Below are 57,671 nucleotides of genomic sequence, written 5' to 3' on the forward strand. Positions count from 1 at the left end.
TGGGCGTGGCGGTTGCGGCCTTCCGGGAGATCATCGTGCGATGGTCGCGGCCTTCCAGGCGTCGACGATGCCGTGGCCGTAGAAGCCGTTCTTGGACTTGCCGCCCTCGCAGGTCTGCTTGTCGCTCTCCCCGGCGCTCTCGTAGGTGTACGTACGCGGCGACGGGCACGCCTTGCGATCGGCGGTCTTGTACAGGAGCTTCTCGACGGTGGCGGGAGACAGCGCCACCCCGCCCTTGCCGGGCTTGCCGAAGCGGCTGATCAGGATCGCGGCGACGCCGGTCGCGTGCGGGGCCGCCATCGAGGTGCCGTCCAGATACTGGTAATAGGAGCAAGGGCTGCTGCTGCAGTCACGGACGACCGCGGAGGTCTTCGGCTTGCCCGACTTGTCCAGCAGGCCGGTACGACGGAGCACAGCCTCGGGGGCGGCCGCCAGGATCGACCTGGTGGTCGAGGCGCCCTTGCCCTCCGTCACGTCGCCGCCGGGCGCGGCCAGGTCGGCCTGCTCAATCCCGTAGTCGCTGTAGCTGGCCTTGCGGCCGGAGGGGCCCACCGCGGCGACCGAGATGACGCCCTTGGACTCGGCGGGCACGTTGATGCAGGAGTTGTCGACCTTGCGGGTCTTCTCGCTGCCGCGCGGGTAGCCGGGACTGGACGTGTCGACCTTGGGCTTGCCGAGGTCGGTGGAGCCGTTGCCGAGCGCGGAGATGAGCGTGACGCCCTTCTTGCGCGCGTAGTCGAGCGCCCGCTGCATGCCGGTGATGATCGCGCGCTGCTGCAGCTGCTGCTTCTTGCTGTCGGCCTTGTTGTGGGCGCAGTTGAACAGCCACGGGTCGACGTAGTAGCTCATGTTCACCACGTCCACGCCGATGTCGGCGGCGTAGGTGAGCGCGTCGAGGCTGGGCTTGAGGAAGAAGAACCCGGAGTCCTGCCCCGCCCTGATGTTGACGAGCTGCACTCCCGGCGCCACGCCCGCGATGCCGATGTGGTTCAGCGGCGAGCCGATCGTGCTGGCCACGTGGGTGCCGTGGCCCTCGTCGTCCTGGTCGACCGGGTCCTTGCAGCTCGACACCTCGCAGGGGCCGTCGAGCGTGTCGCCGTTCTCGTCGTTCGGCTTGTCGGTGACGAAGTTGCGGCTGAGGGCGCGGTTGAAGTTCGCGGCGATGTCGGGGTGCTTGCCGTCGATGCCGGTGTCGATGACGCCGACGAGCACTTTCCTGCTGCCTGGCACCTTCTTGTTGGCGCGGTCGGCGCCGATCATCCTCATGTCCCACTGCCGGGGAGCGAGGGGCTCGCCCGCCCTGGTCGTGAGGGCCGACGCGTCGGGGAACGCCCGCGGCTCCAGCGCGCCCCGAGCACCGGACGCGAGCGTGCCCGAGGTCGCCAGGCTTTGGGCGCCGGACGTGTCCGCCGTACTCTCGTCACTGGACGCGAGCGCGGCCGTCGAGCCTTGGGAGCGAGGGGTGAGCCCTGGCGCGAAGCCGATTTCGCGGTCGGTCGTGACGCCGACGACAGCCTGGTCCGCGCCGAGGGCGTCGACGAACGCCTCGCCGCCGCCCTTGGCCACGACGTAGCCGAGCTTGGTGTCGGTGCTGACGAGGCGGCCACCGGCGCGCTCGACGGCGGAGAGCGCCGCTCCTGCCCGGCCGTCGGCATAGAAGACGAGGTACTCCTGGTCCGGCCCCGCTTTGGGCGCCGCAGGGGTCGCGCAGGCCGCCAGCGAACCGGCCACAGCCAAGGCCATCAGGCCGGCGGCGAATCGCCTCATTCTTCCCCCATCCACGGCGTCACACCAGAAACTGCATCTTCCCGACCCCAGTCCCTCGATGCAACTTTGTCGTAAAATTTCGGACTCTAGAGGGCAAAACGGGATCAGATTGCCAGCCCTGGTCAGGCAAAAGGGCAGCCCTGGTCAAGAGTACGCACGTCACGGCGGCCAGCCGGGGAACCGGAGGAGCGTGCCCCTGGACAGAGCCCAGCCCCGTACAGAGGGTGGGGCCGGCCACTGCCGGCCGTAAAGAAAAACAAAACGCCCGCCCGGGGGGACCGGGCGGGCATCTCGAAACACCAAGGCCGTCAGACGAGCAGACCGTCAGACCAGCGGACGAGCGGTGGGCAGGATCGGGTACGGCAGCGAGGTGTCGCCGGACAGGAACCGGTCCACGCCCGAGGCGGCCGCGCGGCCCTCGGCGATCGCCCAGACGATGAGCGACTGCCCGCGACCCATGTCGCCCGCCACGAAGACCCCGTCGACCTTGGACATGTACGACTTGTCACGGGAGACGTTCCCACGCGCGTCGTAGAACCCGTCCCCACCGACGTCAGCGAGGTCCTGCAGCAGGGCACCCTTCTCCGGGCCCAGGAAGCCCATCGAGAGCGTGACCAGCTCGGCCGGGATCTCCCGCTCGGTGCCGGGGATCGCCTTGAAGCCGTGCTGCGGGCCCTCGACCTCGACCAGCCGCAACGCGCGGATGTTTCCGGCGTCATCGCCGACGAACTCCGTCGTCGAGACCGCGTACACCCGCGCGCCCCCGCCCTCCGCGAGCTCCTCGTGCGCGCTCTCCATCTTGAACAGGATGGGGAATGTCGGCCACGGCTGGCTGCCGGGCCGGGTGGCGGGTGGCTGCGGCATGATCTCCAGCTGGGTGACCGACTTGGCCCCCTGCCTGATCGCCGTGCCGATGCAGTCGGCCCCGGTGTCGCCGCCGCCGATGACCACGACGTGCTTGCCCTTGGCCGAGATGGGGGGCTCGCTGAGGTCGCCCTCCTGCACCTTGTTCGACAGGGGCAGGTATTCCATCGCCTGGTGGACGCCACCGAGCTCGCGCCCGGTCACCGGCAGGTCGCGCCACAGGGTGGCACCGCCCGCCAGCACCACCGCGTCGAACTCCGAGCGCAGCTGGGCCGCCGTGACGTCGACGCCGACGTTCACGCCGGTGCGGAACTCGGTGCCCTCGGCCCGCATCTGGTCCAGACGCCGCTCGATGTGGCGCTTCTCCATCTTGAACTCGGGGATGCCGTAACGCAGCAGGCCGCCGATACGGTCCGCGCGCTCGAACACCACCACGTCATGGCCCGCCCGGGTGAGCTGCTGGGCCGCGGCCAGCCCGGCGGGACCCGAGCCGACGACCGCGACCTTCTTGCCCGTCTTCACCGGCGAGGGCTGCGGGGTCACCCAGCCCTCGGCGAACGCGCGGTCGATGATCTCGACCTCGACCCGCTTGATCGCCACCGGGTCGGAGTTGATGCCGAGCACGCACGCCGCCTCGCACGGAGCCGGGCAGAGCCTGCCGGTGAACTCCGGGAAGTTGTTCGTGGCGTGCAGCCGCTCGATCGCCTCCCGCCAGTCGGTGCGGTGGACCAGGTCGTTCCACTCGGGGATTAGGTTCCCGAGCGGGCAGCCGTTGTGGCAGAACGGGATGCCGCAGTCCATGCAGCGGGCCGCCTGCTTGGTCAGCTTGTCCTGGGAGAAGTCCTGGTAGACCTCCCGCCAGTCGCCGATGCGGACGTCGATGGGGCGGCGCGCGGGCAGCTCCCGGTCGTGCGTGAGAAAACCCTTGGGGTCAGCCATCGGTTACGCCTCCCTTAACCCTTGACCGCGGCGGCCATGACCGCCTCGTCGATGTCCCTGCCTTCGATGCGGGCCGCCTCGGCCGCCTCCATGACCCGCTTGTAGTCGGTCGGCATGATCTTGCCGAACCGGGCGAGCGCCGCGTGCCAGTCGGCCAGCAGCTCCTTGGCGACCGGGGAGCCGGTCTCCGCGAAGTGCTTCTCGACCGTCTCGCGCAGGAACTCGCCGTCCTCCTCGGTGAGCTCCTCGATGGCGACCATCTCGCGGTTGACCCGCCCGAGGTTGAGGTCGAGCAGGTAGGCGACGCCGCCGGACATGCCGGCCGCGAAGTTGCGCCCGGTCGGCCCGAGGACGACCGCCTTGCCGCCGGTCATGTACTCGCAGCCGTGGTCGCCGACGCCTTCGACGACCGCGATGGCGCCGGAGTTGCGGACGCAGAAGCGCTCGCCGACGACGCCGCGGATGAACGCCTCCCCGGACGTGGCGCCGTAGAGGGCGACGTTGCCGGAGATGATGTGACCGTCGAGCGGTGCCTCCTCGTGCGGCCGCAGTGTGATGCGCCCGCCCGACAGGCCCTTGCCCAGGTAGTCGTTGGCGTCACCGGTCAGCCGCAGCGTGACGCCGCGCGGCAGGAACGCCCCGAACGAGTTGCCCGCCGAGCCGGTGAAACTGATGTCGATCGTGTTCTCCGGCAGTCCGGCGCCACCGTAACGCTTGGTGACCTGGTAGCCGAGCATGGTGCCGACGGTCCTGTTCACGTTGCGGATCGGCAGCTCCAGCGTGACCGGGGTGCCATTGTTCAGGGCGCCTTCGGCCAGCTGGATCAGCGTGTTGTCCAGCGCGTGCTGCAGCCCGTGGTCCTGCTCGACCGTGCGGCGCAGCGGGGTCCCCGCGGGCAGCTCCGGCTGGTGCAGGATCGGCGACAGGTCGAGGCCGCTGGCCTTCCAGTGGTCCTCGGCGGCCGTCATGTCGAGCAGCTCGACGTGCCCGATCGCCTCTTCGAGCGAGCGGAAGCCCAGCTCGGCGAGGTATTCGCGAATCTCCTCGGCGATGAACTCGAAGAAGTTCACCACGAACTCGGGCTTGCCGGTGAAGCGCTTGCGCAGCTCGGGGTTCTGCGTGGCCACGCCCACCGGGCAGGTGTCGAGGTGGCAGACCCGCATCATCACGCAGCCGGACACGACCAGCGGAGCGGTGGCGAAGCCGTACTCCTCCGCGCCGAGCAGCGCGGCGATGACCACGTCGCGGCCGGTCTTGAGCTGGCCGTCCACCTGCACCACGATGCGGTCGCGCAGCCCGTTGAGCAGCAGCGTCTGCTGCGTCTCGGCCAGGCCGAGCTCCCACGGCGCGCCCGCGTGCTTGAGCGAGGTGAGCGGCGAGGCGCCGGTGCCGCCGTCGTGCCCGGAGATGAGCACCACATCGGCGTGCGCCTTGGACACGCCCGCCGCGACCGTGCCGACCCCGACCTCGGCCACGAGCTTGACGTGCACGCGCGACTCGGGGTTGGAGTTCTTCAGGTCGTGGATGAGCTGGGCGAGGTCCTCGATCGAGTAGATGTCGTGGTGCGGCGGCGGCGAGATGAGGCCGACGCCGGGCGTGGAGTGCCGGGTCTTGGCGATCCACGGGTAGACCTTGTGGCCGGGCAGCTGGCCGCCCTCACCGGGCTTGGCGCCCTGGGCCATCTTGATCTGCAGGTCCGCCGCGTTGACCAGGTATTCGCTCGTCACGCCGAACCGGCCCGACGCCACCTGCTTGATGGCGCTGCGCCGCGTCGCGTCGTACAGGCGCTCCGGGTCCTCGCCGCCCTCGCCGGTGTTGGACTTGCCGCCCAGCCGGTTCATCGCGATGGCGAGCGTCTCGTGCGCCTCCATCGAGATCGAGCCGTACGACATCGCGCCGGTGGAGAACCGCTTGACGATCTCGGAGACCGGCTCGACCTCGTCGATCGAGATCGGGGTCCGGCCCGCCTTCAGCTTGAACAGCCCGCGCAGCGTCATGAGCCGCTCGGCCTGGGAGTCCACCATGCCGGTGTACTCCTTGAAGATCTCGTAGCGGCGCGTGCGGGTGGCATGCTGCAGCTTGAAGACCGTCTCGGGGTTGAACAGGTGCGGCTCGCCCTCGCGCCGCCACTGGTACTCGCCGCCGATCTGGAGCCCGCGGTGCGCGTTCGCCACCCTCGGGTAGGCGTGCGCGTGCCTGCGGGCGGCCTCTTCGGCCAGCACGTCGAAGCCGACGCCGCCGAGCCGCGAGGTGGTGCCGGTGAAGCAGGCGTCGATGACCTCCTGGCTCAGGCCGAGCGCCTCGAAGATCTGCGCGCCGGTGTAGGAGGCCACGGTGGAGACGCCCATCTTCGACATCACCTTGATGACGCCCTTGCCGTAGGCCTTGATCAGGTTCCGTACGGCCTTGTGCTTGTCGATCTGGAGCGCACCGGTGTCGACGAGGTCCTCGACGGTCTCGATGGCCAGGTACGGGTTGACCGCGCCCGCGCCGTAGCCGATGAGCAGCGCCATGTGGTGGCACTCCCGCGCCTCACCGGTCTCGACGACGAGGCCGATCTTGGTGCGGGTCTTCTCCTGGATCAGGTGGTGGTGGACCGCCCCGGTCAGCAGGAGCGCCGGGATCGGCGCCAGCGTGTCGGACGAGCCGCGGTCCGACAGCACGATGATGCGCGCGCCGTTGGCGATCGCCTGCGACGCCTCGGCGCGGATCTCCTCCAGGCGGTGCAGCAGCGCCGCGCCACCGCCCGACACCTCGTAGAGGCCGGAGATCACGTGCGGGTGGAAGCCGGGCAGGTCGTGCTCGTCGTTGATGTGGATGATCTTGGCGATCTCGTCGTTGTCGATCACCGGGTACGGCAGGACCAGCTGACGGCATGACGAGGGCCCGGGGTCGAGCAGGTTGCCCTCCGGCCCGAGCACGCTGGCCAGCGAGGTCACCAGCTCCTCGCGGATGGCGTCCAGCGGCGGGTTCGTGACCTGCGCGAACAGCTGGGTGAAGTAGTCGAACAGCAGCCTGGGCTTCTCGCTCAGCACCGCGACAGGCGTGTCGGTGCCCATGGAGCCGATCGGCTCGGCACCGTTCCTGGCCATCGGCGACAGGATGATCCGCAGCTCTTCCCCGGTGTAACCGAAGGTCTGCTGCCGCTTGACGAGCGCCTCGTGCGTGGGGATCTCCCGCTGCCGGGCCGGCAACTCCTCGAAGCGGACCAGGCCGGCGTGCAGCCAGTCCTCGTACGGCAGCGCGGCCGCGAGCTCGGCCTTGATCTCGTCGTCTTCGATGATCTTGCCGCGGGCGGTGTCGATGAGGAACATCCGGCCGGGCTGCAGGCGGCCCTTGCGCACCACGTCTTCGGGCTTGAAGTCGAGCACGCCCGCCTCGGAGGCCAGCACGACCAGCCCGTCGGCGGTCACCCAGAACCGGCCCGGGCGCAGGCCGTTGCGGTCGAGCACGGCTCCGGCCAGCGTGCCGTCGGTGAAGGTGATCGACGCGGGGCCGTCCCAGGCCTCCATCATCGAGGAGTGGAACTCGTAGAAGGCCCGCCGCGCGGGGTCCATCTCGGTGTGGTTCTCCCACGCCTCGGGGATCATCATCAGGACGGCGTGGGGCAGGCTCCGGCCGCCGATGTGGAGCAGCTCCAGAGCCTCGTCGAAGGATGCGGTGTCGCTGCCGTCTGGATCGCAGATCGGGAAAAGTCGCGACATGTCGCCCGGGATCTGGGCGGATTCGAGCATCGCCTCGCGGGCCCGCATCCAGTTGCGGTTGCCCTTGACCGTGTTGATCTCGCCGTTGTGGGCGATGTAACGGTAGGGGTGGGCCAGCGGCCAGCTCGGGAAGGTGTTGGTGGAGAAGCGCGAGTGCACCAGCGCGATCGCGGTCTCGTAGCGCTCGTCGGACAGGTCGGGGAAGAACGGCTCGACCTGGTCGGGGGTGAGCATGCCCTTGTACACGATCGTACGGGCGCTCAGCGAGGGGAAGTAGACGTCCACCTCGTGCTCGGCCCGCTTGCGCAGGCAGAACGCCAGCCGGTCCAGCTCCAGCCCCGACTCTCCGTTGGGGCTCGCCACGAACAGCTGCGTGAAGTGCGGCATGACGGCTCTGGCGCTCGGTCCGGGCAGCGCCCGGTCGACCGGCACCTCGCGCCAGCCCAGGACGTTCAGGCCTTCCTCGGCGGCGATCTCCTCGATCATGCGGAAGGCGATGTCGCGCGCCTCACCGTCGAACGGCAGGAAGGCCATGCCGACGGCGTAGTGGCCGGGCTCGGGCAGCGCGAAACTCACGTTCGTACGGAAGAAAGTGTCCGGGATCTGGGTGAGGATCCCGGCTCCGTCGCCTGTGTCAGGCTCGCTACCCTTGGCCCCCCGGTGATCGAGATTGCACAGCGCCGTCAGCGCCTTCACCACGATCCCGTGCCCGCGGCGCCCGGCGACGTCGGCCACCATGGCGACTCCGCAGGCATCATGCTCGTTGGCGGGGTGGTAGAGGCCCTGGGGCTCGGGGAACCCGAGGTGGGCAGCAGGCATTGAATCCCTCCCGTCGTCATCGTCTGTCAAGAACTGCTCTACAGGCGGGGACGACGTTGGCCCTGCTGCGTGTGCGTAGAGGTTACAACACCCTGCCGGAATAGTTCCCGCCTGGTCCACATCACGAACATTGGCGACAATCCCGACATACGAGCTGCTATGTCCCAAACGCCGGACTGGAGGCCCGGAATTCCCTCGATAGGGTTGGACCATGGACCGTGACGGGGTGGAACGCCTGCTCGACGAGGCCGGAGTCGACGGCAGACGGCTCAGGCACGCCCTGACCCTCCTCTGCGACGGCCAGTGGTGGACCCTGTCCGACCTGGTCAGGGAGTCGGCAACGGCCCGGCGGACGATCGAGGCGCTGCTGCGCGAGGTCCCGCTGGAGCACTCCGGCGACAGGTTCCGGGTGCCGCTCACGCATTCGCCCGATTTCCAGGACCTGCTGGCCGTGGCCCCGCCCCCGGCCGACCCGGTCGCCTATCTGCTCCCCCACTACACACACGTGCTCGACCGGCTGCGGCGCCTCATCGACGAGGCGCCGCGCTCCCGCCACGCGCTGGACCACGTGGCCGCCACCCCCGACACCGTGCTGCGCAGGGCGCTGCTGCTCGGCGCCCGCTTCTGGCTGCGGGGCGCGAAGCTGCTGTTCGTGGGCGACCACGACCTCACCTCCCTGGCCGTCAAGCTGGTCCACCCCGAGGCCGAGGTCACCGTGGTCGACGTGGACGAGCGCATCCTGGCCTATCTGGACGCCCAGGATCTCGGCGTACGGACCCGGTGGGCCGATCTGCGGCTGTCGCTGCCGCCGTCAGTCCGCGACCACGACCTGGCCGTCACCGACCCGCCGTACACACCGGAGGGCGTCGGGCTGTTCGTGGCGCGCGCGATCGAGGGGCTCAAGGACGATGGGCGGGTCTTGCTGGCGTACGGGGCGAGCGAGCGCACACCGATGCTCGCCCTGAAGGTGCAGAACTCCCTCTCTGCCCTCAACCTCGCATATGACGCTATTTACCCAGATTTCAACAGATATTTCGGGGCGGAGGCCATCGGCTCCGCCGCCGACCTCTACGTCCTGCGTCCCACCACCAAGACGCGTCCCGCCGTCACCGCCCGCCTCGACCGCCTGACCACCGCCATCTACACCCAGGGCCCCCAGTCGATCGAGTCCACCGGCTCCTCGGCGGCCGACAGCTCCTCGGCGTCCGACGCCGACCTGCTGGTGGGTGACTGGCCGAAGGAGCTGCCGCAGCCCCGGGTGAAGCTGTCCACGTGGCTGGCCAAGCCCTACGCCGCCGCCGTGGAGCGGGTGGCGATCGTACTGCCCGCCGGCCTGGAGGCCGCGCTCCCACGTCTCCTGCTGGCCACGCGAGCTGCCCACGTGCGGGTCCTGCTGTCCGCGCCGGCCCCTCTCCCGGACGTCCTGGGGTCCGTCTACGAGCTGACGTCCGACGGCGGCGTCCTGGAGGCCGTACGACTCCCGCAGCCGATCGGCGACGAGGCCGGGGTGCTGCGGCGGATCCTCGACAACGGGCACGGCAAACTGGCCAACACCTGGCGCGAGGGGCTCATCGCGGTGGCCCGCTCACAGGGCACCACCCTCACCAAGAACGACGCCCGCGCCCTCATCCGCCAGGCGGCGCCCTGGGCCGAGGCCGTCACCCCGCTGGAGACGCCCCTCCACCGCCTCGCCGACCTCCCCACCACGGTCTCCGCCACGGTCACGGCCCTGTCCAAGGCCACCTGACCGGCCGGAACGGTGGGCGCGTCAGGTCGCGTCGACCACGCGCTTCTGGATGATGTGCCCGAGCCCGTCGAGGGCCACGAGCTGCGACACCAGGTCCCCCGTTTCCCCTGGCCGCACCGGCCCCACCCACGCGACAGTGACGTAATGGCCGAGCGCCCTGGCCTGCGCGCGGCTGCGTACGGCGTCGAAGGGGACCGCCTGCCGGACGAACCCGTCCTTGGACAGCGCCTTCACCAGCGCGTCGGCGGCCCGCCCGTCGGTGAGGTTGAAGATGACGAACTGCCCCGCCCCCAAGTCGCCCGTGTACGTGGCCCGGAGCACCTGCGTGCAGCCCGCCGCCGAGGCGCCCCAGAGAGCGTCGTCGCAGTCCGCGAGCTGCTCGGCCGAGACGCGGCGCAACCCGCCGAGCGTCGCTGTGGCAGGGGTGAACACCTCGTCCACGGTCAGCGGAGCCGCGTCGCGCTGCCGGGAGTCGATGAGGGAGTAGAGCGCCGAGGTCGGCTCGCCCCGGAAGGTGGACGGCCGGGCCTCGGGCCGAAGGAACAACAGCCAGCCCGCGACGGCGAGCACCGCCACCAGGGCCACGCCCAGCGGGAGCATGACGCGGGCGCGCATCATGACGCCGGCCCGGTGACCGAGACGACCCGGCGGTAGACGGCCTTCTCGGCCCCCCGGAGCGTCAGCGAGAGCGAGACGAAGTCGTCCTTGGGCGTCGGGGCGGCGCCGTCGGCCCGACCGATCCAGACCAGCCCGACGTAGTGGCCCAAGGCGTAGCCCCCTCCCTCGGTGTGAGCTCCCGGCGGGAAGGCGGTCTTGCCGGAGCCGACCGGGCTCGTCCAGCCGCCCCGGTAGAGCGTCTTGAGCGATTCGACCAGCTCGCCGGCGGCCTTGCCGTCGCGCAGGTTGAGCAGGGTGTACTGGCCCACGTAGCGGCCGTCCGGGGTGGTGTAGACACCGCGGGCCGCCTGGCTGCACTCGGCGCCGGCGACCAGGTCGAGGAGTTCGGGGCCCCAGACGGCCGCCGAGCAGTCGGCGTCGAGCTTGCTGCCGGCCAGCTTGAGAGTGAGTTTCTTCTCACCGGTGAGCGTCTTCTGCCCGAAGACCTCCTTCTCGGTGAGCGGTGTGCGGTCCTTGGCCCGGTCGGCGATCGGATCGAACAGCTTGGGCGAGGCCCAGCTGTGGTAGGTCTCGGGCAGCGCCGCGTCGGCCTGCACGATGGCGGCGCCTCGGCGCTGTTCGGGGGTGTACTGGCCCAGCGAGTTGACGAAGGCGACCAGGGCGAACGCCGCGGCCAGCACCCCCACCGCCGACACGATGATCACCAGGAGCTTCTGCTTCTTGGGGTCCATCCCCAGGTCGGTGAGCAGGGGGAACTGCCAGTCGGAGCGCGCGGGGCGCCGGCGCTTGCGGGTCGCCGTTCTGGAGGCCATCACAGCCCACCCGCCCCGATCAGGTTGCCCAGCCCGAACGTGAGCCCGGCCGCCACCACGCCGACGATCAGCTGCCGCAGCCCGGAGTACAGCCAGGAACGCGCGGTCACCGTGGAGACCAACGCCCCCGCCCCGAACAGCGCCAGGCACGAGATGACCGCCGACACCCACAGGCTCGTCACGCCGATCAGGTACGGCACGAGCGGCAGGAGCGCGCCCACGCTGAAGGACAGGAACGACGAGCCCGCGGCCACCTTGGGCGAAGGCAGGTCGTGCAGGTCGACGCCGAGCTCGCTCTGGGTGTGGACCTCCAGGGCCTCGGCGGGGTTCTCGGAGATCTGCCTGGCCACCTCGGCGGCCAGGTCCGGCGCCACGCCTCTGGCGATGAATACCTGGGCGAGCTCTTCCTGCTCGGCCTCGGGGTGGCGTTCGAGCTCACGGCGCTCGACGGCGATCTCGGCCAGGGCCAGCTCGCGCTGGCTGGCCACCGAGACGTATTCGCCACCGGCCATCGAGAAGGCACCCGCCGCCAGGCCCGCGATGCCCGCCAGGGCGATGACCTTGGTGTCGCCGGTGCCGCCCGCGACACCGGCGATGAGCGCGAAGTTGGACACCAGGCCGTCCATCGCGCCGAACACCGACGGCCGCAGCCAGCCGCCGGTGACGTCACGGTGCTGGTGGTGCTGCTCCGCGCCCCCGCTCATCTGGAGTTCTTCTCCTGCTGAACGACCTCCGGGGTCTCTTCCTGCTTCGCGGCCGCGTCGTCCTCGCGGGCGTCATCCTCGTGTACGAGCTCTTCGCGTACGGGCTCCTCGGCGGCGGACTTCTCGCTGGCGGACTCCTCGCTCGCGGACTCCTCCTTCGGCGCGACGTCCTCAGCGACCACCGCGGGGTCCGGAGCATCCGCACGTACGACCTCAGGATCCGGGGTGTCGTCCGGCGCCTTGTCCGCTTCCCCGGCCTCTGAAGCGGCCTCTGAAGCGGCCTCTGAATCAGCAGCGGTGTCGCCCGCCGAGTCGGCCTGGTCCACCCCGTGGGCCGGATCCGGGCCGCTCGCAGCGGCCTCCCGCACCTCGGCCGGGAGGATGAACTCCTCGCTGTCCTTGTTGCGGGTCAGCCAGAAGTAGGCCAGCGCCCCGATGAACACCACGATCGACGTCCACTGGTTCAGCCGAAGCCCCAGGAGTGTCACCGCGTGGTCCACCCCGCCGACGGGGTCGATCCGCAGCCCCTCGATCCAGAACCGCCCCAGCGTGTAGCCGGCGACATAGAGGGCGAACAGCCGCCCATGGTGCAGCGCGAACCGCTTGCCCGCCCAGAGCAGGGCGAAGCCCAGCAGGACATCCCAGATCGACTCGTACAGGAACGTCGGGTGGTAGAGCACCCCCGGCTCGCCCCCGTGCAGCTGGTCGATCTCCAGCCCCCACGGCAGCGTGGTCGGCCCGCCGTACAGCTCCTGGTTGAACCAGTTGCCCCAGCGGCCGATCGCCTGCGCGAAGATGATGCCGGGCGCCACCGTGTCGGCCACCGCGCTGAGGGACAGGCCGCGCCTCCGGCAGGCCAGCCAGACGCCGACGCCGCCGAGCGCGACCGCGCCCCAGATGCCCAGCCCGCCTTCCCAGATGAACAGGGCCTGGTAGGGCTTCTTGATCGCGCGGTCGCCGAAGTAGGTCTGCCAGTCGGTGATGACGTGGTAGAGGCGTCCGCCGATGAGGCCGAAGATCACCGCGGGCACGGAGATGTCGATGATCGTGCCCGCCTGGCCGCCGCGGGCGCGCCAGCGGCGCTCGCTCAGCCAGACGGCGAAGATGACGCCGAGCACGATGCACAGGGCATAGGCCCGGATCGGCACGAATCCGAGATACCAGACCCCTTGAGAAGGGCTGGGAATCGAGGCAAGGGGCATGTCAGGTGAGGGTAGCGGAAGCGGGACTACTTGGCCGCCTTCGTGACCGCATCGCGAAGATCCTTTGGCGCGAAGACGACCTTGTTGTCCAGGGCCGTACCGTTGAGCTTGACGGTCGGCGTGCCGCCCAGCTTCTGCTCCTTCATGACCTTGGCGCTGTAGTCGAGCTGGGCCTGCACGTTCTTCTGGCCGGTGATGCAGGTGTCGATGCCCGCCCCCGTGGCCCCGGCCTGCTTGGCCCAGTCCACCATCTGGTCGGTCTTGAAGCCCTCGACCGTCTCACTGGGCTGGTTCTTGTAGAGCAGGTCGTGGAAGGCGATCCATTGCTTGCCGTCGCTCAGGCAGCGGGCGGCGGCACCGGCCCGCAGGGAGTTGGACTTCGTCGGATCGGTACTGAAGATCGTGATGGGGTGGTAGACGACCTTGGCCTTGCCCTCGGCCGCGAGGTTCCTGAACGTGCTACCGCTCACCTCCTCCATCTGCTTGCAGGCGGGACACTGGAAGTCCTCGAAGATGTCGACGACGGGCTTGGTGACACCGCTCTGGGCCATGGTGACCGAACCGTCGGGGTTCACCGTTGTCGGCGGAAGCTGGCCGCCGGCCTGCTCCGCCTGCGACGTGCTGGCGGCGTACCAGACGCCGAGCCCGACCGCCGCCACCGCGACCACGCTCACGGTCGCGTAGGTGACGGCTTTTCTGCGCCGCTCCCGCACGCGATCGGCGGCCTGCTGCGCCTTGATCTTCTCCCGCGCGGACTTCGCACGGTCCCCCTTGCTCATTGGTCGATCCCCTCTTGTTCATCGTGTACGCGCCCGCCACCCGCCAACCCGAGCGCCGAGTCGAGCGCGAAACGTCCCGGTGGGAAGCGCACGATCCAGGCGCCGAGCACCACGAGACCGAAGTCGCGCAGAATGTCGAGCAGATAGGCCGGCTGCTCCCCCGCCCCGAGCTGTCCGCCGCCCCCGAAGCAGCCGCAGTCGATCCGCAGGCCGTGCGCCCACGCCCAGGCGATGCCGAAGACGAAGGCGAACATGAGCAGCCCACCGATCACCCCGGCGACCCTGGTCAGCAGCCCGACGACCAGCAGCACCCCGACCACGATCTCCAGGATCGGCAGGCCGTAGCCCACGGTCGTGGCGAGCGAGTCGGGCAGCAGCTCGTAAGCCTTGACCGCCACGACGGAGTCGGACGGGTTGCCGATCTTCAGCCACCCGGCCACGATCAGCACCCCGCCCAGGACCAGCCGGGCGACGGTCGTCACCCAGAGTACCGCCGTCCGAGCGTTAAGTGACTGTTTCGACGCGACCACGGCTAGGGCTCCTCTTTCTCTGCGCTGGAAAGCGCACAGTATCGGGAACCCATCTGACCACGCCCGGGATAAGACTCGGTTAAGAGGGTTTTCCCGCGCACGGGCCGTACGCGCTGCTCACGGCGCCGCGGCGAGCGGCCACGACTCACCGAGCACCAACCGCGAACGAACCGACCGACCGCTAACGGCAAAAGCCACAGAGGCCGCAGACGAACCTGACCGACCGCTAACCGCAGACGAACTTGGCGGCGCCCCAGTCCGCGTGGTCGTTGCCGTTGCCGTCGCCGCCGTCGCCCGCCATGAGGTCCACGTACCGGGCTCCGGTGAGGTCGGCGGTCAGCTCGTAGGCCGGATCGGCGGCCCGCAGCACCGGGCTGTGTGCCTTGACCACCCCGTCGGCGACCACGCTGTACTCCACGGACCCCCTGGTGGCCTGGACGTCGTCCACGCCGACGGAGGCTGTGAAGGCCGTACACCGGCCGCCGAGGTAGAAACGGACGTCGGCGGGCGCGTGCGTGCCCAGCCCCTTGGCGAACGTCTGGCCGCCGATCACGATCGGCGTGCCGTCGGCCGCGCCGAGGTCGCCGTTGGACCGGTCACGCTCGACCGGCCCCCAGCCGTTGGCCGCGCTGACCCACTCCAGGTCGCTCGCCCAAGCCTCCGCCGTGGGTGGCGGCGGCAGCGTCCGTACGGTCGTCACCGCGCCGATCGACTTGGCGGCTCCCACCGCGGTGTAGGTGGCGTCGGCCTTCAGCTCGTAGGTGTCATAGGGCGCGTCCGCAGGAGGTGTCACCTTCCAGGTGGTCACCAACTTGCCGCCGGGCTCCACGGTGCGGGACTCCACAGTGCCGGTCTCCACTGGGCCGGACTTCACAGGGCCGGACTTCACTGGGCTGGTCCCGTCCCCGGCGGCGGTCCAGCCCTCGGGTACGGTCATCGTCACCTTGACATCCTGGGCCGCCACGTCCTCCAGGTTGACGAACGTGGTGGTGACCTCGGAGGCCGCGCCCTGCTCGAACGCGGGCGTCGCGGGCACCACGTCCAGCGACGCGCACGTCTGGGCCTCGGGGTCCTCCCCCAGGTCCTTGACGGCGAAGTCGTCGAGGACGAAATCAGCCCCGGCCTGCTCGGGCAGCAGCGAGCGGAGCCCGACCCAGACGTCGCCGCAGCCCGCGACCACCCGCTCGGCGAACCTGCCCGTGCTCCGCCGCTCCGGCACCGGCGTCCGCCGGGTCTCCACGCTGGAGGTGCCCTTGTCGTAGCCGGTCACCCAGGCGTAGGCGTCCGCCAGGGCGCTCTGGTAGCCGAACGACACCTCGTAGGCGTGTCCCGGCTCGAACCGTACGGTCTGCGGCACGGTCCGGTAGACCAGCCCCTGCCGCTCCTCGTGCGCCTTCAGCGACCAGTCGCCGCTGATCACGTCGTCTACGGTCTTGCCGTTCCAGCCGGCCTGCGTGTACGGCTCGTGCCGCTCCGACAGATGCGTACGCGCGTCGAACGCGCCACCGGCGTCACCCTTGACGAACGGGCCCCACCCCGGCTCGGCGGACTCGAACGTCTCGGTCCCACCCGCCGGATCGCTCCTGATGAGCCGTACATCGTCCACCCGCACCTTCGCCGCACCGGCGGCGGCCGTGATCCGCAGCGTGACGGAGTCGCGCGGCGCGGTGAAGGCGACCTTGACGCGCTGGAAGTAGGTGTCGTGCTTCTCGTCGGAAGCGATGTAGTTCTTGGCGGTCGAGCGCTGGATCGTCGCCTTCCGGCCACCGGCCTCCAGCGTGGCCTGCCTGGCCTGTCCGGGTTCGACCTCGACGAACGCCGAGGCGGTATAGGTGCGGCCGGGCTGGAGGCCGGTCAGCCGCTGCTCCAGCCGGGCCTGCGGACCGCCGCCGAGCAGGGCCACGCGCTGGCCGCGCTCGTTCTTCTGGACACTCACCGGGCCGGTGACCTGCCAGTCGCGCAGTCCGTCGCCGTTGAAGCCGGGATCGCGGACGCCGCTCCCCTCGCCCCAGCGAGGGTCGGCCTGGGCGGGCGCCTTGCCGGGATAGAGCACGTACGGCACACCCGCCTCGGCCCGCAGGGTGATCTTGCCATCGGTCGGAGCGGCGACGCTCACCCGGACCCGACCCTGGTCAGTGAGCTTGTAGACGGTCAGCGGCCGGGCGGCGTCCCAGGTGGTGGTGCCGCCGGCCGGGTTGTAGTGGTAGTACTTGCCCGCCCACGGCAGCAGGTACGTCGTGCCGTCGAGCACCTTGTGACCGCCCGCGAACAGCTGGCGCCGGCCGTCCACCACCTTGCCGCGCACGCCTCCGGTGAAGACGATCTCGTCGGGGTTCCAGTCGGTGATCTGGTAGTGCTGCAGGAACTTGGCCGGCAGGTCGTGCTCCCAGATGTTGCGGTAGAAGGCGGTGAAGTCGTTCTGCGCGGTCCAGCCCTCGAACTCGACGATGCGGGCGTTGCCCAGGATGGGGTGGGCGTTCCAGACGTCCTTCTCGCCGTTGCGGATGAACCGGATGATCTGCGAGTTCAGTCCCTTGTTGGTGGCTCCGCCGTAGTTGAGGTCGTTGGCCCAGTGTGACCAGAGAGACGAGCGCTCCAGCTTGTCGGCCCATTCGGTGGCCACCTGCCAGCCCTGACCGCGCAGCTCGATGAGCAGGCGGTCGGCCACCCAGCCGTGCGGGCGGTAGACGTCCACGTACAGGAGGGCCAGATTCCTGTCGGTCTCGGCGCGCAGCCGCTGGAGCCGCTTGGCGAGGGTTCCTCTGGTCAGGTCGCCGCGCTGGTCGATCAGGTACGACTGGTCGAGCCAGTTCCAGCCCTTGGTGTCCTTGTTGACGAGCTGCTCGCTGAAGCTCTTCGCCTCGGGGTAGGACTCGGTGGCGTTGACGTGCACGCCGAACGTCGCGTTCCAGTCCTTGCCGGTCTTGAGCAGGGTGTTGAGGTCGGCCAGGCCGCCGACGCGCTTGTTGTAGTTGCCGCCGTAGTCGGGGTGGGCCGAGTCGTGGCCCTCCGACTGGTACCCCTTGAGCAGGGCCAGCTGGCCCAGGCCGTCGGTGGCCAGCGAGATCCGCTTGACGTCGTCGAGGGTGCGCAGGAACGGGTGGGTGGCCTGGCTGGAGAAGTTGAACGGGATGTGCGCGATCACCCGGTCCTTGGTCTCGTCCGCGCCGGGCGCCTTGACGCCGATGCTCCTGAACGCGACGGCCCCGTCCTGCCAGTCGAGGCCGCCGTCGCCGTTGGCGTCGGGGGTGACCACGACCTTGGCCCACGGCAGATCCTCGGTGAAGGGCGAGCCGGTGCCCCGGTAGGTCCACTGACCGCTCCACACGCCGACCCTGATCCGGCCGCCGTCCTCCTGCCTGGCCTGGTGCCAGAAGCGGGCCGCGTCCTTGTCGGTGACGCCTGAGGGGCGGTCGTAGGTGGAGTTCGACTCGACCGCGGCGGCCAGGGCGCCGGTGTTGACGATGGCGTACGAGGCGCCGATCGGGGCGGCGTCGGGCGCCGTCCCCGGGGTGACGGCGGCGAAGACGTCGGCCGTACGGGTGGAGTTGGGGTCGAGCCTGGTGAAGGCGGTCGCGGCGCCTGGCTGGTCGCTGCTCACCGACACCAGATCGTGCCCTGGCAGGTCGATGGTGTTGACCCGGAACGCCTCGGTGTCGGAGACCGCGTCGATCGCGAAGGTCGTCACCCGGTCCTTGACGCGGATGCTGGCGTCCAGCGTGACGCCCGCCTCGAAGGTCAGCCGGTAGCGGGCGGACGCGCCGTCGGCGCCGCGCAGCGCGACCGTGGCCTCGTACGGCGTGCCGTTCAGCACCACGCCGGGCACGGCGGTGCTGCCGTCGAGTACGGCGCCGCTCGCCTTGTCGGTGTAGCGCAGGATCCTCGGGAAGGCCGGGTCGAGGTCGACGACCAATTGCCCGGAGGAGATCCTGACGGGCTCGGCCACGGTGGTGGGCTCGGGGGTCAGATTCTGCTGCGTGGGGGGCGGGGGCGTGGGGCCGGTGGTCGGCTGGTCGGGCGAGGACAGCTGGTAGGTGGGCGTCGGCTCCGGGTCGGGTTCCGGGGTGGGCTCCGCACCTCGCGCGGAACCCGCAGCACCTCGCGCGGAACCCGCAGCACCTTGCGCGGAAGCCGCGGTGCCTTGTAGGAAACCCGCGGCGTCTTGTGCGGGAGTCTCCGGTACGCGCGTGGCCTGTGCGGGGGCGGCCAGGGCGACGGCCGATAAGACGAGGAGAAGGGCGGCTACCAAGGTAACGGGACTCCGACGCATATATGTCCTTTCACAGGTATGCGTCGTACTGCGTGGGGCCCCGATACCAACAACCCGCCACCGCAACACGCGCCATGGACCGACGCCAGAAATACTGACACTTGTCCAGTTGCGAGTCGCGGTATTTGACAGAAAACGGTTAGGCGCGGGAGCGGACGCCCGCCGCCATCTCCCGGGCCAGCACGCCGATCGACTCACGGCCGGCCGCCTCGTCGGGCGCGTCGAGCATCCGGCGGATGAACGCCGAGCCCACGATGACGCCGTCGGCGTAACCGGCCACCTCGGCCGCCTGCTTGCCGGTGCCGACGCCCAGTCCCACGCACACGGGCAGCGCGGTGTGCGCGCGGGTGCGCTTGACCAGGTCCTCGGCCGCCACGTTGACGGTCTCCCTGGCGCCCGTGACGCCCATCAGCGAGGCCGCGTAGACGAACCCGGTGCAGCAGTCGACCACGGCCTTGATGCGCGCCTCCGTGGAACTGGGCGCCACCAGGAACACCGTGTCGATGCCCGCCGCGGCCGAGGCCGCCCGCCACGGCTCCGACTCCTCCGGCGTCAGGTCGGGCGTGATCGTGCCGACGCCGCCCGCGGCGGCCAGGTCACGTGCGAACCGCTCGGCGCCGTAGCGGTCGATCGGGTTCCAGTACGTCATGACCAGCGTCGCCGCGCCGGTGGCGGCGACTCCCTCGACCGTGCGCAGGACGTCGGCGATCCGGGTGCCGTTGACCAGCGACCGGTGCACGGCGTCCTGGATGGTCGGCCCGTCCATCAGCGGGTCGGAGTAGGGCAGCCCGATCTCGATCACGTCGCAGCCGGCCTCGACCAGGGCGGCGGCCGCGGTGATGGCGCCTTCCTTGGACGGGAAGCCCGCGGGCAGGTAGCCGACCAGTGCGGCCCGGTTCTCCGCCTTCGCCGTGGCGAAAACCGTCTGAAGAGTAGTCATGATCGTCCGTTCTCAGTGGTCAGGGGCCGCATCGCCGCCGTCCTTGCCATGGTGCCATCGGCCGCCGTGCTCGGGCATCTTCCAGAGCCGGTGCGGCGCGAACCCCGGGCCGTCAGAGGTTGAAGTACTTCATCGCCGTGCCCATGTCCTTGTCACCGCGCCCCGAGAGGTTGACCAGGATGGTCGCCTCGGGGCCCAGCTCACGACCGAGCTCCAGCGCGCCCGCCAGGGCGTGTGACGACTCGATGGCCGGGATGATGCCCTCGGTCCTGGCCAGCAGCGAGAACGCGGCCATCGCCGCGTCGTCGGTCACACCGTGGTAGACCGCCCGCCCGGTGTCCTTGAGCCAGGCGTGCTCGGGCCCGACGCCCGGGTAGTCGAGACCGGCCGAGATCGAGTGCGACTCGATCGTCTGGCCCTCCTCGTCCTGCAGGACGTAGGTGCGCGAGCCGTGCAGCACGCCGACGGAGCCGGCGGTGAGCGTGAGCGCGTGCTCGCCGCTCTCCAGGCCGTGGCCGGCGGCCTCGTAGCCATGCAGCTGGACGCCCTCGTCGCCGATGAAGGCGTGGAAGATGCCGATCGCGTTGCTGCCGCCGCCGACGCAGGCGGCGACCGCGTCGGGCAGCCGGCCGGTCAGCTCCAGCATCTGGCGGCGGGCCTCGACGCCGATGATGCGCGCGAAGTCGCGGACGATCTCGGGGAACGGGTGCGGGCCGGCGATGGTGCCGAACAGGTAGTGGGTCGTGTCGACGTTGGTGACCCAGTCGCGGAACGCCTCGTTGATGGCGTCCTTCAGCGTCTGGGAGCCGTTGGTCACCGGCACCACCGTGGCGCCGAGCAGCTTCATCCTGGCCACGTTGAGCGCCTGGCGCTCGCAGTCGACCTGGCCCATGTAGATGACGCACTCCAGGCCGAGCAGGGCCGCCGCGGTGGCGGTGGCCACGCCGTGCTGGCCCGCGCCGGTCTCGGCGATCACTCGCTTCTTGCCGAGCCGCTTGGTCAGCAGCGCCTGGCCGAGCACGTTGTTGATCTTGTGGGCGCCGGTGTGGGTGAGGTCCTCGCGCTTGAGGATGATCCGCGCGCCGCCGGCGTGCTCGGCGAAGCGCGGCACCTCGGTCAGCGTGGTCGGCCTGCCCGCGTACGTACGCAGCAGGTGATCGAACTCGCGCAGGAACTCGGCGTCGTTCTTGGCCTTCTCGTAGACCGCGGCGACCTCGTCGAGGGCCGGGATGAGCGCCTCGGGAACGTAACGCCCGCCGAAGATGCCGAACTTGCCGTGCACGTCGGGGTCGTTGCCGTAGGCGCCGTTACCTGCCAGGTCGGCGGCGGTGAGAATGGTGCCGTCGTTTGCCACTGCTATCCCTCTGCTCCGTGGTCGGGGCGCGTCGCGGGGTGGGCGCCCGCGGTCACCAGCGCCTCCACGGCCTTGCGTGGATCCTTGCCGGTGACCAGGCTCTCGCCCACCAGGACGGCGTCGGCGCCGACCCGTGCGTAGGCGAGCAGGTCATGCGGACCCCGCACGCCCGACTCCGCGATCTTGATCACATTATCGGGGACCTTCGGCGCCAGCTTGGCGAACACGTCGCGGTCGACCTCGAGTGTCTTCAGATTGCGGGCGTTGATCCCGATGATCCGGGCGCCGGCCGCTACCGCCCGCTCCAGCTCCTCCTCGGTGTGCACCTCGACCAGCGGGGTGAGCCCGATGGACTCGGCCCGCTCGATCAGCGACACCAGGGCCTCCTGCTCCAGGCAGACCACCATCAGCAGCGCCAGGTCGGCGCCGTGGGCCCTGGCCTCCCACAGCTGGTAGGAGGTGAGGATGAAGTCCTTGCGAAGGATCGGGATGTCGACGCGGGCACGGACAGCGGCCAGGTCTTCGAGGCTGCCGCCGAACTTGCGGCGTTCGGTCAGCACGCTGATGACGTGGGCGCCGCCCGCCTCGTAGTCGGCGGCCAGCGCGGCCGGGTCGGCGATGGCGGCCAACGCGCCCTTGGACGGGCTGGAGCGCTTCACCTCGGCGATCACCGAGATCCGGTCGCCGCCGAGCGCGGCGAGCGCGTCTTTGGGCCCCGAAGCCCGCTCGGCCCGCTGCTTGAGCTCGTCAAGCGACACGGCCTGCTGACGGGTGGCGAGGTCGGCGCGCACCCCGTCGAGGATGTCGTCGAGGACGCTCGGCCCTTCGGTCCGCTCACTCACGCGCTTGGGGTCCCTCCGGTCGGCAGTTGGGGGCGGCAGAGAGTTCGCATCGCGTCCGCTCCCGGCCTGTCTTGCGATGGTATCGGCCCCGACGTGGTCACCTCACCACAGGCCCCCGACTACGGCGCGAGAAACGCCCCGAATGGCAGGTTTCGGACCACCCAGTACACCAGCACTATGCCGAGAAACGCCCAAAGCCAAGCTGGATGCGCGAGTGTCGTCCGCCTGGGCTTGCCCTGCCAGGCGCGGACCAGCCAGCGCCCCCACCAGAACAGCAGAAACGGGATCATCGCCATGGCGAGCGGGTTGAGGCCGAGCGCGGTCACCGGGTCGAGGTGGGCCAGCGCGTGGATGGTGCGCAACGTACCGCAGCCCGGACAGTAGAGGCCGGTGGCCCACAGGAACGGACAGGTCGGATAGTGGCCCGGCTGGTTGGGGTCGATCGTGCCGACGACCGCGAACACCGCCCCCGCCGCGGCGGCGACGCCGAGCGGCGCGAGCACGGACCGGAGCCGGTCGGTGCCGCGCCGCTCGAAGTTCGCGATGTCCATCAGTATCCGGAGGTCGACGTGTTCGCGGCGACGATCACGAAGAGCAGGATGTAGCCGATGACGATGAGGATGTTGATGATCGCGCCGAAGATCAGCGCGCGCTTCCACCACGTCTTGGCCTCTTCCGAGGACTGCATCGCGCCCTGGTAGTCACCGGCCTGCCACTTCGAGTTCACCTGCGACGACTTGACAATCGACACGATACCGAAGGGAAGGCAGCAGAACAGCGTCGTGAGGATGGCCGCGACCAGGTGGTTGTCCGGCGGGCTCTGCGGCGCGCCGTAACCGCCGGGCTGACCGTAACCGCCACCGGGGGGCGGGCCGTAACCGGGAGGCTGGGCGCCGTAGCCGCCACCGCTCGGGGGCTGCTGACCATAGCCACCCCCGCTGGGCGGCTGCTGACCGTAACCACCGCCACCACTCGGGGGCTGCTGACCGTAACCACCGCCACCGCTGGGCGGCTGCTGACCATAGCCACCGCCACTGGGCGGCTGCTGACCGTAACCACCGCCACCACTCGGGGGCTGCTGACCGTAACCGCCGCCGGGCGGCTGGGCGCCGTAACCGCCGTCGCCCTGGTTTCCGTAGCTCATGCTGATGACTCCTCAATCTGTGGCGCGTTGCGCGCGGCAGCCTAGCGACAAACCACTATCGACGTGGAATAACGTCCACGTTGCGGACAATTTGTAACCGACTGGATGCCCTGTGGGTCAGTAGTTTCCAGTCGTGGTGGCGGTCGCGAGCCCCACGAAGGTCAGCCAAATACCGCCGAACACGAGCCAGAGAATCGCCCAGAGCACGATCGTGATGTACGAGGTGATCAGGCCGCCCATGGCCATGCCCTGGCCCTCTTCGCCCGTGCGCTTGATGCGGTTGAGGGCGATGTGACCGACGATGGCACCGGGGATGCTGGTCAGGCCGCAGAACAGCAGCCCGACGATGCCCAGGACGAGCGAGGCGACGGCCAGGCCGCTGGTGTTCCTCTGCGGGGCCCCGTACGCGCCGTAGCCGGGTTGCCCGAAGGCGCCCGGCGACTGCTGACCGTACGCATATTCGCCGGACGGCTGCTGGCCGTAGCCGTAGTCGCCGGACGGCTGCTGACCGTAATAACCGCTCGGGGGCTGCTGACCGTAACCCGGAGACTGACCGTAGCCCGGAGATTGGCCGTAACCGGGAGACTGACCGTAGCCCGGAGGCTGGCTCTGGCCCGGAGGCTGTCCGTAGCCTCCGCCGGGCGGCTGCGCGCCGTAACCCCCGCTGTTGCCCTGATCCCCGTAGCTCATGCCACTGGCACCTCATCCCCTCTTGGCCCGTTGCAGAGGCAGCTTATTGACGAAACGCGCGCCGGTCTGGCAACGGTTCAGACCGTGGACTTTTTGTGATGAGCCCGCGACGGGGACGGGTCGCGCGGCTAGGTCGGGTCGTCGCCGCGGTCCAGGGCGTCCCACATGGAGCGGTCGCCGGTGGTCTCGGGACGCTCGCGGGTGTACTTGGCGGACATGCCGGCCCAAGCGCCACCTCGTACGACGGCCACAACGCCACCCGCGACCATCAGCACCGCCCCGAGGCCGCACACCACGGGCCAGAGCGGCACCACGTCCCACTGGATCGCGCCGGTCGCGCGCATGACGTTCCGCTCGCGCAGCCAGCTCAGCACGCCGCTCCCGCCGGCCGCCTGCCACGCGCCGAGCCCGGCGCCCACACCGCACAGGGCCAGCAGCACTCCGATCACCCGGCGACCGGCTCCCTTGGTGGCCAGCACGGCCACCACCCCGGCCAGCCCGGCCAGGGCCAGGGGCGTCAGAACCGGACTGAGGTCACCGCCGCTCGGCACGGTCATAGCCCCTGTGCCGGCACCGCGCACGTTCGTCACCCACGCCCGACCCGCGGCGACCAGCACCAGCACACAGCCGAGCGCCGTCACCACCAGCCAAGCGGTCAACTCCCGCCGCCCCCGCCGAGCCGCGACCTCACCCGGAGACCCGCTCTGCTCCCCGGCTTCGGACACGTCACCCGTCGGAGACACGTCCGGCGCCGCCCCGCCTGTCCCGGCCACGACCTCCGACTGAGTCTCGGGCTCCCGGCCGCTCAACTCGGGCATGGCCTCCGGCTCAGGGCGAGTGGCCGGCCCGGATCCGGTGACCGACTCGGATCCAGTGTCCGGGTCAGGTCCGGTGGCCGTCATGGTGTGATCGTCACCTCGAGCGTGTCGGCGTCGAAGCAGGTGTGGTCGCCCGTGTGGCAGGCCGCTCCCACCTGGTTCACCTTGAGCAGCACCGTGTCACCGTCGCAGTCGAGCGACACCGCCTTGACGTGCTGCACGTGCCCCGACGTGTCCCCCTTCACCCAGTACGCCCCCCGGCTGCGCGACCAGTAGGTGGCCCGGCCCGTGGTGAGGGTGCGATGCAGCGCCTCGTCGTCCATCCAGGCGAGCATCAGCACTTCGCCTGAGTCGTACTGCTGGACGATCGCGGGCACCAGCCCGTCGCCGTTGCGCTTGAGTCTCGCGGCGATCTTGGGGTCAAGGGACATGTCGTCATTCAACCAGCCGGAGCGGCCGCTCCCCGAATCGACGGTGGCACAGCCGCAGTTCCGGCCTGCCGTCTCCAGCGTGGCCAAGCGGCCGGTCACTGGCCACACGACCGTCTCGATCCCTGTGACGGTCAGTCGTGGCTGGCGTCCCTTTGGAGGGACACCCCCTTCGGGGGAGCGGAAGAAGCGGCCCGTCGTGGCAGAGCCCCCAAGAAAGGGCACCCCCTTCGGGAAGGGGAAGAAACGGTCTGGTCCCCAGGGAGAGACGCCCCTCCGGGAGAGCGGAAGAACGGATACCCCGTGAACGGGCACCGCCCCCGAGGATCTAGTCGAGTGCCTGCGACAGCGTCTCGTAGATCGGGAACAGCGGTGCGATGTTGGTCCGGCGCAGGCGCCTCAGGACCTGGCCGTCCGTGGCGACCAGCGCCATGGTGCCATCGCGATCCCGCAAAGCGGCAAGCTGGCGAACCAGCACCCCCAAGCCCGATGTGTCGATGAAGGTCAGGTTGCTCAGGTCGACGACCAGGCGCGGCCCGTGTGTCGCGACCGCCTCGTCGAAACATTTGCGGACCTTTGACACGTTGTCCGCGTCGACCTCGCCCGCGAGGCTGACGACCACGAGCTCGCCATGTCGGCGCCGCGTCATCTCCAGCACATCCACGCCCATGCTCCTCATGACTCCGCCACTAGCGGCCCCCGCGGAAAAGGTACACCGGGACGCGCCACGTTACCGAGGGTTTTGCGAAGAACGCATTACGTAATGATGCGCGGCGGAGTATTTTCTGTGCGACGCCCGGCAGACGCACGGCAGGGGGAGGGACGATCGTGGTGGACGTCGCGGGTTCCGTCCTCGATCCCGACCTGGGCGATCACGTCTGCCTGCCGTTCCAGGGCGATCGTGAGCGGATGGCCGCGACCAGGGCGTTCACGGCGAACGGGCTGCGCCGCCGGACCAAAGTGGTGATCATCACCCACACCGACACGCCGGAGCGGACGCGGGAGTGGCTGGCGCCGCTCGTGCCGGGGCTGGCCGCGGCGGAGGCGGCGGGGCGGGTCGAGATCACGGCGTGCGCGGGCGCGGACGGGGCCACGTGGCTGCTGGGCGTACTGGTCGCGGCTGGCGAGCAGGCCAGGGAGCAGGGGCATCGCGGTGTCTACGCGCTGGTCGACGCGGCCTGGGGGGTGCGGGACGCGGCGGGGCGGGAGGGGTTCGAGGCGGCGGTCAACGCGCTGTTCGGCGAGCGGTGGCTGGCGGCTGTGTGCCAGTACGATCGCGGGCTCTACTCGGCCGCGGCCGTCAACCGGGCGGCGGCCATCCACCCGATCGCGCCGGGGCAGGCGCTGCTGCGGTTCGTCAACATGCGCCCGCAGCCGGGGCTGCTGCTGTCGGGTGACATCGACATCACCAACCGGCTGGCGTTCGCCTCGGTGCTGACCCAGCTGGAGGCGGTGGCGGCCGAGGTGGTCATCGACGCGACGGGGCTCGACTTCATCGACGCCGGGTCGGCCCAGTTGCTCGCGCTGACGGCGCTGGCACGCGCCGCCGCCCACCACCATCGCACGGTGGTGGTGTGCCGCGGGACGGTCGCGCGCGTGCTGCGGCTGATCAGGGCCGACGAGGTCATCGCCGTCCGCCGGGCCGTCGATGGGTAGACAGGTCCTCTGTACGGGGTTCGCGCAGGGGCGGATCACTGCCCTGCGCAGATTGGTCACCGAGCGCGCGGCCGGGGAGGGTCTGGCGGGCAAGCGGCTGGAGGACTTCGTGCTGGCCGTCAACGAGATCACCACGAACGCCGTGCTGCACGGCGGCGGCAGCGGACGGCTACGGCTGTGGTGGCACGACGACCGGCTCTGGTGCGAGGTGACCGATGAGGGGCCGGGCCTGCCGCCCGGCTGGACGGGCGCCTCTCACACTCCGCCGGGGGACGAGCCGCGCGGGCGCGGGTTGTGGCTGACCAGGCTGCTGTGCGACCAGGTCACCGTCGTCTCCGGCCCGGGCGGCACCAGCGTACGCTTCGCCGCCGCCCAGGAATAAGCCCCGCGATGAGCCCGACCGCCCAGGAATGAGCCCGATCGCACCAAAAGAATCGCACCAAAAGAGCAACACGCTACGAATGGGCGGCCGACACCCAGGAGGCGTGCAGGTCGGCGTACACGCCCGGCTCCGTCACCAGCTCGGCGTGCGGCCCCCGCTGCACCAGCCGCCCCGCGTCGAAGACGAGCACCTCGTTCGCGTTCTCGGCCGTCGACAGCCGGTGCGCGATCGAGATCGCCGTCCGCCCCCTGGTGACACCTTCGAGCGCCCGCGCCAGTCGTACCTCCGTAGCCGGGTCGACCGCCGAGGTGGCCTCGTCGAGCAGCAGCAGATCGGGGTCGGCCAGGTAGGCGCGGGCGAGCGCGACGAGCTGGCGTTCGCCCGCCGAGAGCGACTCGCCGCGCTGGCCCACCGGGGTGTCGAGGCCGACGGGCAGGCCCTCCAGCCAGTCGGCCAGGCCGAGCTCGGTCATGGCCAGCAGGATCTCCTCGCGCGTGGCGGCGGGCCGGCCGTAGCGGACGTTCTGCTCCAGGGTGCCGTCGAACAGGAAGCCGTCCTGCGGCACCATCACGATGCGCTCACGCAGCGAGGAGAAGCGCACGTCGCGCAGGTCGTGGCCGTCGACGGTGACGCGGCCCGCGACCGGGTCCATGAGGCGGGTGAGCAGTTTGGCGAACGTGGTCTTGCCGGAGCCGGTCTCGCCCACGATCGCGATGCGCGAGCGCGGCGGGATGGACAGCGTGACCTCGCGTAGTACGGGGACGCCGCCGGGGTAGTTGAAGTGCACGTCCTCGAAGGCGACGGAGATCGGACCGCGCGGCAGGTCCACGCCGGAGTCGCCGGGGTCGGCCACGTCGGGCGGGGTGTCGAGGACGCCGAGGATGCGCCGCCAGCCGGCGACCGCGTTCTGGGCCTCGTTCAGCACCTCGGTGGCGGTCTGCAGGGGCGAGACGAACAACGTGACGAGGAACAGGAACGCCACCAGCCGCCCGGCCGTGATCTCGCCCGACAACCCGAGCCGGACACCGAGCAGGACGATCCCGGAGATGGCCACGGCGGCCACGATCTCGGTCAGCGGGAAGACGAACCCGACGATCGTCTGCGCCTTGATCTGCGCGGACCTGTTGGCGTCGACGGCGGTGTCGATGCGGTCGGAGGTGCGCCGCTCGGAGGCGTACGCCCTGATGACGGCGGCGCCGACGACGGACTCGCTGACGGCGGCGAGCATGTCGCCGGTCCGCTCGCGGACGGTGGTGTAGGCGCCGGACAGCCAGCGCTGGAAGCGCGGCAGCGCGATCACCAGCGGGATGAAGCAGGCCCAGACCAGCAGCGTGAGCTGCCAGGAGTAGATGAACATCAGCACGCTGGCCACGAGCACCTGGCCGAACGCCACGATGATCATCAGCCCGCCCCATTGCATGAACGTGCTGATCTGGTCGATGTCGTTGGTGACGCGGGAGACGAGGGCGCCGCGGCGCTCGGTGTTCTGGGTGAGGACGGACAGGTCGTGCACGTGACGGAAGCCGCGGACCCGCAGGGTGGCCAGTGAGGACTCGGTCGCCTTGTAGAGGCGAACGTTCATGACATATCCGGCGAGGGCGGTCAGGATCACGGCGGCGGCGCACAGGGCGACGGCCCGCCAGATGTACGGCAGGTCGGGGGTGCCGCCCTTGAGGCCGGTGTCGATGGTCTGCTGCACCGCGATCGGCACGATGATCTTGCCACCGGTGGCGATGACGGCCAGCGCCAGCGTCCCGGCCAGGCCGCTGCGGAACTCCGGCGTGAGCGAGAACCCTTGGCGGATCGTGGCCAGCGCCGACCGCTCGGCGTTGCCGCGGATGCCTGTCTCCACGCTCATGCGCTGACTTCCCGCCCGGCGTTGCCGGGGATCCCCTGCCCGACGCTCATGCGCTGACCTCTTCTTCCTCGCTCGATGCTGCCTCGATCGGCTCGATCTCGATGGCGGCCCGTTCGGCCTCCTCCCGCTCGTAGGCGGTCACCAGGTTCCGGTAGCCCTCGCAGCGCTCCAGCAGTTCCTCGTGGCCGCCCCGGTCGACGACCCGTCCCCGGTCCAGGTACACGATCTCGTCGGCCAGCGCGATCGTGGCCATCCGGTAGGCGACGACCACGACGCTCGACGCCGCGTCGCGCAGGCCGTACAGGATCTTGGCCTCGACCTGCGGATCGACGCTGGAGGTGGCGTCGTCGAGGATGAGCAGGCGCGGGCGGCGGACGACCGCACGGGCCAGCGCGAGGCGCTGGCGCTGGCCGCCGGACAGTGACGTGCCGCGTTCGCCGACGCGGGTGTCGAGTCCCGAGGCGAGCTTGGCGACGAACCCGTCGGCCTGGGCCACGCGCAGCGCCGCCCACACGTCCGCGTCGTCGGTGTCCAGCCCGAGCGCGATGTTGCCGCGCACGGTGTCGTCGAACAGGAACGTCTGCTGCGGCACCAGCGCGACGGACTCGGCCAGCCCGCCGTAGGCGAGCCGGCGCACGTCGACGCCGTCGAGCAGCACCTGTCCTGAAGCCGGGTCGACCAGCCGTACGAGCAACTGCACCAGCGTCGACTTCCCGGACCCGGTCGGCCCCACCAGCGCGACGGTGCCGCCGGCCGGTACGTCGAAGGTGACGTCGTGCAGCACCTCGTCGGCGCCGTAGGCGTAGGAGACGTCCGAGACCTCCAGCTTGGCGGGCCGGGCCTCGCTCAGCGCGACCTCGCCGTACTCCATGGAACCCTCGGCCTCCAGTACGGCCTGCACCCGCTGCCAGCCGACGACGCTGCGCGGCAGTTCGGCCAGCACCCAGCCGAGCGCCCGGATGGGGAAGGACAGCAGCGTGAACAGGTAGGCGACCTGCACCAGCTCGCCGGAGTCGATCGAGCTGGTGGACAGTCGCAGCGCGCCGACGCCGAGCACCGCGAGCACGCCGAGCGTGGGCAGGGCCTCCAGCAGGGGGTCGAACAGGCCGCGCACCCGCCCGACGGCGATGTTCGCGTCACGCAGCTCGTGCGCGCGCCGCCGGAAGCGCTCGGTCTCCATCGCCTCCCTGCCGAGCGTCTTGACGACCAGCGCGCCGTCGAAGCTCTCGTGCGCGATCTCGCTGACCTCCGCGCGCAGCTGCTGCGCGCGGGTGGCGAGCGGGCTCAGGCGGCGCTGGTAGATCAGGTTCAGTACGGCGATGGCCGGGAAGATCAGGAAGCCCACCAGGGCGAGCATGGGATCGGTGAGCAGCATCCCGATCGCCGCGGTGAACAACATGACGATCACGCCGACCGCCATGGGCAGCGGCGCGAGCGGCGCCCAGGCCGCCTCGGCGTCGGCGCTGGCGTTGGACAGCAACTGCCCGGTCGGGTGCTGGTGGTGCCACGACAGGGGCAGCCGAAGGTACTGCCTGGTGACCGCGCGCCGCGAGCGGGCCTGCATGCGGTACTGCAGCAGGCCGGCCAGGATGCGGCGGCCCGCCACGCCGATGGATTTGAGCAGCGCCGCGCCCATGATGAGCAGCACGCCGATCCAGAGCGCGCCCGCGGCGGTGTCGCCGTGATCGAAGGCGGGGAGTACGACGTTCTGGGTGGCCCAGCCGAGAGCCCACGCGGACGCCACGGTCATGCCACCGTAGAGCGCGCTGGCCAGGACGGCCGCGGCGAACACCGCCTTCTCCGCACGGACGGCCACCCCAAGGACGCGCAACCCTTGACGCATGACAGCCGAGGTGACCTTGGTCGCCACTCGCAAATTTTCCTTTCCCCGCCCATTTCTACATATGTCAGTATCACTGGCGATCAACACGTTATTCCCGCGGGTAGGGTTGGCCGCGTGACTCACGCTCGTAGCGAACGCGCCGCGCTGTGCGACCTGCTCGACCAGCTCGGCCCGGACGCGCCGACGCTCTGCACGGGCTGGAACACCTACGACCTGGCCGCCCACCTGGTCCTTCGCGAGCGCCGGCCCGACGCCATGGGCGGCATCGCCCTCAAGTCGCTGGCCGGCTACACGGCCTCGGTGCAGGAGGGGCTGAAGGCCAAGCACCCCTACCCCGAGCTGGTCGACCTGGTTCGCAAGCCGGGCGGCGTGTACGGCGTGCTCCCCTTCCTCGACGACGCCGTCAACACCCTGGAGTTCTTCGTCCACCACGAGGACGTGCGCCGCGCGCAGCCGGAGTGGGAGCCGCGCGAGCTGCCCGCCGATCTGGAGCAGATCATGTGGAAGCGGGTGGCCGGCGGCGGACGGCTGATGCTGCGCCGATCACCCGTGGGCGTGGTGCTGCACCGCCTGGGCGGCGGCGTGACGCTGGGCGGCGCGCAGCAGGGCCCGAAGGTGGAGGTGACGGGCCGGGCGGGCGAGCTGCTGCTGTTCTGCTTCGGGCGTCAGGAGCACGCCAGGGTCGAACTGGCGGGCGATGCCGACGCCGTCGCCCGGCTCAAGAACGCCAAGCTGGGCATGTGATGGCGCACCAACTTCCGGGGTTCCGTAGGGGCCCCGGCGATACCTCTTGGCCTTACCATGGCGTGAGAAACAAGCCCCCCGGTTAGGATCAAGGAACGTCTTCACAGAAGATGCCAAGGATCGCCCAGATCCGGGTATATACGGCTGGGAATGGACTGCAGGAGGCCCCCATGCAGGTCAAGAAGGTGGTCACGTACGTTCTAGTGGCGTTCGTGATTTTCTACCTGTTCACCCGGCCGGCCCAGGCCGCATCCGCGGTTAACGGCGTGTTCGACGGGATCGTCCATGGCGCCAACCAGTTGGCTGTCTTCTTTACCAATGTGCTGACCTGACGTGTGGTTCTGTCTGCGCTAGACGCTTCCCCGCGATGCCAGATCGTGTTACGCAGGCAGAATGAGAGATCGTCCGAGCGTCACCAAACTCAATCAGCCTGATCCCCACGCCCGGCGCGTCCTCGAACGCGCCGAGATCGAGGGGATCGAGCTGATCCGCTTCCTGTACGCCGACCACGGAGGCGTCATCCGTGGGAAGGCGGCATCCCGGTCGCGACTCGCCGAGCGGCTCAACACCGGGATCGGGCACACGGTGGCGATGATGGCGATGAACATGCTCGACCAGTTGCAGGAGGTCGAGCACCTGGGTCCGGTGGGCGAGGTGCGCATCGTCCCCGATCCCTCTACCTTCGTCCCGCTCCCCCATGCTCCCGGCGCCGCGGCGATGCTCTCAGATCTCCGCGAGCCGGACGGCTCACCCTGGGCGGCCTGCGCACGCACCTTCCTCAAAGACGCGGTCGGCGCGCTGGCGGACGAGGGCTACACCCTGCTGGCCGCCTTCGAGCCGGAGTTCACGCTCGGCCGGCGGTTGCCCGACCCTACGGGCGGTTTCGACCGGCTGGTGCCGCTCGACGACACGCTGTGCTACGCCGCCACCGGCTTCGACACCGCCCACGACTACACGATCAAGCTGATCCGCGCCCTGGAGACGCAGGGCCTGCACGTCGAGCACTACCACCCCGAGCTCGGGCCGGGCCAGCAGGAGCTGTCCGTACGCCACGCGCCCGCGCTCCGGGCCGCCGACAACCACGTCCTCTACCGCGAGACCGTGCGCGGGGTCGCGATGCGCATGTCGATGTGGGCGTCCCTGGCCCCCAAGCCGCTGGCCGACCAGGCGGGCAACGGGGCTCACCTGCACCTGTCCCTGTGGAACGACACCCAGAACGTCTTCGCCGAGGACGGCGAGCTGCGGGCGGGCTTCATCGGCGGCCTGATCGCCCACCTGCCCGCCCTGACCGCGCTGACCTGCGGCAGCGTCAACGGCTTTCGGCGGCTGGCGCCGCGCACGTGGGCCAGCGCCTACGCCGTCTACGGCCCCGACAACCGGGAGGCCGCGATCCGGGTCTGCTCGCCGCTCGGCGAGAGCGGCGAACCGAACCTGGAGCTCAAGCCGTCCGACTCCTCGGCCAACCCGTACCTGTCGCTCGGCGCGGTCATCCACGCCGGGCTCGACGGGATCCGCCGCAAGCTGGACCCCGGCGAGGCGGTCGACGTCGACCCCGACACGCGGCCCGGCCGCTACCCGCGCCTGCCCGCCTCACTGGAGGAGGCGCTCGACGCTCTGGAGGCGGACGAGGTGCTCATGGAGGCGCTCGGCCCGCTACGGCGTAGCGCGTACCTGGCCGTGAAGCGGTCCGAGGCCGCCGCGTTCGCGGCCAAGGACGCCTCCTATGAGCTGTTCCACCACATGCGGGTGTTCTAGCCGGACCGGATGGCCGACCGTCCGCTGATCTAGCGGACCGGGTGGCCGGCCGTCCGCTGGTCTAGCGGACCGGGTGACCGGCCATCCGCAGCGTGTCCTTGACCTCGGAGATCTTCAGCGTCCCGAAGTGGAACACGCTCGCCGCCAGCACCGCGTCGGCGCCCGCCGCGACCGCCGGAGGGAAGTCCTCCAGCCGCCCGGCGCCGCCGCTGGCGATCACCGGCACCCGGACCGCGGCCCTGACCGCGTGCAGCAGCTCGAGGTCGTAACCGTCGAGCGTGCCGTCGCCGTCCATCGAGTTGAGCAGGATCTCGCCGACACCAAGCTCCTCACCGCGCGCCGCCCACTCGACCGCGTCGATGCCGGTGCCGCGGCGCCCGCCGTGCGTGGTCACCTCGAAGCCGCTCTCGGTGCCCGGCGCCCGCCGCGCGTCGACCGACAGCACCACGCACTGCGCACCGAAGCGCCGCGACGCCTCGGTGAGCAGCTCGGGCCGGGCGATGGCGGCGGTGTTGAACGACACCTTGTCGGCTCCCGCGCGCAGCAGCCGGTTGACGTCGTCGACCGAGCGGATGCCGCCGCCCACGGTGAGCGGGATGAACACCTGCTCAGCGGTCCTGCGCACCACGTCGAGCATGGTCTCGCGCTCGCCCGACGAGGCGGTGATGTCGAGGAAGGTCAGCTCGTCGGCCCCCTCGGCGTCGTAGCGCCTGGCCAGTTCGACCGGGTCGCCCGCGTCGCGCAGGTTGGCGAAGTTGACACCCTTGACCACGCGTCCCGCGTCCACGTCCAGGCACGGGATCACCCGTACGGCTACCGTCATGCCCGAAGCGCCTCTATCTCGATCTCGACCAGCATGTTGGGATCGACCAGCCCGGCGACGCGGACGCCGGTGCAGGCGGGGCGCACCCGCCCGAACACCTCGCCGATCGCCCGCCCGACCTGGTCGAAGTGGCCGTGCTCGACCACGTAGTAGCGGACCATGACGACGTCCTCCCTGCTCAGGCCGCCCATCGCGACCGCTTCGAGGGCGATGTCCATGGCCGTCCTGCTCTGCAGGTAGGCGTCACCGTGGTGACGTACCTCGCCGTCGACGGTGGCGGTGCACCCGGACACGATCACCCGGTCACCGACGACCACCGCCCTCGCGTAGCCGTATCTCTCTTCCCAGATGCCTCCGGAGAACACCCTTGGTCCGGTGCTTTCCATACTCATGCTGCCCATCACGCCCCCTCCCGAGGAACTAAGCGCGTACCGCGATCAGCGCGCTCTCCAGCGTGAAAGCTTGAGCGTAAAGTGCCTTGCCCACGATGGCACCCTCCACGCCGTCGGGCACCAGCGAAGCCAGCGCGACCAGGTCGTCAAGAGAGGAGACGCCGCCGCTGGCCACCACCGGCTTGTCGGTGCGCTCGCAGACCGCGCGAAGCAGGTCCAGGTTGGGTCCGCGCAGGGTGCCGTCCTTGGTGACGTCGGTGACCACGTAGCGGGGGCAGCCGTCGGCCTCCAGGCGTTCGAGCACCTCCCACAGGTCTCCGGCCTCCTCGGTCCAGCCGCGGGCGGCGAGCGTCGTGCCGCGTACGTCCAGCCCGACGGCGATCTTGTCACCGTGCTCGGCGATGACCCGGCGGCACCATTCGGGGTTCTCCAGCGCGGCCGTGCCGATGTTGACCCGGCGGCAGCCGGTGGCCAGCGCCGCGGCCAGCGAGGCGTCGTCACGGATGCCGCCCGACAGCTCCACGTTCACGTCGAGCCGGCCGATCAGGTCCGTGAGCAGCTCTCGGTTGGAGCCCCGGCCGAAGGCGGCGTCGAGGTCGACCAGGTGGATCCACTCCGCGCCCGCCTCCTGCCAGGCCAGCGCCGCGGCGAGCGGCTCGCCGTAGCCGGTCTCGGTCCCGGCCTCACCCTGGACGAGGCGTACGGCCTGACCGTCCGCGACGTCCACGGCAGGGAGCAATACGAGCGACATCAGGTCCTCCGGTCGAAAGCGAGAGTCATGACAACAGGTGCCAGCAGCAGGGAAAACACGAACACGGCCAGGCTCAGGAGCGGCGCGCCCCACACCAGCCACGCCACCACCTGGACCAGCACGAAGAGCAGGCCCACCACGGCGTTCTGGCCTCGGCGGCGGCGGGCGAGCAGACCGCCCTGGCGGGCGATCCGGACCGGGCGCGGGACCAGCCGGCCGAGTAAGGCGCGGCGGCGCGCGGCCCGCGCCTGCCGTGCCTCGTTGAGCCGGATCGCGCGCGCCCGCTCCGCCTCACGCTCGGCCCGGCGGCGCGCCCGCTCCTTACTCAAGGGTGCCGAGCCAGTTGGACAGCAGCGCGGCCCCGGCGTCGCCGGACTTCTCCGGATGGAACTGGGTGGCCATCAGCGGGCCGTTCTCCACGGCCGCCACGAACGGCACACCGTGCTCCGCCCAGGTGACCAGCGGCTCGGCGAAGCCGTCACCGGGGTGCAGCTCCCACTCGCGCACGCCGTAGGAATGCACGAAGTAGAAGCGCGTCGCCTCGTCGATCCCGTCGAACAGCACGCTGCCCGCGGGCGCCTTGACGGTGTTCCAGCCCATGTGCGGCAGGACCGGCGCGTCGAGCCGCTCGACCGTGCCCGGCCACTCGCCGCAGCCCTCGGTCTCGACCCCGTGCTCCACGCCCCTGGCGAACAGGATCTGCATGCCGACGCAGATGCCGAGCACCGGGCGGCCACCGGCCAGACGCCGGCCGATGATCCGCTCGCCGTACACACTCTTGAGGCCGGTCATACACGCCTCGAACGCGCCGACGCCCGGCACGACCAGGCCGTCGCACTCGAGCGCGGCGGTGAAGTCGGAGGTGACGGTCACGTTGGCGCCCACCCGGGCCAGGGCCCGCTCGGCCGAACGCAGGTTGCCCGACCCGTAGTCGAGCACGACGATGTTCTTCACCACCACATCACCCCCGCGGTGATCGCCAGCGCGGCACCGACCGCGCAGGCGGCGGCGCCCAGCTTGAGCCCCTGCCTGAACAGCGAGAACACGCCGCCGATGAGGAACAGCCCGATGAACACCATGACGATGGCGATCGTGTTGTCGGTCACAGCACGCCCTTGGTGCTCGGCACGCCCGTGGCGCGCGGGTCGAACTCCGACGCCTCGCGCAGCGCCCTGGCCAGCGCCTTGAACTGGGCCTCGACGATGTGATGCGCGTTGCGGCCGTAGGGCACGCGTACGTGCAGGCAGATCGCCGCCTGGGCGACGAACGACTCCAGGACGTGGCGCGTCATGGTCGTGTCGTAGTCGGGCCCGATCATCGGCGCCATGCCCTCGGGCTCGGTGTGTACCAGATAGGGCCGGCCCGACAGGTCGACGGTCACCTCGGCGAGCGACTCGTCCAGCGGGCACGACGCATTACCGAACCGCCTGATGCCCGACTTGTCGCCCAGGGCCTCGCGGAACGCGGCGCCCAGCGCGAGCGCCGTGTCCTCGATCGTGTGGTGCGAGTCGATGTGCAGGTCGCCCTCGGTCTTGACGGTCAGGTCGAACAGCCCGTGCTTGCCGAGCTGCGCCAGCATGTGGTCGAAGAAGCCGACCCCGGTCGAGACGTCGACCCGGCCCGTGCCGTCGAGACCCACCTCGACCAGGACCGAGGTCTCCTTCGTCGCGCGCTCGACGCGACCGACCCGGCCCACCGGCCCACCTTCGTCGGGGCTGTGAGCCGCAGAAGCGCCGTTTCCGTTGGTTGGCTCGCTCACAGCAGGACTCCCTCCAGGGCGGCGCGGAACGCCGCCATCTCCTCATCGGTGCCGATCGACACCCGCAGCCATTCTGGCGGGCCCACCTCGCGGATGAGCACACCGCTCGCCAGCAGGGCTTCCCACACCTTCCGCCGATCGGCGAAACGCCCGAACAGCACGAAGTTGGCGTCTGAGTCGGCGACGGTCAACCCCTTACCGCGCAGCCAGGCCACGATGTCGTCGCGCTCCTGCCTGAGCGCGTCGACCGTGGCGAGCAGCTCGGCCCGGTGCCGCAGCGCCACGCGGGCCGCCGTCTGCGTGAGCGTCGACAGGTGGTAGGGCAGCCGCACCAGCAGCAGCGCGTCGATCACGGCCGGGTGCGCGGCCAGATAGCCCAGACGGGTGCCCGCCATGGCGAACGCCTTGGACATGGTCCGCGTCACGATCAGCCTCGGGTGCGCGGGCAGCAGGGTGAGCGCCGAGGGCGTGCCTTCCCGGGCGAACTCCGCGTAGGCCTCGTCGACCACGACCATGCCCTTGGCCGCGTCGAGCACCCGGCTGATCGTCTCCATCGGCAGCGCGGTGCCGGTCGGGTTGTTGGGCGAGGTCAGGAACACGATGTCGGGCCGGTGCTCCTCGACCGCGGCGACTGCCTTGTCCGGATCGAGGGAGAAGTCGGCCTCACGGGCCCCCGAGATCCACTCTGTGCTGGTGCCGGTGGTGATGATCGGGTGCATCGAGTAGGACGGCTCGAAGCCCAGCGCGGTGCGCCCGTAGGAGCCGAACGCCTGGAGAATCTGCTGGAGGATCTCGTTGGAGCCGTTGGCCGCCCACACCTGGTCCTTGGTCAGCCCGTGACCCAGATAGCCGGCCAGGTCGGTGCGGAGCGCCTCGGCGTCCCTGTCGGGGTAGCGGTTGAGCTCGGCCGCGCTGGCGCGCACCTCCTCCGCCAGGTCGGCGACCAGGGCCGGGGAGGGCGGGTAGGGGTTTTCGTTGGTGTTGAGCCGGACGGGCACGTCGATCTGCGGAGCGCCGTAGGGCGTGCGGCCCCGCAGGTCGTCGCGGATCGGCAGGTCGTCGAGCGTCACGTCAAGATTCACGCGGGGATTCACTGAGCCTCGTTTCGCGATGGGACCTGCCAGTCGAAGCGGGCGCGGATGGCGGCGCCGTGCGCCGGGAGGTCCTCGGCGTCGGCCAGCACCGTCACGTGCCCGGCCGCCTCGGCCAGCGCCTCGCGCGTGTAGTCGACGACGTGGATGCCGCGCAGAAACGACTGCACCGACAGGCCGCTGGAGTGGCAGGCGCAGCCGCCCGTGGGCAGCACGTGGTTGGAGCCGGCCAGGTAGTCGCCGAGCGACACCGGGGCGTAGGGGCCCACGAAGATCGCGCCCGCGTTGCGGACCCGCGCCGCGACGGCCGCCGCGTCGGCGGTCTGGATCTCCAGGTGCTCGGCGGCGTAGGCGTCGACGACCTTGAGGCCGTCGTCGATGCTGTCGACCAGCACGATGCCGGACTGCCGGCCGCCGAGCGCCTCGGTGATGCGCTGGGCGTGCTTGGTGACGCCGACCTGGCCCGGCAGCTCCTTCTCCACGGCCTCGGCCAGCCGGACGCTGTCGGTGACCAGCACGGCCGCCGCGATCACGTCGTGCTCGGCCTGGCTGATCAGGTCGGACGCCACGTGCACCGGGTCGGCCGTCTCGTCGGCCAGGATCGCGATCTCCGTCGGCCCCGCCTCGGAGTCGATGCCGATGCGGCCCTTGAGCAGGCGCTTGGCGGCGGCCACCCAGATGTTGCCGGGCCCGGTCACCATGCCGGCGGCCGGGCACTCCTCGGTGCCGTAGGCGAACATCGCCACCGCCTGGGCGCCGCCCACCGAGTAGACCTCGTCCACGCCCAGCAGCGCGCAGGCCGCCAGGATCGTGGGGTGCGGCAGCCCGCCGTGATCGCGCTGGGCCGGGCTCGTCACGGCGAGCGACTCCACGCCCGCCTCCTGGGCCGGGACCACGTTCATGACCACGCTCGACGGGTAGACGGCGCGCCCGCCGGGGACGTAGAGCCCCACGCGGTCGACCGGCACCCACCGCTCGGTCACGGTGCCGCCCGGCACGACGCGGGTCGTGGCGTCGGCGCGGCGCTGGTCGCGGTGGACCAGCCTGGTGCGCCGGATCGCCTCCTCCAGCGCGGCCACGACCTCCGGCCGCATTTCCCGCAGCGCCGCCTGGATCGCCTCCTGGGGAACTCGGGCCCGCTGGATCTCGACACCGTCGAACTTGGCGGTCAGCTCCCGTACGGCTGCCGCCCCGCGATGGCGGACCTCGTCGCAGATGGGCCGCACCTTCTCCAGGGCGGCCTCGACGTCGAGCTCGGCGCGGGGCAGCACGTCGCGCAGGTTCGCCGGGAGGGAACCGCGCATGTCAATACGGGAAATCACCCACCCAGTTTACGGAGTCCCCTCCCTGAATCCGGTTCTGTCCAGCATCCGGGACGGGGGCGGGTCGTCCCGAATGCCCCACTGTGGGAGTTCCCGAGCGCCACACCATGCTCGGCTTTAGGTGCATTTGTCCTGATATTACGAATCTAGTACGCCAGCGGCATAAGGCTCGGAGAGCCGTCTCCCGGCTTGACCATCTGCAGACCGGCGCCCCCAGGTGCCGATCTTGCCGCAGGGGTATGCCAGGGGTCATGGCGCGGCTGCCCGTCTATGCGCCGATGCTGGCTCAGCTCGGCTCCCTGCCGTCGGTACGCGGGGACAAGTGGGCCGTCGAGATGAAATGGGACGGCGTACGCGCCCTCGTCTACCTGGAGGACGGCGGCGTCCGGCTGCTGTCGCGCAACGGCAAGGACGTCACCGCGGCCTACCCCGAGCTGCAGCTGATGGCCGGCGCCACCGGCGGGCGGCCGGCGGTCGTCGACGGGGAGATCGTGGCCTTCGACGACGCCGGGCGGCCCAGCTTCGGCGCGCTGCAACCCCGCATGCACCAGCGCCACCCGGCCAAGGTCGCCGAGCTGGCCAGGGCCGTACCGGTGACACTCATGGCGTTCGACCTGCTGCACCTCGGCTCCGACAGCACCATCGGCCGGCCCTACACCGAACGCCGTGAGCTCCTGGAGCACGTCCTGACGCCCGGCTTCCGCTGGCAGGTGCCGGTGTGGTTCCACGACCACGCGGACGGCGCGCTCGACTCCTCTCGCCGGCTCGGCCTGGAAGGCGTGGTGTGCAAGCGCCTGTCGTCGCCCTACCGGCCGGGCCGGCGTAGCGCCGAGTGGACGAAGGTCAAGAACCTCACGGCCGTCGAGGTGATCATCGGCGGCTGGAAGCCCGGCGCGGGCCGGCGCGCGGGCACGATCGGCTCCCTGCTGCTCGGCGCGCACGACCGGGACGGGCGGCTGCGGTTCGTCGGCCACGTGGGCACCGGCTTCACCCAGGCGATGCTGGACGACCTGTACGAGCGCCTCACCCCTCTGGAGCGGCCCGAGTCACCCTTCGCCGCACCGGTGCCCCGCGAGCCCGCCCGCGACGCGCACTGGGTCGAGCCGCGCCTGGTGGGCGAGGTCCGGTACGCCGAGCTGACCGGTGACGGCCGCCTGCGCCACCCCTCCTGGCGCGGCCTGCGCCCCGACCGCGAACCGGCCGAGATACGCCTGGACACCGGCGACTGGGCCGCCGGCTGAGCCGATCACTATGCGCCGGCAGCGGGCAATGGCTCGCGTACGGCTGGAGCGGGGTCCTTGAGCGTACGGGCCAGCAGCCAGGCCAGGGCCGGGAAGACGATCAGGCCGGCGAGCGCGACCCGGAGCGAGGTGGCCTCCGCCACCGCCCCGACGAGCGGGCTGGTCAGGCCACCGGCGCTGACCGCCAGGCCGAGCGTGACGCCGCTGGCCGTGCCCAGACGGTTGGGCAGGAAGTCCTGGCCCAGCGTCACATGCAGGGAGAACGGCGCGTACAGGGTGATCGACGAGGCCGCGATGAAGATGTACGCGGAAGGACCCGGCGCCAGCACCACCCCGGCGATGGCCGGGACGGCGGCCGCGTACGCCAGGCACATGGTGCGCACCCGGCCCCAGCGCCCCGCCAGCCGGCCACCGAGCAGCGTCCCCACCGCACCCCCGGCGAACAGCACGAACAACGCCACCGCCCCCGCCGCGCCCCCACCCATGTACAGGGCGACGAACGCGCTCAACCCCACGTACGCGATCGACCGGAAGACGATCACCAGGGTGAGCCGGACGAACGACGGCCAGTCGTCCCGCCCGGCGGAACGGGTGCTCGCCCGAGCCGCCTCACCGTGACGGGAGAGCGAGCGGATCACGGTGAGCGTGAGCAGCGCGCCCACCACGGCGGGGATGATCAGCAACGGCGAGGCGCCGAGCCCCCACAGCGACAGCAGCGGCGTGACGACGATCGGCGCGGTGGCGAAGCCGAGCGTGCCGCCCAGCGAGAACCAGCTCATCCGCACGTGACTGCCCTCGCTGGCGATCCTGGCCAGGCGGGCCGACTCCGGATGGTAGGCCGCCACGCCGAGACCCGACAGCGCCACCGCCAGCCAGGTGAGGGCGTACACGTCGGTGACACCGCTGAGCGCCACCCCGAGCCCGGCCGTGAGCATGCTGACCGGGATCAGCCACGGCATCCGCCGGCGGTCGGTGAGCGCGCCGAAGACCGGCTGGACGATCGAGGACAGCAGCGTCGCGGCGAGCACGATGCCCGACGCGGCGACGTACCCGTAGCCGCGCTGCGCCACCAGGAAGGGCACCAACGCCGGCACCGCCCCCTGGTACACGTCCACACCGGCATGGCCGACGGCCAGCATCACGATCTTGTTCGCCTTCACCCTCTGATCGTCGCCCCGGGATGACCTGGCCCGCTTCCGATAAAATGCCAATCCATGATGGAAATCCGCCATCTTTCGGAGGCACCCACCGGGATCCGGCCGCTCGCGCCCGGCACGGGGATCGACGCGCATCGCCACGACACCCACCAGATCACCTACGCCTGCCGGGGCGTCCTGTCGGTGACGACGAGCGCGGGCACCTGGGTGGCCCCGGCCAACCGGGCGATCTGGGTGCCGGCCGGCACCGTCCACGAGCACCGCGCGCACGGCGACACCGACCTGCGGCTCGTCGGCCTGCCCATCGCCGACAACCCGCTGCGCCTCGACCGGCCCGCCGTGCTCGCCGTCGGCCCGCTGCTGCGCGAGCTGATCATCGCCTACACCGCGGACCCCGGCGACGGCCGAATCGCCTATACCGCGGACCCCAGCGACGGCGGCGCCGAGCGGCAACGGCTGCGGGCCGTCCTGCTGGACCAGCTCCGCCGCTCCCCCGAGCAGCCGTTCCACCTGCCCACGGCCCGCGATCCCCGGCTGGCCGCCGTCTGCGCGCTCCTGCACGACGACCCGGCCGACCACCGCACGCTCGCGCAGTTCGGGCGACTGGCCGGCACCAGCGACCGCACGCTGGCCCGGCTCTGCCGGAGCGAGCTGGGGATGACGTTCCCGCAATGGCGTACGCAGCTGCGCCTGCACCACGCGTTGCTACTGCTGGCCGACGGGATCGCGGTCACCACGGTCGCGCACCGGTGCGGCTGGGCCACCGCCAGCGCTTTCATCGTCGCCTTCCGGGAAGCTCTCGGGTACACCCCGGGCCGCGCCTTTACAATGTAGATTCGCTACACTGGCATCCTGTGAGCAAAGCGAAAGCCCAAGGGGGCACTCCGGCCACAGTGGCGCTGACGAAGGCCAAGGCCGAGTTCACCCTTCATCCCTACGAGCACGACGCCAACGCGCAGGCCTATGGCGAAGAGGCCGCCGACGCGCTCGGCGTGCCGCACGAGCGGATCTTCAAGACGCTGGTGGCCGAGGTGGAGGGCGCGCTCGCGGTTGCGGTCGTGCCGGTCTCGGGCAAGCTCGACCTCAAGGCGCTGGCGGCGGCGCTCGGCGGCAAGAAGGCGGCCATGGCCGACGCGGCCAAGGTCGAGCGCGTCACGGGCTACGTGGTCGGCGGCATCAGCCCGGTGGGCCAGCGCAAGAGGCTGCCGACCGTGGTCGACGCGTCGGCGCTGGAGTTCGGGACGATCTACTTCTCCGCCGGCAAGCGGGGGCTGCAGATCGAGACCGCCCCCGCCAACCTGATCTCGCTGACGGGGGCCGTCACCGCCGCTATCGGAAGTGCCGGTTGATCCTGTCGCGGCGATGACGCGGCTCCAGGAAATCGCGGGGACGCCGCGGTCCCAAGACGTCGTCGGGACGCCGAGGTTCCATGACGTCCTCGGGACGCCGGGGGTCTCGGGTGTCCTCGGGACGCCGAGGTTCCAGGGCGGCACTGGGACGCCTTTCCAGGGCGTCACGGCGATGTCGTGGTTCCCGGAAGTCCCGGCGGTTCCATCGCTCCATGAACGTGAAGCGTCCGCGGTGGGTGATCTTGCGGCGCCTGTCGCGGGCGAACCGCTCGTGCTCGTGACGGGCCTTCGCCTCCGCCTCCAGCGCCTCCTTCAGGCCCGGAGTGAAGCCGCCGCCGAAGCGGGACATGTCGGGACGGGGAAAGCCCGACGGGGCGGTGTCGCTCAGCGCCTCCTGCATCGAGTCGACCCAGATCGGGCCCGGTAGCGAGGCGCCCTGCACGGAGCCGTAGTACTCATCGCCGATCTGGACGTTCTGCAGGGGGTAGCGGTAAGCGCCCCTGATGTCCCCGACGCTGACCGCGGCCGCCAGGTCCGGGGTGTAACCGGCGAACCACGCCGAGGTGTAGCCGTTGTTCGTGCCCGTCTTGCCCGCCGCGGGACGGCCGATGCTCTGGCCGCGCATGGTGCCCTCGGTGAAGACGCCGCTCAGCACCCAGTTGACCGCGTCGGCCACCGGCCGGTCGAGGGCCTCCTCACAGGCGGGCGGCACCTGGGTGCGTTCGCCGGCCCGGCCGGTGATCTCCACGATCGCCAGCGGCCGGCAGTACCTCCCCCTGGCCGCGAACGTCGCGAACGCCGCCGCCACCGTCACCGGGTCCATCTCGTTGGCCCCGAGCGTGAACGTGGGCACCTCGCGCAGCGGCGTCCCGTCGGCGCGGGAGATGCCCAGCGCCTTGGCGGTCGTGACCACGTTGCAGAGGCCGACCTTGCGCTCCAGCATCATGTAGAAGATGTTGACCGACTTCCAGGTACCGGTCTCCAGGCTGTGCGGGCCGCCGGCGCCCTCGCCGGAGGCGTTGTAGATGGTCGTCTTCGGGTCGTTGACGCGCCGGCCCCGGCAGTCGCGATAGCCCTGATCGGGCGTCAGCTCGCCGGGGGTCTGGAACCCGTCCCCGAACCGCCAGCCCTGCTTCAGCGCCGTGGCCAGGGTGAACACCTTGAACGTGGAGCCGGCCTGGAACCCCATCCCGCCGCCGTGCGTCATGTCGGCCGGCAGGTTGAAGGTGGTCCTGGCGCCGTTCTTCTTGTTGCCCGGGTTGCGGCCGAAGCGCTTGCTCGCCGCCATCGCCATGATCCGCCCGGTGCCCGGCTCGACCATGGCCTCGGCGGCCACCTGGGTGTCGTCGGGGTGCACCCGCTGCCGGATGGCGTGCTCGGCGGCCCGCTGGGCCACCGGGTCGAGGCTCGTACGGATCACCAGACCGCCCGTGCTCATTCTGGCCTGCCGTTTGGCGGCTGTGTTGCCGAAGGCGGGGTTGGTCAGGAGCTCCCGCTGAACGTAATAGCAATAGAACGGGTAGCTGCTCTGGGCGCAGCCGCCGGGCTCCGGATGGAGCTTGAGGTCGAGGCCGGTCCGCTTGGCCGCGGCCGCCTCCTGCGCCGAGATCGCGCCCACCTCGGCCATCCGGTCCAGCACGATGTCGCGCCGCTGCCGCAGCCGGACCAGGTGCTTGTCACCCAGCGAGGGGTCGGTCGAGTACGGCACGCGCACCGCCCCCGCCAGCGTGGCCGCCTGGGTCAAGGTGAGGCGGGCGGCCGTGGTCGAGAAGAACCGCCTGGCCGCCGCCTCGACGCCATGTGCGCCCGCGCCGAAGTACGCGATGTTCAGATATTTCTCAAGAATCTCGTCCTTGCGGTACTTCTCCTCCATCGCCAGCGCGTACCGCAGCTCGGTGATCTTCCTGGCCAGGTTGGGCGCGCGGGCCCGGTCGCGCTCGGCGTCGCTTCGGGCGCCTTCCACCAGGATGTTCTTCACCAGTTGCTGGGTGAGGGACGAGCCGCCCTGCTTGATCCCGCCCGCCTGCGTGTTGGTGAGCAGTGCCCGGATCGTGCCCTTGACGTCCAGACCGCCGTGCTCGTAGAACCGGGCGTCCTCGATGGCCACGATCGCCTTGCGCATCACCGGCGCCACCTGATCGAGCCGGACCGTCGTCCGGTTGGCCTCGTAGAACTGGGCGAACTGCTTGCCGTTCCGGTCGAGGAGGCGGGTCACCTGGGACAGCGGCTCCTCACGAGGGGCGGGCGGCAGGTCGACGAACGTCGTGGCGACGTTCTTGGCGGACAGGCCCGCCCCGGTCACGACCGGGGCGGCCAGCGCCGCCGCCAGGACCCCGCCGATCGCCCCGGCCACGGCGAGCACGCCGACGGATCTGAGCACAGTCACTCAGTTGATCTGCGGCCGGGAGAGCATCGGCAAACACCGGCCTCGCGCGTCTTTACTGTTGTCTGCGGATATTCAGACCAAGTGACGCGAACTGCTCGAACGGCTGGTGATAGCCGCGCTCGATGTGGTTGACGCCGCGTAGCGTCGAGGTCCCGTCCGCCACCGCGGCGGCCAGCACGGCCGAGAATCCGGCCCGGATGTCGGGCAGTGTCACGTCCGCGCCCTTGAGCTGTGACACGCCTCGTACGACGGCCGAGTGCCTGGCGTTCGTGTCGTGGTAGCGGCAGGCCGGGCCGCCCAGGCACTGATCGAACACCTCGATCTCGCAGCCCATCTTCTGCAGCGCCGGAACGTACACCAGGCGGTTCTCGAAGACGGTCTCGTGCAGCACCGACATGCCCTGGCTCTGCGTGAACAGCACCATGAGCGGCGTCTGCCAGTCGGTCATGAACCCGGGATGCGTGTCGGTCTGCACGGCCGCCGCGCGCAGCCCCTCGGGCGGCGCGGTGGCGCACAGGTATTCGTCGTTGATGTCGAACTGGGCGCCCATCCTGGCCAGCGTGGTGATCGCGGTGACCAGCCGGTCCTGCGGGCAGCCGTGCACCCGCACCTCGCCGCCGGTGATCAAGCCCGCCGCGAGATAGGAGAACGCCTCGATGCGGTCGCCCGCGAGCCAGATGGAGGCGCCGTGCAGCCGCTCCACGCCCTCGATGACGATCCTGCGGTCGGGCGAGAGCTCGATCCTGGCACCCATCCGCTGCAGGAACAGCGCCAGCTCCACGACCTCGGGCTCCATCGCCGCGTTCTTCACCACGGTCTTGCCCTCGGCCAGCACCGCGGACATGAGGATCGTCTCGGTCGCCCCGACGCTCGGATACGGCAGTTCCAGCCGGGTTCCGTTCAGCCGCTTGGCCTTGGCGAAGATCCCGGTGTCGCCCACCTCGACCTCGGCGCCCATCGCGCGCAGCGCCTCGACGTGGAAGTTCACCGGCCGCCGGCCGATGGGGTCGCCGCCGACCAGCGGCACGAACGCCTCCCCCGCCAGGTGCAGCAACGGGCCCAGCATGAGGATCGGGATGCGGTTGAGCCCGGTGAACGCGTCGGGCACCCGCGGTCTGATCTCCGGCCCCTGACCGATGCGGATCTCCGTCCGGGTGATCTCCACGTTGATGCCCAGCGCGTCGAGCATCGCCGCCGTGATGCCGACCTCGCCGACCTCGGGGACGTTGTGGATGGTGCTCTCCCCGGTGCCCAGCATGGCGGCGACCATGTGCTTGGACACCGCGTTCTTGGAGCCGCGTACTTCGACGTCACCCCTGAGGGGACCGGAAGGTTCGATCAGCCAGACCTTGTCTTCAATCACGAAGCGAGCCTAGCCGGGAGATACGATCGACCTGATTAAGACGTAAATGTGAGGGGGAGCGGCGTGGCGAGGCATGTTCGCGCATTTGCGGTTACTGTCCTCATCCTCGCCGCTCTGGCAGTGCTGGCCGGGCTGCTGTGGTCCCACCTGTCCCCCCGCGCGCCGTACCAGGTCACGGCGCAGGGGCCGGTGCTGGCGGACCCGACCACGCAGGCGCTGATCGCCGCCGACGGATGGTACGCGGTGATCACCGGCGGGCTCGGGCTGGCCTGCGGGGCGCTCGCGTGGTTCCTCGGCCGGCGGCACCAGCTCGCCGTGCTGCTGGGGCTCGGCGTCGGCGGGCTGCTGGCGGCGTTCCTCACGCTCTGGGTGGGTTCGACGTTCACGTTCGGCGTGGTGGCCGTGGAGGCCGCGGCCGAGCCCGGGGTGAAGGTCGTCCCCGGGTCGCTGGCACTGACCGCCACGGGCGTGATCGTGTCCTGGCCGCTGGTCGCGGTGGGCTTCTTCGGGCTGTTGGAGGGCATGCACGGGTATCGCGAGTCGCCGCTGCGCAAGCCGTACGGGATCGGCTGACTGCCGCCCTTCAAGAGCCTGCTGGGTCAGAGGGGTGGGCGGCGCAGGCCGTGTTCGGTGGCCCGCTCGAAGGCGCGGGCCACGCGCAGCACCGTGGCGTCGGCGAACGGCCGCCCGATGATCTGCACGCCGACCGGCAGCCCTGACGGCGTGAATCCGGCCGGGACCGACGCGGCGGGCGCGTGCAGGACGCTGATCCAGTACGCGGAGCGCATCCACGCCAGGTAGTCGGGCAGCTTGACCCCGTTGATCTCGCTCACGTAGGGGTGCTCGACGGGGAACGGCGGCACCTGGCTGACCGGGGCGATCAGCACGTCATAGATGTCGAAGAAGGCCGCCATGCGGTGGTAGAGGCCGCTGCGCAGGCGTTCGGCCCTGGCCAGGTCGGCGCCGGTGAGCTTGCGGCCCTGCTCGACGTTCCAGGCGGTGTTGGCGCCCAGCCCGTCGAGCTCACCGAAGGCGAGCGTGTAGTACCACGCCCGGTAGATACGGAAGGCGTCATCGGCGTCCGACAGGTCCAGCTCGACCTGCTCGACGCGCGCGCCGAGCCGCTCGAACACGCCGGGCGCCGTCGCGGTGACCGCCGCCGTCTCGGGGTCCACCGGCAGCCCGCCCAGATCGGGGCTCCAGGCCACGCGCAGCCCGGCGACATCCCGCTCGTCGGGGGTGAAGTCCTCGGTGATCGAGTACGGAGAACGAGCATCGAATCCCGAAATAACCGACATCATCAGGGTCAGATCGTCGACCGTCCTGGCCATCGGCCCCTGAACGGAGAGCGTGTACCAGGCGGCCTGGTCCGACAGGGCGGGCACCCGGCCCGGCGTCGGCCGTAGCCCCACCACGTTGCAGAACGAGGCCGGGTTGCGCAGCGACCCGCCCATGTCGGAACCGTCGGCGAGCGGCACCATCCCGGACGCCAGCGCCGCCGCCGCCCCGCCGCTGCTGCCCCCGGCGGACCTGGACAGGTTGTAGGGGTTGCGGGTGGCCCCGAACACCTCGTTGACCGTGTGGGAGCCGGTGCCGAACTCCGGCGTGTTGGTCTTACCCACGAGAATCGCCCCGGCCGACCTGAGCCGCTCCACGATCACGTCGTCCTTGTCGGGGACATGATCGGCGTAGATCGGCGATCCGTAGGTGGTGCGGATGCCCTTGGTGTCGACGAGGTCCTTGTGCGCCACCGGCACCCCGTGCAACGGCCCCGTCGCCGCACCGGCGTCGGCGGCCTTGGCCGCGTCGAGCGCCTGCTCGGCGACCAGTGTCACGATGGCGTTGACCTGGGGGTTGACCTGCTCGATGCGGTCGAGGTGAGCCTGGAGCAGCTCGACGGCGCTCACCTGGCGGGTCCTGACCAGGTGGGCCATCTCGGTCGCGGTCAGGTAGTGCGGTGCGGTCACGATCCGATTGTCGCTCACATCTCCAGGCGGCCACGATCCGGTTGCCGCTCACGCGCCCAGGCGGTCACCATCCGGTTGCCGCTCACGCGCAGAGGCGGTCACCGTCCGGTCGCCGCTCACACCCCCAGACAGGCAGGACCGAGGAGCTGTTTGAGGTCGCCCATCAGCGCCGCCGACGGTGCCACCCGGAGCCCGTCCTCGGCCCGGACCGACTCGGATGCCGTTCTCCTTGGCCCACATGATCAACTACCACCGGTTGAATCTGGTGGTTTGCTCTCACGGTCCCGTCTGGCGGAAGGGAGGCCGGTAGCGTGTGGCTGGTTGATGACAGCCCAGCCCGCAGCGCCGCGTGTGGCGATGTTGCGGGCCGCGATGTGGTCGGCGTGCCCAGCGAGGCCACACCTGGTGCAGACGAACCGGCCCCGCGCCGGCCGATTCGCCCTGGACACACACCCGCACTCCGGACACGCCTGCGAGGTGTAGGCGGGGTCGACCAGCACGAAGGCGACCCCGGCCCGCGCGGCCTTGTAGCGGGTGAAGGCGATCTGCTGGGCGAACGCCCAACCGTGCAGGGTGCGCCGCTGGAACCGATGAGCCCTTACCCGCCCGCGGATACCCTGCAGATCCTCCAGGGCGACCCCGCGGCCGGTGCGTTCGGCTTCACGCACCACGTACGTGCTGATTTGGTGGTTGAGGTCGGTCATCATCCGATGCTCACGCCCGGACAGACGACGCAACACCCGCCGCGCCCCGGGCGTGCCCTTGGCCTGCAGCCGGCGACGCTGGCGGTGGCGCCGCTCCCGCAGAGTGCGGACGTGGCCGTTGCCGCCGACCGGCCCCGGCAAAGCCGGGCCGGGCAGCACCACCCGGTCGGAGGTGACCGCCAGGTTCGCCACCCCCTGATCCACCCCCACAAAGCCGTCGACCGGCTCAGACACCACCGGCTGGGGCAGGGTGAGGGTGACCTGCAGGAGCCACACGCCGCGTCGGCAGACCAGATCGGCCTCGCCCACCGGCAACGCGTCCACGGCCTTGAGGTCTTCCAGCCGACCGGTGTAGGAGACGGTGACGCGGCCGGAGGGGGTCCACAGCGACACCGTGCGGGCGTCCCGGTTGAAGCTCATCAGCCGGGCGTCATAGGGGACAGCGCCGTACGGGCGGAAGATGTGAGCGCGTTTCTTGGAAGCGCGCCGGTTGGCGTACGCGCCGGCGACCCGGGCGATCGCCCGCACGGCCGCTTGCGCACCCAGCCCAGCCACCTGCCCGCGCACCTCGTAATAGGCCAGCCGATGCAACTCCACCACCGCGAAGAAGCGGTGCTGCCACGCCAGCCGGGACACGACGGTGGCCGCCTGATTACACAACAGCACCGCCGCCGCCAGCGCCTCAGTCTGGGCCGGGACGGGTGTGAGCCGCAACTGCACGACCGTGGGCAGGCCGTTGCGTTTGGTGGCGGAGCGGCGGATCGCCATCGCACACCTCCTGTCACAGCGGCCTCACCCACCGCACACATTACCGAACGTGACCGAGATTTTCCATACTGTTTTCGAAAGGAGGGGTGGCGCTCCCTCCCGGCCCTGAAGGACCAGGTCTCCGCGCCACCATTCAGATGAAGTCGGCGACCACGAGGAAGTAGCTCGGGAAGCCCATCTGCTCGATGACGCCCATCTCGTACGCGGCCCGGCGGCGATGCTCCTCGTCGAGGCCTTCCGGCCAGCGCCGGTCCAGGCCCTCCCAGACCGTCTTACGGAAGAACTCCCGCTCGGTCATTCCCTCGGGGACCGGGTAGACCGGCATCAGATTCTTGAACGCGAAGAACCCGGTCGGATCGACCCTCTCGGCCACCAGCAGCGTGTTGCGGCAGCCCTCGGCCCACAGGTCGGAGGAGTCGACCGCGCGCATCTCGTCGGCGCTCTTGAGGTGATAGCCGCTGCCGTCGAAGCGCAACCGGTCGGGGTCGGACAGCTGCCTGCCGGTCTGGACGCACAGCAGGGCGTCGTGGGAGGCGACGTCGGAGGCGTAGGTGTAGTGCGAGTCGTTGGTGACCAGCGGCGGCAGGCCGAGGTCGTGACCGATCGCGCTCAGCCCGTCGCGGACCCGGCGCTCGATGTCGAGGCCGTGGTCCATGATCTCCAGGAAGAAGTTGTCCCTGCCGAAGATCTCCTGATATTTCGCGGCGGCGGCCCGCGCCTCGTCGTACTGGCCGAGCCGCAGCCTGGTCTGCACCTCGCCCGACGGGCAGCCGGTGGTGGCCATCAGCCCATCGGCGTGCTCGGCGAGGATCTCGGCGTCCATTCTTGGCCATTTGCGGACGAAACCCTCGGTGTAGGCGCGCGAGGACAGCCGCATCAGGTTGTGCAGGCCGATCTTGTCGCGCGCCCAGATCGTCAGGTGGGTGTAGTGGCCACCCGCGGAGACGTCGTCGCGTCGCTGGTGCGGCTCGCCCCACAGCACCGGCTGCTTGGTGTGGCGCGACTCCGGCGCCAGGTATGCCTCGGTCCCGATCACCGGCTTGAGGCCCGCGGCGGTGGCCCGCCGGTAGAAGTCGTAGGCGCCGTGCAGGTTGCCGTGATCGGTGATCGCGATCGCCGGCATCCCCAGCTCGCCGGCCCGGCCGACCAACTGCTCCAGGCGCGCGGCCCCCGTCGAGCATCGAGTATTCGGTATGGACATGCAGATGCACGAACGAGTCGCTGGACGACATGGAGCGGCGCCTCCCATCTGCATCGTGGCGTGCGCTCCGACTTTAGTAGCCGCCACCGACAGTCCTGGAGTCGTACGGAACGGGCGTCCTCACCATGAAGTCAGGTCGCGACGATCACCGGTCGATTAAGCTTCCTGGCGGAGTTGTCACCGCTTGGGGGAGGCCGCGCTGAACGGGACGAAAGGGAAGATCGTCCAGATCGCCGCGGCCGCTCTGCTCGGCGCCACGCTCGCTCTCGCAGGCGCTCCCCTGGGTCTGTACACCTCGCTCGCCTGCGCCACCATCGGCGCGGGCTGCCCCGCCGGAGGGCCGTCGCCCGGCCGGCTCCCGGTCCTGACCCGCCTGTCGCCGGTACAGGCCGCGCAGAGCGGCACGTACGTGGCGCTCGGCGACTCCTACTCCTCCGGCGAGGGTGTGTACGACCGCGCCGCGCGGCCGATCAACAGCGGCGCCGACCGCTGCCACCGCTCGCCGGGCTCCTACGTCCCGCTCGTCGCGGGCGCCCACCGGTTCGGCGGCGGCAGCGCCTTCTGGGCCTGCAGCGGCGCCACCACCCGCCAGCTCTTCTCCGGCCAGTACGGCCAGCAGCCGCAGATCGAGCGCGTGGACGCGGCCGCCAGTCTGGTGACGCTCAGCATCGGCGGCAACGACGCCGGGTTCACCAGCGTGCTCACCGGCTGCATCGTCAAGCTGCCCTGGTCCTCGGCGTGCGTCGACCAGCAGTCGGAGGTGGCCAAGCGGATCGCGGGGCTGCGGCCCAGCATGACGAAGGTGCTGCGGGAGCTCAGGAGCCGGGCGCCGAACGCGCGCATCATCGTGCTCGGCTATCCCCGGCCGTTCCCCGCCGCGCCCCCGGACGGGGTCGACAACCTGACCGTCGAGGACCAGCGGTGGCTCAACGGCATGACGCGGCAGCTGAACGACGTCGTGGCGCGGGTGGCCGGGGAGTTCGACCGGGAGATCGTGGCGTTCGGGGGGACGGGGAGCGTCGAGTACGTGGACGCCTATGACGCGTTCGCCGGGCACGAGGTGGGACGGCCCGACCCGTACGTGAACGGGCTGGCGCTGAACCTGGACGAGTTCGTCGTCAACAGCCGCAGCTTCCATCCGACGGGCGCGGGCTACCGGCGGTTCGCCGAGCTGATCAACGCCCGGATCGCCGCCGGGCCGGGGCGCCCGATGAACAACTTCCACCTCACGACCCCGAGCACCGGCGACAGCCGCTTCTAGCCCGTCGTCTCCGGCCGGCGGCGCCCGCCATTGGCCGATCGTTCCTCGGCCAGGCTCAGGCCCGCCTCTATGACGGCGTTCATGATGGGGACCAGCCGGGCCTCGCCCAGCTCGGGGGCGTGCTCGGCCATCCGGGCCACGAGCGCGCGCTCGCGCGCCATGTCGCGGCCCGCGAAGCCGCCCACCGGCTTGAGGGTCTGCACGATCCCGGCGAGCGCGGCGCGGCGCTCCAGGAGCGTGGCCAGCGCCGCGTCCACCCGGTCGATCGCCTGCCTGCACTCGGGCAGCGTGGCGGGCGCCTCGGGACGGACCAGCGCTCCGACGAGCGACACCGCCTCCTCGGCCAGCCGCACATCGGCCTCCCCGTGCTCTTCTGTCTGAAGGGTGTCACCCCCAACAGGGCCGCCCACGATCAGGCCGTCCGCGCCCGCCGCCACCGCCGCCGCCGACAGCCCGAGGTCCGCGCTCACGTCGGCGAGCACCGGCCGCCCCGACACCGCCCGCGCGGCCCGCAGCAGCCCCAGGTCCAGCCGTCCCGTCTCGCAAAGGATCACCCGGTCGTCGCACTCCAGGGCGCAGTAGTCGGCCAGCCCCAGCCACTCCTCCAGCGTCGCAGACGCCCGGCGTTCGACCACCACCGGCAGGCCCAACCCGGCCACGGCCCGCACCAGCGGGATGTCGCGCGTCCACGCCGCCCCGATGATCACGCCGTCAGCCGCCTCGGCGATCGCCGGCAGGTCGGCCGCCGAACCCGGCTCGACCAGCGTCACCCCGTCACGCCGGGCTTCCACCCGGTCCCACGCGTTCGCCCCGCCTGGCCCGGTCGCCCCGCCTGGCCCGACCGGCCCGGTCGCCCCGCCCAGCCCGGTCGTGCCCAGCCCGGTCGCGCCGCCCGGCCCGCGCAGGCTGATCCGGCGGTCGATCACCACCGCCGGGCCGTCGCCCACCCGCAGGCCGCCCACGGTCACCACGTGCCGTTCCAAGGTCGATGACATCTCGGCTCCCCACATCGGCCGGCTCCCCTGGAACCGGCAGGAAATCAAAAAGGCAGAGACGATGGCGTCTCTGCCTGTTGCCGACTCCGGGTGGTCGCTAGCCGACGACCGGCCCTCCCGGAGCCGGCTCGGTAAACGCGTAGCGACAAGTCATGTCTAGACTTTACACCGGCCCTCCACCTGCTGGACTCCCCCTCTCACATAGCGGACTAGCCTTCAGGCGAGTCGCCGTTGATCCCTCGCTATGGGAGTATTTCCTGGCCTAGAGGAGGGTACGAGGCCGTTGATGTCGGATCGCAAGCGGGACGGACGCCGCATCGCCGGTCGTTACCAGCTGCAGGAACCCATCGGCAGGGGTGGCATGGGCATCGTCTGGCGAGCCCATGACGAGCTTCTCGACCGCACGGTCGCGGTCAAGGAGGTCAGATACGCCGCCGCGCTGGGTGACGAGGTGCAGCTGCTGAACCGGCGCACGATGCGTGAGGCGAGGGCAGCGGCCAGGTTCGAGCACCCGAACGTGATCGTCGTACACGACGTGATCGAGGAGGACGGCCGGCCCTGGATCGTCATGCAGCTCGTCCAGTCACGCTCCCTGGGAGCAGTGATCAAGCAGGATGGGCCATTGCCGCCCAAGCGGGTGGCCGAGATCGGCCTGGCCGTGCTCGACGCGCTGCATCGCGCGCACGAGTCCGGCGTCCTGCACCGGGATGTCAAGCCGGAGAACGTACTGCTCGCCGATGACGGCCGGGTGGTGCTCACCGACTTCGGCATCGCGACGCTGGAGACGGAGACGCAGCTCACGGTGACGGGGCTGGCGGGCACTCCGGCGTTCATCGCGCCCGAGCGGCTCAAGGGGCTGCCCGCGCGGCGCGAGTCGGACCTGTGGTCGCTCGGCGCGACCCTTTACACGGCGGTGGAAGGCCGCTCGCCCCACGAGCGCGGCATGGCGCTCGCGACCATGCACGCCGTATTAACCGACGAACCGGACCCGGCTCCCCACGCCGGGCCGCTCAGCGGCGTGATCAGCGGCCTGCTGACCAAGGAGCCGGTGCAGCGCCTCGGCTACGAGGAGACCGGGGAGTTGCTGCGGGCCGTCATCACGCAGCAACGGTCACGGAAGTCCTCGGCGTCCGCGCCCGCGCCGACCGCGGTGATCCCGCCGGCCGTGGACGAGACCCCGACCGACCCCAACCTGCTGGCGGCGGCCGCCGCCGCCCCGCCCGAGACCGGTGCGCGGCTCACCCCGGCGACCGGCGCGCATTCCGAGGAGCCTCCCCAGTCCACCCAGAACGCCGTCCGGCCCGACGGCCGACGGTGGGGCCCGATCGTCGGCGTGATCGTCGCGGTCGTGCTCGTGGCGGGCCTGGGCGGCTATCTCGGCCTGCGCTCGGCCAAGGACAGCCCGGAGGACGGGACGAAGTCCGCGTCCGTCACGCCTCCTGTCAAGGACTCGGCCAAGCCGCCCGCGGCGACCGCCGACCCGCCGAAGACCACGCCGAGCAGCGCGGCTCCATCCGCCACGCCGTCCGTCAGCCCGTCCGCCGCGCCGACACCGACGCCGACAGCGAAGCCCACCGAGACGGCCGCCGCGGTGCCCGACGGCTGGAGGAAGTACACGAACAAGAAGCTGAAGTTCTCCGTCGCGCTGCCGAAGGGCTGGACGAGGTACCGGCACAACAGCAGACAGATCGCCTTCCGTGGCGAGGGTGCGGGCAGCAACGCTTTCATCTTGTTCGAGATGACGTCGAGCCCCGGCAAGGACCCCGTCGCGGACTGGAAGAAGCAGGACAAGACCATCGGGCTGGGCGGCTACAAGAAGCTCAGCATCAAGGCGGTCGACTACCGCGGCTGGCCGGCCGCCGACTGGGACTTCACCTGGAACACGAACACGGGCCCGACCAGGGTGCGCAACCGTGGCTTCATCGCCAACGGCCGCGGCTACGCGATCTACTGGCACAACCTCAAGAGCAGGTGGAAGAAGGACAAGCACTTCTTCGACACGTTCGCCGCGACCTTCACCCCGGCAGCCAAGTAGGCTTCCCCGCGTGGAAAGGCAGGTCAGTAACCGATATAGGCTCATCGAACCGCTCGGCGAGGGCGGGATGGGCGTGGTATGGCGTGCCTACGACGAGCTGCTCGACCGTACGGTAGCGATCAAGGAGGTCCGCTACACCGGCGTCGGTGAGGACAAGCGGGCCGAGCTCAATCGCAGGACCATCAGGGAGGCCAGGGCGGCGGGCCGCCTCGACCACCCCTCGGTGATCGTCATCCACGACGTCGTCGAGGAGGGCGGCCGCCCGTGGATCGTCATGCAGCTGATCCGCTCGCGGTCGCTGGCCGAGGTGATCCGCGAGCACGGTCCGCTGCCGGTCGCGCAGGCCGCGGCGATCGGCGGCAGGGTGCTCGACGCGCTGCGGGCCGCGCACGCGACCGGGGTGCTGCACCGCGATGTGAAGCCCGAGAACGTACTGCTCGCCGATGACGGCCGGGTGGTGCTCACCGACTTCGGCATCGCCTCGCTGGAGGCCGAGGCCGGTCTGACCGCCACCGGTGGCCTGGTGGGCACGCCCGCCTACATGCCGCCCGAACGCCTCAACGGCGAGCCCGCCCGGCCCGAGTCCGATCTGTGGTCGCTGGGCGCGACGCTGTACGCGGCCGTCGAGGGCGCGCCGCCGTTCAAGCGCGACTCGTGGGCGGCGACGGTCGCGGCGGTGCTGCGCGACCTGCCTGGGCAGCCGGTCAGGGCGGGCGTGCTCGGCCCGGTGATCATGGGCCTGCTGCAGCGGGACCCGACCGCGAGGATGCCCGCCGACGAGGCCGCCCACCTGCTGCGGACCGCCGCCGCCGAACCCATGGTGTACGGATACGCCGGACCTCAGACGCCGCAACCCGGCGGCCCGGTAGCCGGCGGGTTCGGGTCCGCGGGAACCCAGGTACCCGGCGGATTCGCGTCCGCGGGAACCCAGGTACCCGGCGGATTCGAGCCCACGGGAACCCAGGTACCCGGCGGATTCGGGCCCGCGGGGACCATGCCCGTACGGGCCCGTCGGCGCGGGTGGCTCATGGCCGTGCCCGCGGTCGTGATCGCCGTCGCGGCGCTGGGCACGGGCGGCTGGTACGTCGTCACCTCCCAGCAGTCCCCCACCGGCACGTCCACCCCCGCCCCCAGCGCCACTCCGACCCCCACCTCCAGCGGGACGACGACGCCATCCCCCACCCGCACCGCCGAGCCGTCCCCGACCCCCACCCCGCCGCTCCTGCCCGACGGCTGGCGCCGGCTGGTCAACTCCACCGGGCGCTTCTCGATCGGCCTCCCGAAGGGCTGGCAGGCCAAGAAGGACCCCAACAGGGCCAGCATCACCATCACCGGCCCCGACGCACCGGGCCAGATGATGGTCGAGTGGACCGCCCCTGAGAAGCCCACGGACGACCCCGAGCGCCGCTGGGTGGAGCTGGAGAAGGAGATCCAGGTCAAGGGGGAGTTCGAGCGCTACAAGCGGATCGGCATCCGGGCCACGACCTACCTCGGCCGGCCGGCCGCCGACTGGGAGTTCACCAGGCTGCGCGGCAGCACGCTGATCCACGTGATCAACCGCGGCTTCCGCACCGCCGGCGGCCGCTACTTCGCGCTCTACTGGGACACGACCGACTCACGCTGGGACCAGGACCGGCACTACTTCGACGAGTTCGTCAAAACGTTCAGGCCCCAGTGAACGATCCAGTGAACGAGGCGGCGAAGGAGCGGGCGCGCTTCTGGCGCCACCCGGCGCTGCCCCAGCTGGACCTGCTCAAGGCCCACTACGTCACCCACCGCTTCACCCGGCACGTGCACGACGGCTACGCGATCGGGCTCATCCTCGACGGCGTGGAGGAGTTCGAGTACCGCGGCGACCTGCACCGGGCGGGCGCGGGCGAGGTCGTGCTGGTCAACC

50 protein-coding genes and 1 pseudogene (1 of these 51 only partly in view) are annotated in these 57,671 nt (G+C 70.6%); 14 read left to right on the plus strand and 37 right to left on the minus strand.

What is annotated here, in order from left to right; genetic code table 11:
* Positions 1-30 precede the first annotated feature (30 nt).
* The 3 genes from AB0L53_RS01835 to gltB form a co-directional block, all read right to left on the minus strand.
* Entirely contained in the window at positions 31-1,767 is a 1,737-nt protein-coding gene (locus AB0L53_RS01835) for a S8 family serine peptidase (protein WP_363988898.1), read from the minus strand.
* A 324-nt stretch (positions 1,768-2,091) separates the two neighbouring features.
* Complete coding sequence (locus tag AB0L53_RS01840) at positions 2,092-3,570, minus strand: glutamate synthase subunit beta (protein ID WP_363988901.1); 1,479 nt, start codon at positions 3,568-3,570, stop codon at positions 2,092-2,094.
* A 14-nt stretch (positions 3,571-3,584) separates the two neighbouring features.
* Entirely contained in the window at positions 3,585-8,093 is a 4,509-nt protein-coding gene (gltB, locus tag AB0L53_RS01845; protein ID WP_363988904.1) for a glutamate synthase large subunit, read from the minus strand.
* 211 nt (positions 8,094-8,304) lie between these two features.
* Here gltB and AB0L53_RS01850 point away from each other — a divergent pair, with 211 nt between their 5' ends.
* Complete coding sequence (locus AB0L53_RS01850) at positions 8,305-9,840, plus strand: bis-aminopropyl spermidine synthase family protein (RefSeq protein ID WP_363988907.1); 1,536 nt, start codon at positions 8,305-8,307, stop codon at positions 9,838-9,840.
* A gap of 21 nt (positions 9,841-9,861) precedes the next feature.
* Here AB0L53_RS01850 and AB0L53_RS01855 read toward each other — a convergent pair whose 3' ends face one another.
* The 16 genes from AB0L53_RS01855 to AB0L53_RS01930 all read right to left on the minus strand — a co-directional run bounded on the left by AB0L53_RS01855 (position 9,862) and on the right by AB0L53_RS01930 (position 25,635).
* Positions 9,862-10,458 carry a hypothetical protein gene (locus AB0L53_RS01855; RefSeq protein WP_363988910.1) on the minus strand — a complete coding sequence of 199 codons (597 nt, stop codon included), beginning with the start codon at positions 10,456-10,458 and terminating at the stop codon, positions 9,862-9,864.
* On the minus strand, positions 10,455-11,270 hold the full coding sequence (locus AB0L53_RS01860; protein WP_363988912.1) for a hypothetical protein: 816 nt from the start codon (positions 11,268-11,270) through the stop codon (positions 10,455-10,457). Before AB0L53_RS01860 ends, AB0L53_RS01855 begins: the two co-directional genes overlap by 4 nt.
* Complete coding sequence (locus tag AB0L53_RS01865; protein ID WP_363988915.1) at positions 11,270-11,974, minus strand: VIT1/CCC1 transporter family protein; 705 nt, start codon at positions 11,972-11,974, stop codon at positions 11,270-11,272. The genes AB0L53_RS01860 and AB0L53_RS01865 overlap by 1 nt, the downstream gene beginning before the upstream one ends.
* On the minus strand, positions 11,971-13,176 hold the full coding sequence (gene lgt / locus AB0L53_RS01870; protein ID WP_363988918.1) for a prolipoprotein diacylglyceryl transferase: 1,206 nt from the start codon (positions 13,174-13,176) through the stop codon (positions 11,971-11,973). Before lgt ends, AB0L53_RS01865 begins: the two co-directional genes overlap by 4 nt.
* Before the next feature lie 26 nt (positions 13,177-13,202).
* Positions 13,203-13,955 carry a thioredoxin domain-containing protein gene (locus AB0L53_RS01875; RefSeq protein WP_363988921.1) on the minus strand — a complete coding sequence of 251 codons (753 nt, stop codon included), beginning with the start codon at positions 13,953-13,955 and terminating at the stop codon, positions 13,203-13,205.
* The gene (locus AB0L53_RS01880) at positions 13,952-14,437 is read right to left on the minus strand and encodes a MauE/DoxX family redox-associated membrane protein (protein ID WP_363988923.1); all 486 of its coding nucleotides are present in this window, start codon (positions 14,435-14,437) and stop codon (positions 13,952-13,954) included. The genes AB0L53_RS01875 and AB0L53_RS01880 overlap by 4 nt, the downstream gene beginning before the upstream one ends.
* A gap of 274 nt (positions 14,438-14,711) precedes the next feature.
* Positions 14,712-18,734: an endo-alpha-N-acetylgalactosaminidase family protein gene (locus AB0L53_RS01885; RefSeq protein WP_363988926.1), complete on the minus strand. Its 4,023-nt coding sequence runs from the start codon at positions 18,732-18,734 to the stop codon at positions 14,712-14,714.
* A 160-nt stretch (positions 18,735-18,894) separates the two neighbouring features.
* Entirely contained in the window at positions 18,895-19,695 is an 801-nt protein-coding gene (trpA, locus tag AB0L53_RS01890) for a tryptophan synthase subunit alpha (RefSeq protein ID WP_357945518.1), read from the minus strand.
* 112 nt (positions 19,696-19,807) lie between these two features.
* The gene (gene trpB / locus AB0L53_RS01895) at positions 19,808-21,013 is read right to left on the minus strand and encodes a tryptophan synthase subunit beta (RefSeq protein WP_358438981.1); all 1,206 of its coding nucleotides are present in this window, start codon (positions 21,011-21,013) and stop codon (positions 19,808-19,810) included.
* Between the two features lie 38 nt (positions 21,014-21,051).
* Positions 21,052-21,891, minus strand: coding sequence for an indole-3-glycerol phosphate synthase TrpC (gene trpC / locus AB0L53_RS01900; RefSeq protein ID WP_225291735.1), 840 nt, complete (start codon positions 21,889-21,891; stop codon positions 21,052-21,054).
* A 119-nt stretch (positions 21,892-22,010) separates the two neighbouring features.
* On the minus strand, positions 22,011-22,442 hold the full coding sequence (locus tag AB0L53_RS01905) for a DUF2752 domain-containing protein (protein ID WP_357945515.1): 432 nt from the start codon (positions 22,440-22,442) through the stop codon (positions 22,011-22,013).
* Positions 22,442-23,035, minus strand: a complete 594-nt coding sequence (locus AB0L53_RS01910) for a CD225/dispanin family protein (RefSeq protein ID WP_357945512.1) — start codon at positions 23,033-23,035, stop codon at positions 22,442-22,444. The genes AB0L53_RS01905 and AB0L53_RS01910 overlap by 1 nt, the downstream gene beginning before the upstream one ends.
* A gap of 117 nt (positions 23,036-23,152) precedes the next feature.
* Complete coding sequence (locus AB0L53_RS01915) at positions 23,153-23,725, minus strand: DUF4190 domain-containing protein (protein ID WP_363988931.1); 573 nt, start codon at positions 23,723-23,725, stop codon at positions 23,153-23,155.
* 128 nt (positions 23,726-23,853) lie between these two features.
* Positions 23,854-24,627, minus strand: coding sequence for a Trp biosynthesis-associated membrane protein (locus AB0L53_RS01920; protein ID WP_363988933.1), 774 nt, complete (start codon positions 24,625-24,627; stop codon positions 23,854-23,856).
* Complete coding sequence (hisI, locus tag AB0L53_RS01925; protein WP_358181022.1) at positions 24,624-24,974, minus strand: phosphoribosyl-AMP cyclohydrolase; 351 nt, start codon at positions 24,972-24,974, stop codon at positions 24,624-24,626. The genes AB0L53_RS01920 and hisI overlap by 4 nt, the downstream gene beginning before the upstream one ends.
* A gap of 325 nt (positions 24,975-25,299) precedes the next feature.
* Positions 25,300-25,635 carry an STAS domain-containing protein gene (locus tag AB0L53_RS01930; RefSeq protein WP_358538132.1) on the minus strand — a complete coding sequence of 112 codons (336 nt, stop codon included), beginning with the start codon at positions 25,633-25,635 and terminating at the stop codon, positions 25,300-25,302.
* Positions 25,636-25,799: 164 nt separating this feature from the next.
* Here AB0L53_RS01930 and AB0L53_RS01935 point away from each other — a divergent pair, with 164 nt between their 5' ends.
* The gene (locus AB0L53_RS01935) at positions 25,800-26,627 is read left to right on the plus strand and encodes an MEDS domain-containing protein (RefSeq protein WP_363988937.1); all 828 of its coding nucleotides are present in this window, start codon (positions 25,800-25,802) and stop codon (positions 26,625-26,627) included.
* Positions 26,620-27,009, plus strand: a complete 390-nt coding sequence (locus AB0L53_RS01940; protein WP_358538136.1) for an ATP-binding protein — start codon at positions 26,620-26,622, stop codon at positions 27,007-27,009. Before AB0L53_RS01935 ends, AB0L53_RS01940 begins: the two co-directional genes overlap by 8 nt.
* A 73-nt stretch (positions 27,010-27,082) precedes the next feature.
* Here AB0L53_RS01940 and AB0L53_RS01945 read toward each other — a convergent pair whose 3' ends face one another.
* Both AB0L53_RS01945 and AB0L53_RS01950 read right to left on the minus strand, forming a co-directional pair.
* Positions 27,083-28,867, minus strand: coding sequence for an ABC transporter ATP-binding protein (locus tag AB0L53_RS01945; RefSeq protein ID WP_363988940.1), 1,785 nt, complete (start codon positions 28,865-28,867; stop codon positions 27,083-27,085).
* A gap of 46 nt (positions 28,868-28,913) precedes the next feature.
* On the minus strand, positions 28,914-30,710 hold the full coding sequence (locus AB0L53_RS01950; protein ID WP_363990330.1) for an ABC transporter ATP-binding protein: 1,797 nt from the start codon (positions 30,708-30,710) through the stop codon (positions 28,914-28,916).
* 114 nt (positions 30,711-30,824) lie between these two features.
* Between AB0L53_RS01950 and AB0L53_RS01955 the strand changes: the two genes are divergently transcribed.
* From AB0L53_RS01955 to AB0L53_RS01965, 3 genes are all read left to right on the plus strand, one after another.
* Complete coding sequence (locus AB0L53_RS01955) at positions 30,825-31,454, plus strand: TIGR03085 family metal-binding protein (protein ID WP_363988943.1); 630 nt, start codon at positions 30,825-30,827, stop codon at positions 31,452-31,454.
* Positions 31,455-31,624: 170 nt separating this feature from the next.
* A complete protein-coding gene (locus tag AB0L53_RS01960; protein ID WP_214637633.1) occupies positions 31,625-31,786 on the plus strand; it encodes a hypothetical protein in 162 nt (53 codons plus the stop codon).
* Between the two features lie 61 nt (positions 31,787-31,847).
* Entirely contained in the window at positions 31,848-33,209 is a 1,362-nt protein-coding gene (locus AB0L53_RS01965; protein ID WP_363988946.1) for a glutamine synthetase family protein, read from the plus strand.
* 61 nt (positions 33,210-33,270) lie between these two features.
* Here the strand turns inward: AB0L53_RS01965 and hisF are convergent, their stop codons facing one another.
* Genes hisF through hisD form a run of 9 tightly spaced genes read right to left on the minus strand, consistent with a single transcriptional unit; the run spans position 33,271 to position 39,347 of the window.
* Positions 33,271-34,032, minus strand: a complete 762-nt coding sequence (gene hisF, locus AB0L53_RS01970) for an imidazole glycerol phosphate synthase subunit HisF (RefSeq protein WP_363988949.1) — start codon at positions 34,030-34,032, stop codon at positions 33,271-33,273.
* Positions 34,029-34,424 carry a Rid family hydrolase gene (locus AB0L53_RS01975; protein ID WP_358438859.1) on the minus strand — a complete coding sequence of 132 codons (396 nt, stop codon included), beginning with the start codon at positions 34,422-34,424 and terminating at the stop codon, positions 34,029-34,031. The genes hisF and AB0L53_RS01975 overlap by 4 nt, the downstream gene beginning before the upstream one ends.
* A gap of 28 nt (positions 34,425-34,452) precedes the next feature.
* Positions 34,453-35,175 carry a bifunctional 1-(5-phosphoribosyl)-5-((5-phosphoribosylamino)methylideneamino)imidazole-4-carboxamide isomerase/phosphoribosylanthranilate isomerase PriA gene (gene priA, locus AB0L53_RS01980; protein ID WP_358538145.1) on the minus strand — a complete coding sequence of 241 codons (723 nt, stop codon included), beginning with the start codon at positions 35,173-35,175 and terminating at the stop codon, positions 34,453-34,455.
* Complete coding sequence (locus AB0L53_RS01985) at positions 35,175-35,504, minus strand: hypothetical protein (RefSeq protein WP_225291749.1); 330 nt, start codon at positions 35,502-35,504, stop codon at positions 35,175-35,177. The genes priA and AB0L53_RS01985 overlap by 1 nt, the downstream gene beginning before the upstream one ends.
* On the minus strand, positions 35,497-36,132 hold the full coding sequence (hisH, locus tag AB0L53_RS01990) for an imidazole glycerol phosphate synthase subunit HisH (RefSeq protein ID WP_357945479.1): 636 nt from the start codon (positions 36,130-36,132) through the stop codon (positions 35,497-35,499). The genes AB0L53_RS01985 and hisH overlap by 8 nt, the downstream gene beginning before the upstream one ends.
* On the minus strand, positions 36,126-36,281 hold the full coding sequence (locus AB0L53_RS01995) for a hypothetical protein (protein ID WP_357945477.1): 156 nt from the start codon (positions 36,279-36,281) through the stop codon (positions 36,126-36,128). The genes hisH and AB0L53_RS01995 overlap by 7 nt, the downstream gene beginning before the upstream one ends.
* Positions 36,278-36,871, minus strand: a complete 594-nt coding sequence (gene hisB / locus AB0L53_RS02000) for an imidazoleglycerol-phosphate dehydratase HisB (RefSeq protein WP_358538150.1) — start codon at positions 36,869-36,871, stop codon at positions 36,278-36,280. The genes AB0L53_RS01995 and hisB overlap by 4 nt, the downstream gene beginning before the upstream one ends.
* Positions 36,872-36,930: 59 nt before the next feature.
* On the minus strand, positions 36,931-38,016 hold the full coding sequence (locus AB0L53_RS02005; protein WP_363988956.1) for a histidinol-phosphate transaminase: 1,086 nt from the start codon (positions 38,014-38,016) through the stop codon (positions 36,931-36,933).
* Positions 38,017-38,024: 8 nt separating this feature from the next.
* Positions 38,025-39,347: a histidinol dehydrogenase gene (gene hisD, locus AB0L53_RS02010; RefSeq protein WP_363988959.1), complete on the minus strand. Its 1,323-nt coding sequence runs from the start codon at positions 39,345-39,347 to the stop codon at positions 38,025-38,027.
* Positions 39,348-39,598: 251 nt separating this feature from the next.
* Here hisD and ligD point away from each other — a divergent pair, with 251 nt between their 5' ends.
* Positions 39,599-40,588, plus strand: a complete 990-nt coding sequence (gene ligD, locus AB0L53_RS02015; protein WP_363988962.1) for a non-homologous end-joining DNA ligase — start codon at positions 39,599-39,601, stop codon at positions 40,586-40,588.
* 8 nt (positions 40,589-40,596) lie between these two features.
* Here the strand turns inward: ligD and AB0L53_RS02020 are convergent, their stop codons facing one another.
* Positions 40,597-41,748, minus strand: a complete 1,152-nt coding sequence (locus AB0L53_RS02020; RefSeq protein WP_363988965.1) for an MFS transporter — start codon at positions 41,746-41,748, stop codon at positions 40,597-40,599.
* A gap of 54 nt (positions 41,749-41,802) precedes the next feature.
* Here AB0L53_RS02020 and AB0L53_RS02025 point away from each other — a divergent pair, with 54 nt between their 5' ends.
* Together AB0L53_RS02025 and ybaK are read left to right on the plus strand one after the other, a co-directional pair.
* Positions 41,803-42,579: a helix-turn-helix transcriptional regulator gene (locus AB0L53_RS02025; protein ID WP_363988968.1), complete on the plus strand. Its 777-nt coding sequence runs from the start codon at positions 41,803-41,805 to the stop codon at positions 42,577-42,579.
* Positions 42,580-42,599: 20 nt separating this feature from the next.
* Positions 42,600-43,094, plus strand: coding sequence for a Cys-tRNA(Pro) deacylase (ybaK, locus tag AB0L53_RS02030; protein ID WP_363988971.1), 495 nt, complete (start codon positions 42,600-42,602; stop codon positions 43,092-43,094).
* Here ybaK and AB0L53_RS02035 read toward each other — a convergent pair.
* Positions 43,075-45,474 (minus strand): transglycosylase domain-containing protein, encoded by a 2,400-nt coding sequence (locus tag AB0L53_RS02035; RefSeq protein ID WP_363988973.1) that lies wholly within the window; start codon positions 45,472-45,474, stop codon positions 43,075-43,077. The two genes, ybaK and AB0L53_RS02035, sit on opposite strands and share 20 nt — an antisense overlap.
* Positions 45,475-45,532: 58 nt before the next feature.
* Positions 45,533-46,843 (minus strand): UDP-N-acetylglucosamine 1-carboxyvinyltransferase, encoded by a 1,311-nt coding sequence (gene murA, locus AB0L53_RS02040; RefSeq protein ID WP_357945456.1) that lies wholly within the window; start codon positions 46,841-46,843, stop codon positions 45,533-45,535.
* 63 nt (positions 46,844-46,906) lie between these two features.
* Here murA and AB0L53_RS02045 point away from each other — a divergent pair, with 63 nt between their 5' ends.
* Positions 46,907-47,416, plus strand: a complete 510-nt coding sequence (locus AB0L53_RS02045) for a hypothetical protein (RefSeq protein WP_363988976.1) — start codon at positions 46,907-46,909, stop codon at positions 47,414-47,416.
* 26 nt (positions 47,417-47,442) lie between these two features.
* On the opposite strand, the gene AB0L53_RS02050 is transcribed toward AB0L53_RS02045, so the two are convergent.
* The 3 genes and pseudogenes from AB0L53_RS02050 to AB0L53_RS02060 form a co-directional block, all read right to left on the minus strand.
* Positions 47,443-48,810, minus strand: coding sequence for an amidase (locus AB0L53_RS02050; RefSeq protein ID WP_363988979.1), 1,368 nt, complete (start codon positions 48,808-48,810; stop codon positions 47,443-47,445).
* Positions 48,811-49,052: 242 nt separating this feature from the next.
* Positions 49,053-50,282 carry a transposase gene (locus AB0L53_RS02055; RefSeq protein WP_363988982.1) on the minus strand — a complete coding sequence of 410 codons (1,230 nt, stop codon included), beginning with the start codon at positions 50,280-50,282 and terminating at the stop codon, positions 49,053-49,055.
* A 136-nt stretch (positions 50,283-50,418) separates the two neighbouring features.
* Positions 50,419-51,514 (minus strand): annotated as a pseudogene (locus AB0L53_RS02060) (PHP domain-containing protein); the annotation flags it as partial.
* A 153-nt stretch (positions 51,515-51,667) separates the two neighbouring features.
* Here AB0L53_RS02060 and AB0L53_RS02065 point away from each other — a divergent pair.
* Positions 51,668-52,744, plus strand: coding sequence for an SGNH/GDSL hydrolase family protein (locus AB0L53_RS02065; RefSeq protein ID WP_363988984.1), 1,077 nt, complete (start codon positions 51,668-51,670; stop codon positions 52,742-52,744).
* Here AB0L53_RS02065 and AB0L53_RS02070 read toward each other — a convergent pair.
* Positions 52,741-53,739 carry a chorismate mutase gene (locus AB0L53_RS02070; protein ID WP_363988986.1) on the minus strand — a complete coding sequence of 333 codons (999 nt, stop codon included), beginning with the start codon at positions 53,737-53,739 and terminating at the stop codon, positions 52,741-52,743. The genes AB0L53_RS02065 and AB0L53_RS02070 overlap by 4 nt on opposite strands.
* Before the next feature lie 286 nt (positions 53,740-54,025).
* Between AB0L53_RS02070 and AB0L53_RS02075 the strand changes: the two genes are divergently transcribed.
* The 3 genes in view from AB0L53_RS02075 to AB0L53_RS02085 are tightly spaced (at most 10 nt apart) and all read left to right on the plus strand, a layout consistent with a single transcriptional unit that may run on beyond the window.
* Positions 54,026-55,774, plus strand: a complete 1,749-nt coding sequence (locus AB0L53_RS02075; RefSeq protein ID WP_363988988.1) for a protein kinase — start codon at positions 54,026-54,028, stop codon at positions 55,772-55,774.
* Positions 55,775-55,784: 10 nt separating this feature from the next.
* Entirely contained in the window at positions 55,785-57,452 is a 1,668-nt protein-coding gene (locus tag AB0L53_RS02080; protein ID WP_363988991.1) for a serine/threonine-protein kinase, read from the plus strand.
* Positions 57,449-57,671, plus strand: the start of a protein-coding gene (locus AB0L53_RS02085; protein WP_363988994.1) for an AraC family transcriptional regulator. The gene runs 644 nt beyond the window's last position; 223 of the gene's 867 nt are visible here — the first part of the coding sequence; it begins with the start codon at positions 57,449-57,451; its stop codon lies off the right edge, out of view. Before AB0L53_RS02080 ends, AB0L53_RS02085 begins: the two co-directional genes overlap by 4 nt.

This window comes from Nonomuraea sp. NPDC052129, assembly GCF_040680095.1.
Classification (GTDB): Bacteria; Actinomycetota; Actinomycetes; order Streptosporangiales; family Streptosporangiaceae; genus Nonomuraea.

Bases quoted from the DNA above. Each gene is read 5' to 3' on its own strand.
- priA (WP_358538145.1), bottom strand. From the start codon at position 35,175: ATGTCGCTCGTATTGCTCCCTGCCGTGGACGTCGCGGACGGTCAGGCC.
- AB0L53_RS02070 (WP_363988986.1), bottom strand. From the start codon at position 53,739: ATGTCATCGACCTTGGAACGGCACGTGGTGACCGTGGGCGGCCTGCGG.
- AB0L53_RS01835 (WP_363988898.1), bottom strand. From the start codon at position 1,767: ATGAGGCGATTCGCCGCCGGCCTGATGGCCTTGGCTGTGGCCGGTTCG.
- AB0L53_RS01940 (WP_358538136.1), top strand. From the start codon at position 26,620: ATGGGTAGACAGGTCCTCTGTACGGGGTTCGCGCAGGGGCGGATCACT.
- AB0L53_RS02055 (WP_363988982.1), bottom strand. From the start codon at position 50,282: ATGGCGATCCGCCGCTCCGCCACCAAACGCAACGGCCTGCCCACGGTC.
- AB0L53_RS01960 (WP_214637633.1), top strand. From the start codon at position 31,625: ATGCAGGTCAAGAAGGTGGTCACGTACGTTCTAGTGGCGTTCGTGATT.
- AB0L53_RS01860 (WP_363988912.1), bottom strand. From the start codon at position 11,270: ATGGCCTCCAGAACGGCGACCCGCAAGCGCCGGCGCCCCGCGCGCTCC.
- AB0L53_RS02025 (WP_363988968.1), top strand. From the start codon at position 41,803: ATGATGGAAATCCGCCATCTTTCGGAGGCACCCACCGGGATCCGGCCG.
- AB0L53_RS01875 (WP_363988921.1), bottom strand. From the start codon at position 13,955: ATGAGCAAGGGGGACCGTGCGAAGTCCGCGCGGGAGAAGATCAAGGCG.
- AB0L53_RS01910 (WP_357945512.1), bottom strand. From the start codon at position 23,035: ATGAGCTACGGAAACCAGGGCGACGGCGGTTACGGCGCCCAGCCGCCC.
- AB0L53_RS01965 (WP_363988946.1), top strand. From the start codon at position 31,848: ATGAGAGATCGTCCGAGCGTCACCAAACTCAATCAGCCTGATCCCCAC.
- AB0L53_RS01850 (WP_363988907.1), top strand. From the start codon at position 8,305: ATGGACCGTGACGGGGTGGAACGCCTGCTCGACGAGGCCGGAGTCGAC.
- hisF (WP_363988949.1), bottom strand. From the start codon at position 34,032: ATGACGGTAGCCGTACGGGTGATCCCGTGCCTGGACGTGGACGCGGGA.
- AB0L53_RS01915 (WP_363988931.1), bottom strand. From the start codon at position 23,725: ATGAGCTACGGGGATCAGGGCAACAGCGGGGGTTACGGCGCGCAGCCG.
- lgt (WP_363988918.1), bottom strand. From the start codon at position 13,176: ATGCCCCTTGCCTCGATTCCCAGCCCTTCTCAAGGGGTCTGGTATCTC.
- ligD (WP_363988962.1), top strand. From the start codon at position 39,599: ATGGCGCGGCTGCCCGTCTATGCGCCGATGCTGGCTCAGCTCGGCTCC.
- gltB (WP_363988904.1), bottom strand. From the start codon at position 8,093: ATGCCTGCTGCCCACCTCGGGTTCCCCGAGCCCCAGGGCCTCTACCAC.
- AB0L53_RS01855 (WP_363988910.1), bottom strand. From the start codon at position 10,458: ATGATGCGCGCCCGCGTCATGCTCCCGCTGGGCGTGGCCCTGGTGGCG.
- AB0L53_RS01950 (WP_363990330.1), bottom strand. From the start codon at position 30,710: ATGCGTCAAGGGTTGCGCGTCCTTGGGGTGGCCGTCCGTGCGGAGAAG.
- AB0L53_RS01975 (WP_358438859.1), bottom strand. From the start codon at position 34,424: ATGAGTATGGAAAGCACCGGACCAAGGGTGTTCTCCGGAGGCATCTGG.
- AB0L53_RS01920 (WP_363988933.1), bottom strand. From the start codon at position 24,627: ATGACGGCCACCGGACCTGACCCGGACACTGGATCCGAGTCGGTCACC.
- hisI (WP_358181022.1), bottom strand. From the start codon at position 24,974: ATGTCCCTTGACCCCAAGATCGCCGCGAGACTCAAGCGCAACGGCGAC.
- trpA (WP_357945518.1), bottom strand. From the start codon at position 19,695: ATGACTACTCTTCAGACGGTTTTCGCCACGGCGAAGGCGGAGAACCGG.
- AB0L53_RS01905 (WP_357945515.1), bottom strand. From the start codon at position 22,442: ATGGACATCGCGAACTTCGAGCGGCGCGGCACCGACCGGCTCCGGTCC.
- AB0L53_RS02075 (WP_363988988.1), top strand. From the start codon at position 54,026: ATGTCGGATCGCAAGCGGGACGGACGCCGCATCGCCGGTCGTTACCAG.
- AB0L53_RS01945 (WP_363988940.1), bottom strand. From the start codon at position 28,867: ATGAGCGTGGAGACAGGCATCCGCGGCAACGCCGAGCGGTCGGCGCTG.
- AB0L53_RS01840 (WP_363988901.1), bottom strand. From the start codon at position 3,570: ATGGCTGACCCCAAGGGTTTTCTCACGCACGACCGGGAGCTGCCCGCG.
- AB0L53_RS01865 (WP_363988915.1), bottom strand. From the start codon at position 11,974: ATGAGCGGGGGCGCGGAGCAGCACCACCAGCACCGTGACGTCACCGGC.